This is a genomic window from Pseudonocardia sp. D17, assembly GCF_036984265.1.
Lineage (GTDB): Bacteria > Actinomycetota > Actinomycetes > Mycobacteriales > Pseudonocardiaceae > Pseudonocardia > Pseudonocardia benzenivorans.
The window spans coordinates 1-55,324 of sequence record NZ_BPRG01000036.1; the positions used below are offsets into that span (position 1 = coordinate 1).

Sequence of the window (55,324 nt, forward strand, 5' to 3'; positions counted from 1 at the left end):
CGCCCTTCAACGCGTCCTCAACCAAGATCAACCAGCGGCGGCTTGACACAGGGCAACTCACGCGGTGGTCTCCTTCGTTCGTCCGAACCGGGCCAGCGCACGGACCACGGCGGCAGGATCGGCGACGCCACGCCCGGCGATGTCGAAGGCGGTACCGTGGCCGACGCTGCTGAACGCCACCCCCGCACCGACGGTCATCGCCGTCGCCGTGCGGCCCGCCAGCAGCTTGACCGGCACGTGGCCCTGGTCGTGGTACATCGCCACGAATCCGTCGTGGCCCGGGGTGGTGAGCAGCACGTCGGAACCGGTGGGTCCGACCGCGTCGACGCCGAGCTCGCGCAGCGCGGCGACAGCGGGCACCGTGACCCGCTCGTCGTCGTCACCGAACAGGCCGCCCTCGCTCGCGTGCGGGTTCACGCCCATCACCCCGATCCGCGGTTGCGGGACCCCGAAGGACCGCAGAGCGCCGTGCAGCGCCTGCCCCGCAGCTGTGACGAGTTCGGGAGTGAGCCTGGCGAGGCCGTCGGCGAGACGTTCGTGCAGCGTGGCGTGCACGATGTCGAGTCCGCCCCCGGAGAGCAGTAGGAACACCCGGTCCTCGGGCACCCCGGTGAGCTGGGCGATGAGCGGGGGGTAGCCGCGGAACGCGATGCCCGCGGCGTGCACCGCGGTCTCCGAGTGGGGGCAGGCCACGATTCCGCGGTAGCCGCCGCCGAGTGCGAGCGCGACCGCGGTGCTGACGTACCGGACCGTCGCCGCGCCCGCCTCGGCGCTGACCGTGCCGGGCCGGAAGGCGTCCTCCGGCAGCGCGGCGACGTCGACGAGGTCCAGCACGCCGGCCTCGGGCGGTACGTCCGGGACGTGCTCGCGCAGCCGCACCCCGGCCGCGGCCGCGTGCCCGGCGAGCACGTGGCGGTCGCCGACGAGTACCGGCGGTTCCTGCGCGGCGGCCGCCGCGGCGACGGCGATCTCCGGGCCGATGCCGTTGGGGTCGCCGACGGCCAGCAGCACGCGGCTCACAGCGGCAGCGCCAGCAGCGTGTCGATCTCCTTGCTGTCGCACACCACGACCCGTTCGCGCAGCAGTGCCCGGCCGTCCGCGAGGTGGTACCGGTCGACGTAGCGGCCGGTCGCGAACACGTCGGTCGGGCCCCCGCCGGTCACGCGCATCACGACGAACGGCGTCTCGCTCCGCACGTCGCCGCCCGACTCGGAGAGGACCGCGGGCAGGCCCAGCATGTGCCGATAGACGTGCGGTTCGTAGATGTTGGCCTCCTGCAGCGCCGACACCCGGTCCCGGAGCATCCCGCGGGTGTCGGCCCAGATCACGCCGGCGGGCAGGCCGCGGGAGTAGTTGTCCGCGGTGGTGATCCGGTAATGGCAGTCCTCGGTGAAGAAGAGCGGCCAATCGTCGAGCGGCCCGTCGTCGATGCAGCGGGCGTAGTGCGCCTGGGCGCGGGCGATCGCAGTCTGGTTGTCCATCACGCGTGCCCCTCGCGGGTGATCCGGGACAGCTCGTGCTCACCGATCTCGTGCAGCGGTGCGGCGTCGTCGGCGACGAAGCCCATCGACGCGCGGTACGCCTGCCAGAACCCGCGGACGGAGGCCTCGGTCACCCGGCTCGCGCTCGACTCCGCTGTCTCGCCGCCCATCTGGAGCGTCGCGTACTCGTCCGACGCGCCGGCGATGCCGCGTTGCACGAACCCGCCGATCCCACCGTCCTCCATCGAGACGTATCCGGCGGGCCCGACCAGGTTGGACTGCTTCATCCGTACCAGGCGTTGCTCCTCGGTATCGGACTCGAAACCGAGATAGGTCCAGTTCAGCACCGTGTCGTCGGTGCCACGGGGCAGGATCTGGCGCACGGCGACGGAGTTCTGGATCTGCTGCAGCACGAACCCTGGGTAGACGGACAGGATCTGCAGCGTCACGTCGTCCCCGACCTCGCTGAAGCCCTCCAGGATCGACGGGTCGGCGAGCCGGTACTCCGACTCGGACCGGATGTTCTGCTGGCTGTACTCGGTGTCGGCCACGGCGGTGCGGTCGATCGCGGAGTAGCTCACGTGATGCCCGCCGGAGCGGTCGACGATGATGCCGCCCCGCTGGGAGAGCCGGTTGATGCCGAAGGTGGTGAAGAACAGGTGCAGGATGCTCGCGTGGTAGCTGTCCCGGACGTTCTCCGCGTACAGCTTCCAGTTGTTGGGCAGCCGCTGCGTGAAGCGGCCCAGCACCACCGGCGTCCGGCCGCCGAGCACCCGGTCGATCCGGTCGAGGATCTGTTCGCCGAGGTACTCCTCGATGTCGGGAAGGTCGTTCGACAGGGTGCCGAACACCAGGCCGTGGACCACGGCGATGCGCAGCTTGCGCGGGCCGTGGTCGTTCATGCAGAACCCGGCCGGCATGCCGCCCCGGCCCTGGACGCCCTCGGCGAAGGCGACCGCGGTCAGGTCGCCCTGCAGGTTGTAGGTCCAGGCGTGGTAGACGCAGGTGAACTCGCGGGCCGAGCCGTGGTCGGCCATCGCGATCAGTGCCCCGCGGTGGGCACAGCGGTTCTCGAATGCGTAGATCTCGCCGTCGACGTCGCGGGTGACGAGGACCGGCTGCTCGCCGATGAAGGTCGCGCAGAAGTCACCGGGCTCGGCGAGCTCCGCCTCCAGGCAGAGGTAGCTCCAGGTCGGCCCGTGGAAGATCCGGTCCTGCTCGGCACGGTAGACCTCCTCGTCCTGGAACACCCAGTACGGGACGCGGCTCAGCGACTGCGGCCAACTCCTGTCGGGCGCGCGCCCCACGACCGTGCCGCTGAGGCGATCCATCGTCGGTTCCTCCCGTCCGGCGCCGCTCGACGGGCGCGGCGCCCCCTGCTAATGTGTTCGATAATCGAACTACGATCCGAATATCGAACACATTGAAGACGTGGGTGGACCCTGTCGTCAACCCGGGTCTCGGAGGAGGACCATGCCCGCAGCCGAGGGAATGGCCGGGCTGGCCAAGGGACTGGCGATCCTCGAACACTTCGGCCAGGCCAGACCGTCGCTCACGATCAGCGAGGCCGCCGAGTTGACCGGGCTGAGCCGCGCGGTGGCGCGCCGTTGCCTGCTCACCCTCGTCGAGGTCGGGTACCTCACCCACGACGGCAGGTACTTCGCGCCGACGCCGCGGCTGTTGCGGCTGGGTGACGCCTATGTCGAGTCGACCGCCCTGCCCCAGCTGGCGGGGCCGCACCTGGCGGCCGTGCGTGAGAACGTGCAGGAGTCCGCGTCGCTCGCCGTCCTGCAGAACGACGACGCGCTGTTCATCGCCCGCAGCGAGGCGAGGCGGATCGTGAACACCGGCGTCCGGGTCGGGGCGGCCGTGCCCGCCTACGCGTCGGCGACCGGGCACGTGCTGCTGGCGGGCCTGACGGAGGCGGACCTCGAGGTCTACCTCGCTCGCTGCACGCCCCAGCCGCGGACGCCGAAGACCCCGCGGACCGCGGCCGAGATCCGGGACCGCGTGCACCGGGCCCGCGAGGAACGCGCAGCGTTCACCGACGAGGAGCTGGAGTACGGGCTGCGCTCGCTCGCGGTGCCGGTGCTCGACTCCCGCAACCACGTGGTCGCCGCGATGTCGGTGAGCGCGACGGCCGCGCGGATTTCGATGAGCCGGATGCGCAAGGACTTCCTGCCGATCCTGCACGAGCAGGCCGACCTGCTGGGGCGCAAACTCTGAGCAGCCTTCTCAGGTCGGCGTCGAGGCCCGAGCGCAACCTGAGCGTCGCGCTCGCGCGTCCGCACAGCACTGGGGTTGCAGCCGCTTACCGGATGCCGACGATCACCCGGTCGTCACCGACCTGCCACACGGTCCCGGCCTCGGCGAACCCGGCCTCGAGCAGGAACGTGAGGTAGTCGTGGACCGTCGGTCTGTCGTCGACGACGTGGGCGAAACCGCCGGCGCGCGCCTTGACGAGGTCGGCGAGCTCGGGCGCCTCGTCGACGGCGCGCCACCACGTCTGCCAGTCCTCGGGGCGGTCGGTGCCGGTCCGGACGGCCCGTCGGGCGGTGAGCGAGCGGGCGAGTGCGTCGAGCCGAGGGGCGACGGGGCCCTCGTAGAGGTGGTCGCCGTCGACGAACACCCCGCCGGGTGCCAGCTCCGCGCCGCAGCGGGAGATCAACGCACGTAACGGCCCCCGGTTCATCCAGTGCAGCGCCGTGGTGCTGACGAACGCGTCGGGCGCCCGGTCGAGGCCCAGCGCCGCGAACCAGGTGTCCTCGCGCAGGTCGCCGGCGACGGTCCGCAGCCGGTCGGAGCCGTGCGCGAGATCGGCGAGGCCGCGCAGCAGCGGGTCGGCGTCGATACCCACGACCCGGGCCCCGGGGAGCCGCTCGAGCAGCCGGACGGCGAGCGAGCCGGGTCCGGTCCCGAGGTCGACGATCAGCGGGTCGGGGCGCCGGACGACCTCCTCCACGACGTCCGCGATCACCGCGAACCGCTCCTCGCGGTCGGGCATGTAGTGCTCCTGCTGGCGGTCCCACCGGTCGAGCCAGTACCGGGCCCGGTCGCGGGTCGGCATCCGTCGCACCTCCGTGTCTCCGGTTCGCCCGGACTATATCTGTTTGTCTGCTCAGATGAGTATTCTGACCGCTGCGCTTCTGCTGCGACGCTCGGAGGTCCCCTGTGCCCGTCTCCCGCCGTTCCTTCCTCGCCGGGGTCGCCGGCGCGGGTGCTCTCGCAACGCTCGCGGCCTGTGCGAACGGCGGCGCGGGCGGTGCGCCGCAGACGGGTGGACGGCTGCGCGCGGCGTTCGTCGCCGGCGGGGCGCAGGAGACGCTCGATCCGCACAGGTTGCCCCAGTTCATGGACCAGGCCCGCGCCAAGGCCTGCTTCGACACCCTCGGCCGCTGGGAACAGGACATGTCCTGCACGCCGCGGCTCGCCGAGTCCTGGGAGCCCGACGCCACCGGTACCCGTTGGCGGATCCGGTTGCGGCAGGCGTCGTTCCACGACGGCCGTCCCGTCCGGGCCACGGACGTCCTCTACACCTACCGGCGGATCGCCGACCCGGCCACGACGGCGAGTGCCGCGGCCCTGTTCACGGGCATCGACTTCGCCGCGAGCCGCGCGGTGAACGACCGCGAGCTGGAGATCGTGCTCGGCGCGCCCAACCACCTGTTCCCCGTCGCGCTCGGCTCCTACGGCAGCGAGATCGTCCCGGAGGGCACGACGAGCTTCGCCGCACCCGTCGGCTCCGGGCCGTTCCGGTTCGTGTCGTTCACCCCCGGCGGACCGGCGCTCTACCGACGCAACGACGCCTACTGGGACGGCGCCCCCGCGCTCGACGAGCTCGAGTTCCTCCCCGTCGCCGACGAGAGCGCCCGCGTCGGTGCCCTGCTCTCCGGTCAGATCGAGTACGCCCACGACATCCGCGCGACCAGCGCGCAACAGCTCGCGTCGGACTCGCGGGCGCAGGTCCTCACCGCCCCGGGCGCGGCGTTCCAGTTCCTCTACGTCAAGCACGACCGCCCACCGTTCGACGACCCCCGGCTGCGCCAGGCGCTCGTGCTCGGCCTCGACCGCGAGGCGCTCGCCCGCGTCGCCCTCCTCGGCCGCGGTCAGCCGGGCAACGACATGTTCGGGAAGGGCCTGCGGTACTACCCGGACGCGGTCCCACAGCGAACCCGCGACGTCGACCGGGCGAAGGCACTCGTCGCCGAGTCCGGCGTGACGACGGTCGAGCTCTCCACCGGCGTCACCGACCCGTCCTGGCCGGCCGCGACCCAGCTGATCGTCGCCCAGCTCGCCGAGATCGGGCTGACCGCCCAGGTCAGGAACGTCCCGCCGGAGACCTACTTCGCCGACGTGCGCAAGAACGCGACCATGCACTTCAGTCGCACCGGGACGCTGCCCGTCCAGAACTGGATCGCGACGACGCAGCTGTCGTCGGCGCTCACGAACAGCTTCAGCAAGTACGTCGACCCCGAGATCGACAGGCTGCACGCGCAGGCCCTCGCCGACCCCGACGAGGGTGCCCGCGCGGCCGCGATCGGCAGCGCGCTCACCCGCATCCACGACAACATCGCCTCGCCGATCTGGGGCATCAGTGACTGGATCGTCGGCGTGCACGGGGACGTCAAGGGTCTGCAGGGCTTTCGCCCCAACACGTTCGACTGGGCGAACTTCGCCAAGGCGTCGCTGGGGTGACCGCGCGGGCCGGGATGCGGGTCGGCCTGGCGCTGCTGCAGCTCGTCGCGGTGTCGGTCGGTGTCTTCGTGCTGACGACGTTCCTGCCCGGCGACACGGCCGAGGTGGTACTGGGCCCGCTCGCGACGCCCGAGCAGATCGAGATGCTGCGCGGTCAGCTGGGCCTCGACCGGCCGGTGTGGGCGCAGTTCGCCGACTGGGTGGGCGGTCTCGTGCACGGCGACCTCGGCAGGTCGATCGCCACGGGGCGCCCGGTGGTCGACGACATCGGGTCGCGGCTGGGCCTCACCGTCGTGCTGGCGCTGCTCGCCGTGGTGGTCCTGGTCCCGCTCGTCGTGGTGCTCGGCCTCTACGGTGGCCGGCATCCCGGGTCGCCGGCGGACCGGCTGATCACCGCGGCGACGACCGTCGCGCACGCCGTTCCCGACTTCGCGTTGGGGCTGCTGCTCGTCGCGCTGTTCGCGCTCCAGCTCGGCTGGCTGCCGGCGACGGCCGCGGGCACCGTCGGGCTCTCCGGGCTGACGGCGCCGATGCTGGTGCTGCCCGTCGCGATCCTGGTGTCCAACCAGCTGGGCCGGCTCGCCCGGCAGGTCCGCATCGGCGTCGTGGAGGCGGACGCGGCCGAGCACGTCGCGCACCTGCGCCGGCTCGGGCTGGCCGAGCGCACGGTCCTGCTGCGCCACGTGCTGCCCGCCGGGGTGGTGCCGTCGCTGCAGCAGTTCGCCCGCACCGTCGACGGGCTGCTCGGCGGGGTGCTCGTCGTCGAGGCGTTGTTCGCGCTGCCCGGTCTCGGGTCCGGCTTCGTGGCGGCAGTGCAGACCCGCGACCTGCCCGTCGTCCAGGCGTACGCGCTGCTCTTCGCGGCGACGACGGTCGTGGTCAACCTGGTCGCGGACCTGGCGTCGGCCCGGCTCGTGCCGCAGGCGGTACGGCTGTGACGACACTCGGCCCGTTGACCGAGCTCGCCGTCGCGCCGGCGATGCCGCGGCGCGCCCGGCTCCGCGGCCGGACGACCCGGCGGGTACTCCGGGTGCTCGGCTGGGTGCTGCTCGCGGTGCCGCTGCTGGTCGCGGTCGTCGGCCCGGTACTCGCGCCGTCGACGGCACCGGGCGGCGTCCCGCTGCAGCAGCCCGGGCCCGGGCATCTGCTCGGGACCGACGTCCTCGGCCGGGACCTGCTCGGCCTCGTCCTCGTCGGTGGGACGACGGTGGTGTCGCTGACGTTGGCGTCGCTGGTGCTCGCCTATGCCGTCGCGGTGCCGATCGGGCTGCTCGTCGCCGCGCGCGGGCGGATCCTGGAGGGGCTGACGATCGGGCTGCTCGACGTCCTGCTGGCGCTGCCGTCGTTGCTGGTGCTGATGGTGCTCGCCGCGACCGGGCGGAACGGGATCGGCTGGCTCGTCCTCGCGGTGGCGCTGGTACAGGTGCCCTATGTCGTGCGGCTGGTGCGCGGTGCGGCGGCGGCACCGTCGTGCCTCGCGACGCTCGAGGCGATGACGATGGGCGGCGAGCCCTGGTGGCGTGTGCGGATCGTCGAGACGGGGCGCCGGGTGCTGCCGCCCGTGCTCGTCGACGCGACGACGCGGGTGTCCGGTGTGGTCGGGCTGCTGTCGGCTGCGAACTTCCTGGGCGTCGGGCTCGATCCGGCGGTGGTCGACTGGGCGGTGGTCGTCGACCAGAACATGACGGCGTTGTTCCTGCGGCCGTCGGCCGTGCTGCTGCCCGCGGGGTTGCTCGTCGCACTGTGCGCGGGGACGAACCTGCTGGTCGACGACCTGCTGGAGCGTCGAGCGTGACGGTGCTGGAGGTCGACGGGCTGTGCGCCGACGCGGGGGAGCACCGGCTGCTCCACGACGTCGACCTGGTGCTGGACCGCGGCGAGGTGCTCGCTGTGCTGGGCGACTCGGGGGCGGGCAAGAGCACGCTCGGCCTGGCCCTGCTCGGGGAGTCGGCACCCGGCGTGGCACTCTCCGGCACCGTCCGTCCTGTGAGCGGCGACGGCCGCCATGGCGACGATCGCCGCTCACGACCGACGCGCGTCGCGCTGCTGCCACAGCACCCCGGTGCCGTGCTCGACCCGGTACGGCGCGTCGGTGGGGTGCTGCGCGAGCTGGCGGCGCTCGTGCACGACGACCGGGCCGCCCGTGCCGAGGCGGTCGGCGCCGCCTGCGAGGCAGCCCGTTTCGACCCGGCCCTGCTGCGTCGCTTCCCGCACCAGCTCTCCGGGGGGCAGCAGCAGCGTGCGGCGCTGGCGCAGACGCTGGTCACCGGACCCGCGGTGCTCGTCCTCGACGAGCCGACGACGAGCCTGGACCCCGCGACGTCCGCCGAGCTCGTCGACCGGCTCGCCGCGCTGCGCGACGCCGGGACGGCGCTGGTCCTGCTCACCCACGACGAGGAGGTCGCCCGCGCGCTCGGCGGCCGGGCGCTGCGGCTCGACCGCGGCCGGGTCCTCGCCCGCGGGACGGTGGCGGAGCTGCTCGGATGCGCGGCACCGCGGCACGTCCCGGCGAGCCCGGTACCCGGACGGGCCCGGCTCGAGGTCCGCGGGCTCACCGTGGCCGACCGGGCCGGTCGGCTGATCCTGCGCGGCATCGACCTCGACGCGACGGCCGGCGAGATGGTCGCCGTCGTCGGGCCGTCGGGGGCGGGCAAGACGACGCTGGGCCGCGGGATCGCCGGCCTCGTCGACGTCCGCGGCACGGTCCGGGTCGACGGCGCCACGCTGCCCGCCCGGATCGGCCGCCGCAGCCGGCCCCAGCGTCGCGCGGTGCAGTACGTCCACCAGGACCCGCGCGCGACGTTCCTCGCCCGCAGCCCGGTGCTCGACCAGGTCGCCCGCCCGGCGACGCTGCTGCGCGACCTCCCGGCCGCCGCGGCCCGGGAGGAGGCGGGGAAGCTGTTGGCCCGACTCGGTGTCGCGCCCGACGTGGCGGCCCGCCGTCCGGCGACGCTGTCCGGCGGCCAGCTCCAGCGGGCCGCCGTCGCTCGCGCGCTCGTCGCGCGTCCGGCCGTCCTGGTGTGCGACGAGGTCACCGCCGCTCTCGACGCCGCACATCGTGACCACCTGCTCGCCGCGATCGCCGCGCTGCGCCACGATCACGGCACGACGGTGCTGCTGATCAGCCACGACCTGCCGTTGATCGAGCGCGTCGCCGACCGGACCGTCCTCGTCGCCGACGGGTGCCTCCGCGCCGAGGACCCGGTGCGGCGGGCGTCGAGCTGATCGCGTCCCCGCCGCGGCGACCGGGCCGGACGTCCGGTGGGCCGCGGTCAGACCCGGTGGACGAGCTGCCCGACGACCATCGCCACACCGAGCCCGACCATCACGACCCCCGAGATCCGGCCGACGACCGTCGCGGCAGCCGGTCGGGCCCGCAGCACCACGCGGGCACCGGTCGCGACGCCGAGGTAGACCAGTGCGCAGTTGGCGACGTGCACGAGACCGAGGAACAGGATCTGGGCGGTCACCGGCCAGGGCCCGCCGGGGTCGGTGAACTGCGGCAGCAGCGCCAGGATCAGCAGGAACACCTTCGGGTTCAGCCCGGAGGTGCCCAGCCCGGTCCCGGCCTGCCGCAACCACGAACCCGGCACCGGACCGCCGTCCGGCGTCGCGAGCTGCGGGGCGGCGGGCCGGAGCAGCGCCGTCCCACCGAGCCAGACGAGATACGCGGCCCCCGCGACGGTGAGACCCACCATGACCGCCGGGATCCGGGCAAGGAGCGCCGCAGTCCCTGCGGCCACCGCGACGGTCGCGAGCAGGTGTCCGGCGACCAGGCCGCCGACCGCCGGAACGACGCTGCGGTGGCGCACGCCCGCGGCGAGCAGGTAGGCCCAGTCGGCGCCGGGCGTCAGGACGAACACCAACGAGACCACCCAGAACGCGACAACGGTGCCGGCCGCCATTCTCTCCTCCTGCCACATCGACTCCTACGGACAAGGTAGGAACCGTGCGGCCGAAGATGTTCCCAAGTTTTCCCTGGACACGGCGTTGATGGGGAAGAATCTGGCGCGTGGACGCCGTCGACCGACAAATTCTTGCCGAGCTACAGCACGACGGCCGGTTGTCCGTCACCGAGCTCGCCGAGCGGGTCCGGCTGAGCGTGTCGCCGTGTCATCGCCGGCTGCGCGCGCTGGAGGCGTCGGGAGCGATCAGCGGCTACCGGGCGCAGCTCCACGCGCCGACACTCGGCCTCGGCTTCGACGCGCTGCTGTTCGTGACGATGCGGGGCTCCGACCGCGACACGGTGCACGCCTTCGAGGCCGCCGTCGTCGAGATCCCCAACGTGGTCGAGGCCCAGCGGCTCTTCGGCGACCCCGACTACATGCTCCGCGTCCTGACGCGCGACCTCGCCGCGTTCCAGGAGCTCTACGACGACCGGCTGGCGGCCCTGCCGGGCGTGCAGCGGGTGAGCTCGACGCTCGTCATGAAGACCGTCGCGGAGAACCGGCCACTGCCCATCTGACTCCCGAGGCCCCGGGACGACGACGCACCCGCGAGACGAACCCGAGCGGCTACTCGGGGTCCGGTGGAGCCGTCGGCGTCGCGATCACGATGCGCTCCCGGAGCGACGCGGCGAGGTCGGCGGAGTGCTGGGCCGCGGTGACGTAGTCCGGGGGGACGGTGTCCAGCATGTTCTCGGTGAGGTGCCGGGCCAGAGCCGCGTGTTCCTCCAGCGCAGCGACCGCGCTCCACAGCTTCGCCTCGGCCGCTTCGCGCTGTGCCGCCTCCAGGCTCTGGGGGCCGTACTGGTGGCCGACGTGGCAGCGGTAGTAGCTGATGTGCGGCAGGTCGATACGGGCCAGCGCCCCGCTGCACTCGGGGCAGACGATGCGTGACGGGACGGTTCCGTCGTTGCGTACGAGGTCGAGGTCGCCGGCAGCCGGGGCGGTGTCGCGAGGTTCGCTCATCGGTATGTCTTCCGTGTGCGCCATGCAGGTGGCGAGATCGGCGAGAACGGGTCCGAGCGTCGAGGCCCGGGCTGCGACGGCGTCGGGCACGGATCGCTGCACCGCGCGGGGCATCGACGAGAACCGCGCGTCGGCGGGGTCCTGGACCGTGACACGTCCGCCGGCCCGGGCGATCAGGGCGGCGCCCGCCGCCCCGTCGTCCAGGGCGCCGGACAGCACGGCCGCGGTGACGTGGGGACCGTGCGTCCTGGCCGCGGACGCGAACAGGACGTCGATCGCGGGGCGGTGCTGGTTGACCCGCGGTGCCGCGCTGAGGTTCACCGTGCCGGTCCGGCTGGTCATCAGGTGCCGTCCGGGTCCGGCGACCAGGATGTGTCCGGGGCGCAGTGGGGCCCCGTCGTCGGCCAGGGCCGCCGGCAGTGGTCCGGCGCGCGCGAGGATGCGCGCCAGCGCGGTGTCGGGCCGTTGCGAGGTGTGCACGATCACGAGCACGGCCGCGGGGAGGTCCGCCGGGAGCTCCGCCGCGAGTTCGAGCAGGGCCTCGATCCCACCGGCAGAACCTCCGACGACGACCAGTGGCAGTGTCCGCACGGCGACCTCCTTCCCACGGGACGACGATCCAACCCTCACGACGTGCAACGGGCGAGTGCGTGCCGCCGCTTGTCCAGGAGCCCTCTGTCTTGTTCGATCGGAGCCCGAGGTCCGCGACCGGGCCTCTGACGGATGGTTCGGCGGTCACCGCCCCGACGGACGACGCTGACGGACGACGCCGGCACACGAACGCCGACGGACGACACGGAGGGCAGAGCGACATGACGACGGGCGACCCGTACGACGTGCATGCCCTGGCGGAGACCCTGGCGCTGGTGGAGAACACCCTGGCGCTGCTGGACGAGCAGATCGACCGGCGGACGGGTGATGGTTCGGTCGTCGGGCCCACGCCGGCGGCGACCGAGAACCGGAACGTCCGCCTCGCCGCCGCCCGCATCGCCCGCGCGAACGCCGCCGAGCTGCGGAGGCGAGCGTCGAGTCTCGCCGAGGCGACCGCCGTGCTCCGTGAGCGGAACTCCTCGAGCCGGGCGGTGGCGGCGCGGCTCATCGCGGCGAGCCGCGGCAAGACCGACGGCCGCGCGGGCGGTGCCCGGCCGCTCGATCTCGACCGGCTGGCCGGCAGGCTGGTCGGTGCGACCGACATCGCGGAGGTGCTCGAACCCACCCTGCGCGTCCTCCGATCCCTCGTCCCCGACGGCGGCGCGGCCGGCGCCCTGGTGCGGACCGGCAAGTTGATCGACGTGGGGGCGACCCTCGGCCCACGAGCGGAGGCGAGCCTGCGCACCGAGGTGGACACCGGACGGGGACCGGGAACCGAGGCGATGCGGTCCGGGACGGTCGTCGCCCTGCCGGACCTGCTCGACGCACGAGCGGGCGTGCGGTGGCCCTACTACCGCGACCAGGTCGTCGGCGCAGGTGTCCGGGCGGTGCTCGCGCTGCCGCTGCGTGGGAACCAGCAACGCCCGGCCGGCGCCCTGGTGCTTGTGTCGGGCACCCCCGGCGCGTTCGGTCCGGATGTGGTGGAGGCGGGACGATCCTGTGCGGCGCTGGCCGCCCTCGCGCTGCTGAAGGTGCAGGGTGCGGCCTCGGCGACCCGCGCGATCGCCACCCGCGACATGATCGGACAGGCGAAGGGTCTGCTGATGCAGCAACACGGTATCGACGCCGACGAGGCGTTCGACCGGCTCATCCGGGCCTCTCAGGAACGCAACGTCAAGCTCGTCGCCGTCGCGGACGAGGTGGTGCGCGCGCACCTGGCGCGGGAGTTCGGCCGTCGGACGGCATGAACCTGTCAGGGCGGGCCTGATCGCCGGGCCTGCAACGCGCCCGCTTCGGCGCGCGAAGGCGGACCTGTTCGAATCCGGCCGGCGGCCGGTGGCGGGGTACCGTGGGCGAGGCTCTCGCACGCCGTCACGGCACCTGGAGCAGGCGATGACCGGTCCCTCCCGAAGTAGCGATCCCCGTACGGCTGCCGACGATCGCGACGTCGCCGCGGCCGCCCGTGACGACTGCGCCGACCAGCGCGACGCACGGTCCCGGGATCGGGACAGTGCCGCCGGCCTCCGCGACGACGCCGCCCGCACCCGCGACGACGCGGCGGCCCCCGAGCGCGTACGGGTGCTCTCCCGGCTCCGGACGCTGCGCGAACACCTCGCCGGTGGAGCCTTCGGTCAGGCGCCGCCGGGGGCGGTGGTCGTGACGGCCGACGAGGCGGCCGCGGCGAGGAGCGTGCTCGACGACGCGATCGCGCTGTTGGAGAGGACCGGGACGGTACGCGCCCAGTCGGCCGGGGACCGCCGCGACGCCGCGCGCGATCGTCTCGCCGCCGCCCAGGACCGGGGCGCCTCCGGTCGCGACCGCGACGACTCGGCCGCGGACCGCGACCAGGCGTGCATCGACCGCGAGCAGGCCGATCACCGGATCGACTTCGGTGCCGTCGCACGGCAGGCCGAAGCCGGTCGGGACGCCACCCGCACCTGGGTCGACCAGGCAACGCTCAGCAGCCAGGACCGCATCGCGGAGAGCAGGCGGATCCTCGCCCAGACCGACCGGCGAAGTCGTCGTCGGGGTCAGGGCGACGCCGACGCCGTCTGATCCGTCCCGCAGCGGGGGCGACGCGGGCGACCGGAGGGAGCGCCCGCGCGGGGGACGGGTGTGTCCTGCCGTAGGAGCCCTTCCACCATCCGAGGGCGCTGACACGGGGCATCGGAAGCCGTTCCGAGATCCGCTCGATCGGGTGGACATCACTCCTCTGGAGCAGCACAAATGGCGCGGTCCGGACGTTTGCCGTTTCCTGCGTCGAGCACGATGCCGACAATCTGCCTCCTCCGACGATGCAGGAGAGACGACGCGATGAGTACGACGGGTGACCGACAGACCGAAACGGTCTATCAGGAGGTTCAGCGCAGCGCGGCGTTCGCCGATCTGCGATCGCGACTGCGCCGGTTCGTCTTCCCGATGAGCGCCGCGTTCCTGCTGTGGTACCTGGCCTATGTGCTGCTGGCGTCCTACGCGCCCGGCTTCATGGCCACCCGGCTGGGTGGCTCGAACATCACCGTCGGGCTCGTCATCGGCCTGTTGCAGTTCGTGACGACCTTCATCATCACGATGGTCTACGTGCGGTACGCCGACCGGCGGCTCGACCCGCCGGCGACCGCGCTCCGTGAGGAGATCGAGGCCCGGCGAGCGGAGCAGGCCCGATGACCTCCACGCTGGCCCAGTCGGGTGGCGCCACCGTCGGCAGCCCGTGGCTCAACATCGCCATCTTCGGATTGTTCGTCGTCGTCACCCTCGTCGTCGTGTTCCGCGTGGGCCGGTCGAACTCGACGGCGTCGGACTACTACGCCGCCGGTCGCTCGTTGACCGCCGCGCAGAACGGGACCGCGATCTCGGGCGACTACCTTTCGGCGGCGTCGTTCCTCGGCATCGCGGGCGCCATCGCCGTCTACGGCTACGACGGTTTCCTGTACTCGATCGGCTTCCTCGTCGCGTGGCTCGTGGCGCTGCTGCTGGTCGCGGAACTGCTGCGCAACACCGGCCGCTACACGATGGGCGACGTCCTGGCGTTCCGGATGCGGCAACGCCCGGTCCGGGCGGCCGCGGCGACGTCGACGCTCGTCGTGTCGTTCTTCTACCTGCTGGCCCAGATGGCCGGCGCGGGCGGGCTCGTCGCGCTGCTCATCGGGGTGACGGGAAAGGCGCAGCAGGCACTCGTCATCGCGGTCGTCGGCGTGCTGATGATCGTGTACGTGCTGGTCGGCGGCATGAAGGGCACCACCTACGTCCAGATCATCAAGGCGGTGCTGCTCATCGCGGGCGCCGCGGTGATGACGATCTGGGTGCTGGGGCTGACGGGATTCAACCTGTCGACGCTGCTCGGCGACGCCGTCGCGAACAGCCCCAAGAACGGCGAGGCCATCCTCGGCCCAGGCCTGCAGTACAAGAACAAGGTCGACCTGATCTCGCTGGGGCTCGCGCTGGTCCTCGGCACCGCGGGTCTGCCGCACATCCTGATGCGCTTCTACACGGTGCCCTCGGCCCGGGAGGCGCGGAAGTCGGTCGTCTGGTCGATCTGGCTGATCGGCATCTTCTACCTGTTCACGCTCGTGCTCGGCTACGGCGCGGCGTGGCTGGTCGGACCCGCGGTGATCAGCGACCCCAACACGCCGGGCGGGACGAACTCCGCCGCCCCGCTGCTGGCCTACGAACTGGGCGGGCCGTTCCTGCTGGGGTTGATCTCCGCCGTCGCCTTCGCGACGATCCTCGCCGTCGTCGCTGGCCTGACGATCACGGCGTCGGCGTCGTTCGCCCACGACGTGTACGCCAACATCGTCAAGAAGGGGCAGGCGACCTCGCGCGACGAGGTCCGCGTCGCCCGGATCACCGCCGTCGTCATCGGGATCGTCGCGATCGGCGGCGGCATCCTGGCGAACGGGCAGAACATCGCCTTCCTCGTGGCGCTCGCGTTCGCCGTCGCGGCCTCGGCGAACCTGCCGACGATCCTGTACTCGCTCTACTGGAAGCGGTTCAACACGACCGGCGCGCTCTTCAGCATCTACGGCGGGCTCGCGATCTGCATCGTGCTGATCGTCTTCTCGCCCGCCGTCTCGGGCAAGCCGCCGAACGCCGCCGGCCGGTCGGCATCGATGCTGCAGGGCGTGGACTTCCACTGGTTCCCGCTGGACAACCCCGGCCTCGTGTCCATCCCGGCGTCGTTCCTGCTCGGCGTCATCGGCACCTACGTCGGCAGCCGGGAGAAGCACAACGCCGAGAAGTACGCCGAGATGGAGGTCCGGTCGCTCACCGGAGCGGGCTCGGAGAAGGCAGTCGAGCACTGATGGCCGCCGGACGGGTTGACCTTCACACGGTGTGAAGGTCTTGGGTGTCATGGCAGGAGGACGCCATGACACCCACTCGCCCGTCCGGTGTGGCCGGACGGCTCGCCGCGCCGCGCTCGTCGGACCGGCTGCAGGCCGCGCTCGCCGCGGGGACGCGGCCGGACCCGCAGTACGTCGACGCGCTCGTCGAGCGTTGCGCCGTCGAGCCCGACTTCTTCGTACGCGACATGCTGACCTGGGCGCTGGTCCGCCATCCCGTCGAGCTGACCGTGCCGCGGCTGGTGCGTGAGCTCGACCGCGACATCGCGCAGGCCCGCAGCCAGGCCCTCCACACCTTGTCGAAGATCGCCGACCGCGCGGCGTGGCCGGCCGTCACGCCCGAGCTGATGCAGGATCCCGACGACGAGGTGGCGCGCAGCGCGTGGCGCGCCGCGGTGGTGCTCGTGCCGGAGGGGGGTGAGGCCGGGTTGGCCAGGGAGCTGTCCTCGCAGCTCGGCCGCGGCGGCCGTGACCTGCGACTGAGCCTGAGCCGGGCACTGGCCGCACTCGGCGACGCGGCGCGTTCCCCCGTGGCCGAGGCGGCGGCGCGCGGCGGTGCCGACGTGCGGGCGCATGCGCTCGTCACGCAACGGCTCCTCGACGACCCGGACGCGAACGTCGACGCCGCACTGCACGAGGCCCGGCGCATCGTCGCGCTGAGCGGCGCGCCCGGCGGGGTCGATGCGGATCGGTGAGCTGTCGCGGCTGGCGGGGATCAGCACCCGGATGCTGCGGCACTACGACGCCATCGGCCTGGTGTCGCCGACCAGCCGCTCGGCCAACGGCTACCGCGACTACACCCCCGACGACATCAGGCGCCTGTTCCGGGTCGAGAGCCTGCGGACGCTGGGGTTGTCGCTGCAGTCGATCCGGCACACGCTCGCCGACGCGGACGTCGCGCCGAGCGAGCTGGTCGAGGAGCTCATCGCCAGCACGGGGGAGCGCATCGCTCGCGAGCAGGCCCTGCTGCGGCGGTTGGAGGGCGTGCGCGCCAGCGGGGCGACGTCGTGGCGCGACGTCCTCGACCTGGTCGCGCTCATGCAGGGGCTCGACTCGTCGGACCCGTCCCGGCGGCAGCGCGCCGCGCTGTCCGACGGCACCCCGGTGCCCGCCGCGCCGATCGTCGACGCGCTGCTCGAGGAGGACGACCCGAACGTCGCCGGCGCCCTGCAGTGGGCGTTGACCCGGTCGTCCGACGACGCCCTGCCACACCTCGTCGAGGCCCTGCACTCGTCGGACGAGCAGGCACGGCGCCAGGCGGTCGCGGCGCTCGTCAAGCTGGAGCCCGCGGACTCCGAGTCGGCCCTGCGGGACGCGCTGGGGCACACCGACCGGGTCGTCCGCGAGCGCGCCTCGCTGGCGCTGGGGAGCAGGGGAGCCGTCGAGGTGGTCCCCGAGCTGCTCGAGATGGTCGTGCGGGGTTCCGACGACGTCGTCGCCGCCGAGATCCTCGGCCGGCTCGCGCGCCTGCACGGGCTGGGCGACCAGCTCGCCGGCGTCGTCGTCGCGCGCCTGGCGAGCGAGGACGCTTTGCCGGGCGCGCGGGCGCGGCTCACCCAGGCACTCGCCGAGATCCCGGGGCCCGAGGCACACCACGCCCTCGCCGACCTGACCCAGGACCGGGACCGAGCGGTGGCGGTCACCGCGACCTATCTGCTCGCGATCCACTCCGCGACCCGCCACTGACGGGCCTCCCGGCCCGCAACGTAGGGTCACCGAGGTGCTCCCCGTTCCCCGTTCCGCCCGTGCGGGACCGCGGCCGGACGCACAGCCCGATCACAGGTCCCGCACAGCTCGCCGGGCCAGACTCGGTGGTATGGCGTTCCCGGCGGTACCGGCTCCGCGCCCTGAGTACGTCCGGTCACCGGGCGCTGCGGGCGGGGCCGACGGCGCACGCCCGGCACCGAGGACGCGGTCGCGACGGGGCCGCCGGCTGCTCGCGCTCGCCGCGGTGGTGCTGGTCGTCGTGGAGATCGTCGTGGTCGCGCCGGAGGTGGGCAACGCCGTCGCGGCACTGCAGGCCATCGACGTCGACTGGTTCGGCGTCGCGGTCGTCGCCACGGTGGTGTCGATGAGCATGTTCGGCCTGGGCCGGCGCCGCCTGCTGGCCGCCGCCGGGGTGCGGACCCCGGCGGGTGCGTCGGTGGCCGCGGCGTTCGTCGCCAACGCCCTGCACGTGACGCTCCCGGGTGGTGCCGCGTTCTCGACCGCGTACACCTACCGGTGGATGCGCGACCGGGGCGCCACGGTGGCCGTCGGGACGTGGGTCCTCGTGGCGGGCGGCGTGCTCGCGACGGGGTCGCTCGTCGCGCTGGGGCTCGCCGGCGCCCTGCTGGCCGGACGCAGCGGCGGGCTCGTCGGCAGCGTGTGCGAGCTGCTCGGACTGCTGGCCGTGGCGGTGCTGGTCCGCCATCTCAGCCGGCATCCGGAGCTGGTCCGGGCCGCGTGCGCGCACGTGCTGACCCGGGTGAACCGGCTGCGCCGGCGCGAGCCGGCGGCGGGTGCGGCGGCGCTCGACGACCTCGTCGGCCAGCTCCAGGCGGTCCGGCCACGCCCGGCGGACTGGTTCGCCGCCGGCGGCTGTGCGGTCGCGAACTGGGCGTTCGACCTCGGCTGTCTCGCCGCGTGCGCCGCGGCGCTGCAGATGCACGGTCTCGGGCTGCCGCTGCTGCTGGTCGCCTACACCGCGGGGATGGCGACGTCGGGACTGTCGCCGCTGCCCGGCGGGATCGGTGTCGTCGACGCGACGCTCGTGCTCGCGCTCACCGCGGGCGGGGTCCCGGTGGCGGCGGCGTTGCCCGTCGTCGTGCTGTACCGGCTGATCAGCGTCGTCGGGGTCGTGGCGGCGGGCTGGGTCTGCTACGTCGTGCAGCAGGTGCGCCCCGGCGCCGCCGCGGTCGGGACCGCCGCGTCCCGATGACTTCCCGGCCGTCGCGCGGTCTGGACCGGTATGGACCTCTTCGCGGGCATCGCGGTACGTGACCTGGCCCGGGCGGTGGACTGGTTCGACCGCTTCTTCGGCGAGTTCTTCGGCGAGGTCGAGACGTTCGCGCCCAACGACGTCGAGCGGGTCTGGACGATCGGCGAGTACCGCCACGTCTACGTCGTCGTGCAGCCGGCCGCCGCCGGGCACTCGCTGCTCACCCTGTTCGTCGACGATCTCGACGCGCTCCTCGGCGACGTCGCGAGCCGCGGCATCACCCCGGACCTGCAGGAGACGTACGGAAACGGCGTCCGCAAGGCGGTCTTCCACGACCCCGACGGCAACGAGATCGGCGTCGGTGGCGGGCCGGGCTGAGCCCCGCAGGAAGGTTGCGGAAGATTTTTCCCGGACGTGTCGATCCGGACCGATGCCCGTTCGACCCGTGGATGAGAGGGTCGCGAGGGGCGACCCGACGACTCAGGGAGACACACCGTGAAGTACATGCTGATCATGCGGGCGACCGACGAGGGCTACGCGAGCATGGGCGCCCTCGACTTCGACGAGGTCATCGCGACGATGGGCCGCTTCAACGACGAGCTGATCCGGGCCGGCGTGCTGCTGGCCGCCGAGGGCCTCGCGGATGCGTCGGAGGGCGTCGTCGTGGACTACTCGGCGGAGGCGCCCGTCGTCACCGACGGACCGTACGGGGAGACCAAAGAGCTGTTCGGCGGCTTCTACATCCTCAACGTCGCCTCGAAGGAGGAGGCGGTCGAGTGGGCCAAGCGCCTGCCGGCCTTCGGCGGGAAGGGCTTCAAGACCGAGATCCGGCGCGTCACGACGATCGACGAGTTCCCGCAGGACAACGAGTGGATCAAGAAGGAGCGGGCGTGGCGCGAGGCCAACGGCCAGCTCTGAGCGATGGCTGACCCGACCGGGCGGCAGGCCGTCGCCGCGGTGTGGCGCATCGAGTCGGCCCGGATCGTCGGCGCGCTCACCCGCTACACCGGCGACTTCGCGCTCGCGGAGGACCTCGCCCAGGAGGCGCTGGCCGAGGCGCTGGTGACGTGGCCCCGCGACGGAGTGCCGCGCAACCCGGCGGGATGGCTGCTGACCACCGGCAGGCGCCGTGCGATCGACGCGTTCCGCCGCCGGTCGGCACGTGACGAGCGGTACGCCGCCCTCGCCCGCGACCTGGGCGAGGGCGGCATCGTCAGCGGGAGCGGGGGACCGGCCGAGGAGGCCGACGACGTGCTGTGGGACCCCGACCGGATCGACGACGACGTGCTCGCGCTGATGTTCGTCTCCTGCCATCCGACGCTGTCGCCGGAGGCACGCGTCGCGCTCACCCTGCGCGTCGTCGGCGGTCTGACCAGTGACGAGATCGCGACGGCCTTCTTCGTCCCGACGGCGACCGTCCAGGCACGGATCACCCGCGCCAAGAAGACGCTGGGCGCGGCGCGGGTGCCGTTCGCGGTGCCGCCGCCCGAGGACCGTCAGGAGCGGCTCGGATCGGTGCTCAGCGTCGTGTACCTGATCTTCACCGAGGGCTCGTCGGCGAGCTCCGGCGACGACCTGATCCGGTTCGACCTGGCCGGTGAGGCACAGCGGCTCGCCAGGGTGCTGGCGCGGCTGATGCCCGAGGAGCCCGAGGTCCACGGCCTGCTGGCGCTGCTGGAGCTCACGGCCGCGCGCTTCCCCGCACGGATCGGGCCGGACGGCGAGCCGGTGCTGCTGGAGGACCAGGACCGCCGGCGGTGGGACCGGGCCGCGATCCGCCGGGGCCGGGCTGCGCTGGCCCGCGTCGACTCCGCGGGTCGCGGGCTTGGCTACTACGGCCTGCAGGCGGCGATCGCGGAGTGCCACGCCGTCGCCGGCTCGGTCGCCGAGACGAACTGGGAGCGCGTCGTGCTGCTCTACGAGGCGCTGGGCCGGCTCGCGCCGTCGCCGGTCGTCGATCTCAACCGGGCGGTGGCGGTGTCGATGGCGCAGGGGCCGGCGGCGGCGCTGGCGATCGTCGACGAGCTGGCCGCCGGTGGGGCGCTGACCGGCTCGCACCTGCTCCCGACGGTGCGCGGCGAGCTGCTCACCCGCCTGGGCCGGGCCGACGCCGCCCGGGCCGACCTCGAGACCGCGATCCGGCTGTGCCGCAACGACCGTGAGCGCGCGGTGCTGCAGCGGAAGGTCGCCGCCCTGGGCTGACGTCCCCCGGTCGGCCGATACGGGCGTCGCACCCCGGGTGGCCCGGCCGCCCGACCGCGCGGCGGCGCCCGCGGGGGCAAGGTCGACGGTGAACCCACCACCAGGAGGCGCCACCATGACCGCCGCGACCCTGCGGTCCCTGACCAGCAGCACCCAGGACGGGATCGACGACGACCGTCCACTGTGGCTGGTCGTCCTCGACCTGGTGTCGGTGCTGCTGTTCGCCGTCGAGGGCGGGTTGATGGCGGTGTCGGCGGGGTTCGCCCTGGTCGGCGTCCTCGCCGTCGCGTTCGTGTCGGCGCTCGGGGGCGGGCTGGTCCGCGACCTCGTCGTGCACCGCCACCCGCCGGCGGCGCTCGGCTCCGTCGCCTACCCGGCGACGGCGCTCGTCGGCGGCCTGCTGGCGGCGTTCGGCCACGTCGGGCTCGGGGTGCTGCTGCCCGGGATGCGGGTGCCGTTCGACGCCGTCGGGCTCGGCCTGGTGTGCGGGGTCGGCACGATCGTCGCGCTCGACAAGCGCATGTCGGCACTGGGTGCGGTGTTGCTGGGAACGGTGAGCGCCGTCGGCGGGGGTGCGATCCGCGACATCATGACCGGCTCGGTCCCCGTGGTGCTGCGCCACGACGTCAGCGCGGTCGCGGCCGCGGCCGGCGCGACCGTCACCATCGTGACGCTGCGGTGCGGGGCGCGGCGGCAGGTGGCCGTCGTCCTGGGGGCCGTCGCGTGCACCGCGCTCTCCCTCGCCGCGGCGTACCTCGGATGGCGGCTCCCCGCGCTGACGACGCCGGCCGCCTGACCCCGCCGCCGCGGCACCGACCGTCAGCGCGGGCCGTAGGTCAGGTGCACCACCTGGTTGGTGTAGCTCTCGCAGCCCAACAGCGCGAGCGTGCTCTCGGTGCCCTCGGGGAAGAGCTTGGGGCCCGTCCCGAGCGCGACCGGGTAGACGAACAGGTGCAGCTCGTCGACGAGGCCGTCGGCGAGCATCGCCCGCACCAGCGTGCCGCTGCCCGACACGTAGATGGCGCCGTCGGTCTCGTCCTTGAACCGCCGGATCACGTCGGCGTCGTAGCCGCCCAGCAGGTGCGAGTTGTTCCAGCCGTCGGCACTGGTCAGCGAGGCCGACACGACGTGCTTGGCCGTGTTGTTGAAGAACGGGACCCCCGGGTCGTCCTCCTCGGTGCGGGCCGACCAGGCCGGCCCCATCTCGACGAACGTCCGACGGCCCAGCAGGATCGCCGTCGCCTTGCCGGTGATGTCGCCGATCGTCGTGGCCATCTCGTCGGTGAACGGGTAGTCGAACGTCCACATCGGCGCCCCGATGCAGCCGTCGAGGGTGATGAACTCGTGAACGGTGATGGCGCCCATGGTGCGTGCTCCTTCGTCGGGGGCGCGTCGGCGACGCGCGATCGGCAGAGGGGACCGTCGCCGTCGGCGGAACTCATCGGCCCGGTGTGGGGCGATTCGTCGGGCGCCCGAGGTCGGACCTTGTCATCGGTCGCCGCCGGTCCCGTCGGCGGTGCCGCCGAGGTCGGAGACGTCGATGCGGGTGTAGGTGTCGCGCAGCGCGGTGAGGTGGTTGCGCATGGCGCGGCTCGCGGCGGCGGCGTTGCGGTCGCGGACGTGCCCGAGGATCTCGGCGTGCTCGACGGCGACCCGGCGCCAGAACTCCGCGCCCGCCCGGTCGCGCAGGAACCGGTCGCGCATGACGGTGAAGATCGGCCGGGCGACGACCTCCAGCAGCGGGTTCTCCGTGGCGCGCAGCAGCAGCACGTGGAAGCGGCTGTTGGCCGACCAGTCGACCTCCTTCCCGCCGGCGGCGTCGCCCGCCACGACCACGGTCGCGGCCAGCCGGTCGAGGTCGGCCTCGCTGCGGTGCCGGGCGGCCAGGCCTGCTCCCGGCACCTCGATCATCGTCCGCACCTGCAGGAGCTGGCCCACCGACAGCCGGTTGCGCGACAGCATGCCGATCGACGTCTGGAGGTAGTCCGCGACGTCGTCGGTCGACGGCTCGGCGACGAACGTGCCCCCGCCCACGCCACGCGACGACGTCAGCAGCTTCTGCGTCGAGAGCACCCGCAGGGCCTCGCGCAGGGTGCTGCGGCTGACCGCCATCCGCTCGGTCAGCTCGCCCTCGGGTGGCAGCCGGTCGCCGGGACGCAGCTCGCCCGTGACGATCATGCTGCGGAGCTCGTCGGCGACGCGCTCGTACTCGAGCCGTCTGCTTCCGGGCGCGGACATGGCCCGAGACGGTAGCCGACTCCCTTCGGGCAACCGGCGTGCGACGGTTGACGGGGAAAAGTCTGATGTTTAGCGTGCGAGCGGCAACGATCCGGGGCCGGTCGACGACGGTGTGGAGCGAGGGGCGGAGCACGGTGACAGTCCAGCCTGGGTGGCAGGGCCGGTTCTACGAGGACTTCGAGATCGGCGACGTCTACCGGCACCCCTTGGGGCGCACCGTGGACGACACCGACAACACGTGGTTCACGCTGCTGACGATGAACACGAACCAGGCCCACTTCAACGAGCAGGTCGGGGCAGGGTCCGAGTTCGGGCGCCGGCTCGTCGTGTCGACGTTGACCCTCGCCATCGCCATCGGCCAGAGCGTCATCGACGTGACCCAGAACGCCTTCGCGAACCTCGGCCTCGACGCCGTGAAGTTCTCCCACCCGGTCTTCGCGGGCGACACCCTGTGGTCGGAGTCGCAGGTCATCGCCAAGCGCGAGTCGGCGTCGCGGCCCGAGGCGGGCATCGTCGGGGTCTACACCCGCACCCTCAACCAGGACGGCGACATCGTCTGCTCGTTCGAACGCACCTTCTACGTGCACAAGAAGGGCGCCGCCCGCGGCGTGTCCCGCTTCCCGGAGGCCAAGGAGCCGATGCCCGAGATCGCGCCGAGAACCCGCGCCGGTTCCTGATCCGCGCCGGTCTCGGGACCGTCGCCGGCCGGCCTGCAGCCGGGCGTGCGGTGAGCGACAGTCAGACCCGAGCACGACGGGCGGCGCGGCACCGGCCGTGTCGTCCGGCCCACCGTCGGAGGACCGGAAGGACGCACCCATGACCACGGGACGCCTGGCCTACATGCCCGAGCCCGGGAGCGTGGAGCTCCGCGAGTACGAGCTGCCGACCCCGGAGCCGGGCAGCCTGCTCATCGAGACCGTCGCCGCCGGCATCTGCGGGTCGGACCTGCACATGTTCGCCGACAAGCACCCGCTCAAGTCGATCGTCCTCGGGCACGAGGTGATCGGGCGGGTGGTCGACCCGGCCACCCGGCCGACCGACTCCGCGGGTCGTGAGCTGCACCCCGGTGACCTGGTCTCGGTGGTCTACTTCGCGTTCTGCCAGCACTGCCGCCAGTGCGCCCGCGGCCTGACGCACCTGTGCGAGAACGCCTACAACCACTGGATCGCCTCGCCCGACGAGTTCCCGCACTTCACCGGCACCTTCGGCACCCACTACTACGTGGGCCGGTTCCAGCACCTGTTCAAGGTCCCCGACAACGTCGACCCGCTCGCGGCGGTCAGCGCGAACTGTGCGCTCGCGCAGGTGTCCGCGGGGGTCGACCGCGGTGGCGTCACCGCCGGGGACACCGTCGTCATCCAGGGCGCCGGGGGTCTGGGGCTGTGGGGGGTCGCCGTCGCCAAGGAACGCGGGGCGCACGTCATCGTGGTCGACGCGGTGCAGCGCCGGCTCGACGCGGCGAAGGCGTTCGGGGCCGACGAGGTCGTCTCGTTCGACGAGGCACCCGAGCCGGGCGACCGCATCGCCCGGGTGCGGGAGCTCACCGACGGCGGCGCGGACATCGGGCTGGAGCTCACCGGCGTCGGCTCGGCGGTGCTCGAGGGTGTCGAGATGGTCCGCCCGGGGGCGACGTACGTCGAGATCGGCAACGTCATGCCCGGTGTGGAGATCGGGCTGGACATCGGGTCGCTGACGCGCCGCTCGGTCACCATCCACCCGGTGATCCGCTACCACCAGCGGTTCTTGAAGGGGGCGCTGGACTTCATCTCGCGCAACGTGGGCCGGTTGCCGTTCGACCAGCTCGTCGACGCGACCTATCCGCTCGACGACGTGCTGCAGGCGATGGAGGACTCGAAGGCGCGCAAGGTCAACCGGGCCGCGCTGACGATGGGCCCGGACGCGCGGTGACGATCTCGGGACGGCTCGCCGAGCTGGTCGTCGGGACCGAGCCCGCGGCGCTGCCCGAGGCCACCCGGACCGCGACGTCGATGCACACGCTCGACACCCTCGGCTGCGCCCTCGCCGCACTCGGTCTCGACGCCGTGCCCTACGTGCGGGCGTCCTACGCCGAGCGCGGGGTGAGCGGACCGGCATCGGTCGTCGGGCAGGCCGGGGGACTGCCCGCCGACATGGCGGCCATGGTCAACGGCGCGCTCGCGCACGCACTCGACTACGACGACACCCACGCCGGGTCGATCGTGCACGTCAGCGCGGCGACGGTGCCGGCGGCGCTCGCAATGGGCGAGCACACCGGTCGTTCCGGCGCCGAGGTGCTGACCGCGATCGCGCTCGGCAACGAGGTCTCGGTGCGGCTGGGCAGGCCCGCGGGGGCCGCACTGCACGCCCGCGGCTTCCACCCGACGGGCGTGTGCGGCGTCTTCGGTGCGACGGCCACCGCGGCACGGCTCTCCGGGGCCGACGCCGAGCAGACCCGCAACGCGTTCGGGATCGCGGGCAGCATGGCCGGCGGCCTGATGGAGTTCCTGGCCGACGGCTCGGAGACCAAGCCGTTCCATCCCGGGTGGGCCGCCCACGCGGCCATCAACGCCGTCTGGTTCGCCCTGCACGGCGCCACCGGCCCGGCCACGGTTGTCGAGGGCGACCGCGGGTTCTTCGGTGCCTACCTGCGCGGCGAGGAACCCGACCTGTCGAGCGTCACCGACGGCCTCGGCGAACGCTGGCTCACCGACGAGATCGCGTTCAAGCCCTATCCGGCGTGCCACTACGTGCACGCTCCGCTCGACGCGCTGTCGGCGATCCTCGACGAGGAGCACCTCGGCGCCGGCGACATCGCCGAGATCACCGCGTTCACCGACGAGACGGGCGTGATCCTCGTGCTGGAACCCGCCGCCGACAAGGCGGCCCCCCGGACCGCGTACGACGCGAAGTTCAGCATCCCGTACGCGTTCGGGGCCCGGGTCGCGCACGGCGCGGTGGGGGTGGAGACCTTCACCGACCAGGCGATCGGGGACCCCGACGTGCTGGCCGTCGCGGCGAAGGTGCGCTACGAGCTGCGCCGCTACTCCGACACCGGCGGCTCGTTCGGCGGCGGTGTCCGCGTCGTCACCACCGACGGGAGGGTGTTCGAGAACGAGCTGCGCCACCAGCGCGGCGGCGCCGAGAACCCGCTCACCGACGCCGACGTGGCCGCCAAGTTCACCTCGAACGCCGCGGTCGCCCTGCCGTCCGACGAGGTCGCGCGGCTCGCCGCGTTCGTACTCGGGATGTCCGACGCACCCGACCTCGGACCGCTCGCCGTCCTGCGAGCGGCGACCGTCAAGGGAGGTGGCGGGCTCAGCTCGCGCGGCGGCGGCCCGCCCCGCCCCGGGCCCGGTAGGTGACGCCGGCGTCCTCCAGCAGGCGCCGGACGCGGCCGATGCTGTAGCCGGTCTCGGCGCACAGCTGGCGGACGCTCTTGCCGGCCTCGTACCTCTTCAGCAGCTCCGCGCCGACCTTGGCACGCTGAGCGTCCGACAGGCGCTGGCCTCGCTTCAGGTCCGGAGTCTTCGCCATGGCGACGGATCTTCCTCCCGACCAGCGGTCGGGTCCAGTGTTCCGGAGCCGGTTTCCCGAGGTCAGCGGTATGTCGGGAAGAGGCGTCCGCGAGGCGTCACATCGGCGGCGGACTCGTTGCCCCAGACGGCCCAGCCGGGCCGGGGGTAACGGGCGAACAGCTCGAGATAGGGGCCGGGGGAGCAGGCCTCGATGAGCTCGTAGGCCTCGTCGGGCTTGCGCGAGTGTTCCCGCTTGCGTGTCTCGATCATGTTGACCTGCCGGCGCCCCGGTTCCAGCGTCCGCAGCGAGCCGCGCACGCCGAACAGGATCAGCTCGGTGACGTTGCGGAAGTAGAAGCCGACGCCGCGTCCGTCCGGCCCACCGTCCTTGCGACGCTTCGCCCACACCAGGTTGGAGACGTACCGGTAGCCCCACGCGCCCATGACCGCGAGCCCCTCGGGCAGCAGCGCGTTGGGCACCCACAGGTACAGGTGGGAGTTGTCGGCGACGACGTCCGCGACGGGCAGGGCCTCGATGTCCGCGGTGGTCATCGTGTCGTAGCGGTCGAGCCGACGGTGCTCCGGCGCGACCTTGCCCGTCCGGTTCGCGAACCGCCACGGCGGATCGGCGTAGACCGTCGCCCAGCCGCCGTCGACGCGCGGGAGGGGGCACTGCGGTGTCGGGTCGACATCGGCGCGCAGGGGTGCCGCGCGGGCGTCGTCTCCGACGGCCGTCACGGTTGCGTACCTGCGGGGTCCACGGGTGCATTGTCCACGGGCGCACCGCCGGGCGGCGGGAGATCCGTTCCGGCGAGCCGGGACGCCAGCGTCCGCAGCCGCTCCCGGATCTCTGCCGGGGCGTCGATCGAGGTGAGCGGGGCGACGACGGCGACCGTCGCGACGTCGTGCACCACGAGGTCGGCCGACTCCGCGCTGATCCGCACGACGCTGCCGCCGTCCGCCTGCTCGACCGCGCCGACGAGCGCCGCCGGCAGGCGGTCCCGCAGGTCGGTGGCCGGGACGGCGACCGTGACGACGGCCGTCCAGCGGTAGGTAGCGGCGGCGAACGAGCCGGCGAGCGCGGCGACCGCGTCGCCCCCGGGGAGCTCGCGGGGCGCGAACACGCGGTGCGTCGTCGCCGGGTCGGTGATGCGGTCGACGCGGAAGGTGCGCCAGTCGTCGCGCTCGGGGTCGAAGGCGAGCAGGTACCAGCGCCCCTTGACGGTCACCAGTGCATGCGGCTCGACGCGCCGCAGCGTCGGTGCGTCCGACCGGCTGCGGTACGCGAACGTCACGAGCCGGCGGTCGTCGGCACACGACGCGAGGACGGCCAGCACGGCCGGATCGGCGGGTGGCACGTCGCCGCCGGGAACGGCCTCGGTCGCCGACGTCAGCGCCGTGAGCCGTGGCCGCAGCCGCGCGGGCAGCACCCGTTCGAGCTTGCCCAGCGCCCGCATCGAGCTGTCCGCGATCCCCGCGACGCTGCCGCCCGCCGCCGTCGCGAGGCCGATCGCGACGGCGACGGCCTCCTCGTCGTCGAGGACGAGCGGCGGCAGGTTGCGGCCCGACGTCAGCCGGTAGCCGCCCGCGGTGCCGGTCGTCGCGGCGACCGGGTAGTCCAGCGCTCGCAGCCGGTCGACGTCGCGCCGGATCGTCCGGGTCGTGACGCCGAGCCGCTCGGCCAGCTCGGGACCCGCCCACTCGCGGCGCAGCTGCAGGAGCGCGAGCAGCCGAAGCAGCCGCGCAGGCATGTCCCGACGTTCCGCCACGGATCGAGGATCGCACGGAACAAGGACGTTCAATGTCCGCAAGGCCTCCTAGCGTCGGCGCCATGACGACCGCGATGCTCCCTGCCGACCCCGGGTTCGACGACGTCCTCACCGGCTTCCAGCGTGCCGGCCGGCACCGCCCCGACCGGGTCGTCGTCGCGAGGTCGGCCGACGACGTGCGCGCCGCCGTCGTCCACGCCGCCGCGCACCGGCTGCCCGTCGCCGTCCAGTCCGGCGGACACGGCCAGGGCCGGCTCCTCGACGGCGGCGTCCTCATCTCCACCCGCGAGCTCACCGGCGTCCGGGTCGATCCCGCCACGCGCACGGCCCGGCTGGCGGCGGGCGCCTCGTGGCAGCACGTCATCGACGCGGCCGCCGAGCACGGGCTCGCGCCGCTCTCGGGCAGCGCACCCGGCGTCGGCGCGGTGTCCTACACCCTCGGCGGCGGTGTCGGACTGCTCGCCCGTCGGCACGGGTTCGCGGCCGACCACGTGCGCCGGATCGACCTGGTCACCGCGGACGGCGCTCTGCGCGAGGTCACGGCATCGTCGGATCCCGAGCTGTTCACCGTCCTGCGCGGCGGTGGCGCGGGGCTGGGCGTGGTCGTCGCGATGGAGATCGATCTCGTCGAGGTGACAACAATCCTCGGCGGTGGGCTCCACCTCGACCTCCGCGCTGCTCCGGACGTCCTCGAGGGCTGGCGGCGGTGGACGACGACCGTGCCCGAGGAGATGACCTCGGCAGTCGCGATGCTCGTCGTCCCCGACCTCCCGGTGGTCCCTGCGGACCTGCGCGGGCGGCACGTCGCACAGGTCCAGCTGGCGTGGTCCGGCGACCCGGCGGAGGGCCGTCGGGTGCTCGCGCCGCTGCGCCGGCTCGGGCCCGTCCTGCGCGACACCGTGCGGGAGATCCCGTACACGGAGTCCGCCTCGGTGTTCGACGAGCCCGACCGGCCGCACGCCTACCGCTCGGAGAACCGTCTCCTGCGCGAGCTCGACCCCGCCGCGCTCGCCGGGATCACCCGGGCGGCCGGCCCGTCGGCCGGGACGATGTGCGTCGTCGGCATCCGGCACCTGGGTGGGGCGCTGGCCCGACCCCCCGCCACGCCGAACGTCGTCGGGCACCGCGACGCGGCGTACTCGCTGATGGTCCTCTCGCCGATCGAGGACGACCTCGACGCCGTCGTCGACCTGCATCGACGGCTGATCGCACCGTTCCTGCCCGCCGCGCTCGGCCGCTCGCTCAACTTCAGCTACGGCGCGCTCACCCCCGCCGAGGTGCGGGAGGCCTTCGACCCGGGCGTCGCCGACCGCATCGCCGCGGTCGCCGCGGCCCTCGACCCGGCGGGCCTGCTGCGCGCGAACCAGCCGATGCCGCGTCCCGCGTGACCGCGGACCCGCTGGACCGGCGGGGCCGTTGAGCTCGAGGTGCACCCGGTCGAGCGAAGACGTCGCGCCCGGGCCGCTGTGAGGGCGTCGCCGCGGAGCGTCGCGTCAGTGGGGTCGGCCGCGGGGTCGCCGCACCGCGGGCCGCGGGGGTCGCCGAACCGCGGGCCGCGGGAGTCGAACCGCGGGCCGCGGGAGTCGAACCGCGGGCCGCGCGGGGGGCGCCGAACCGTGCGGGCAGGTGGGGTCGCCGGACCGCGGGGCGGGCGGAGCCGTCGGACGCACGGAACGGCGCGCCCTGCCGGACCCTCGACGCTGAGGGCCCGGCGGGACGCGCCGCTCCGAATGACCGGGCGGTCAGGCCACGATCAGCTGACCTGGAAGCCCTGGACCTGGGTGGGGTTCTGCGCAAGCGCGGCGACCTGGGCCGGGTCGACCGACGGCGGCGCGGGGATGGTGCCGCTCGACGCGAGGGCGTCGACCGGGTTGATGGCCGTGGGGTCGGGGGTGACCGAACCCTCGGTGTTGACGGCCGGCGCGAGCGCGTCGGTCGGCACGGGCGGCAGGGCGTCGGCCGGCGTGGGGAGCGGGGGCAGGGCGTCGGTGCCCGGCAGCGCGGGGAGCGACGGCACCGAGGGCAGCGCGGCGTTCGTCGCGACACCGTCGGACGAGTCGTCGGAGTCGTCCGAGTCGTCGCCGCCGTTGACCGTCGGCGGCTCGAAGTTGAACGCAGGCGGGAGCGCGTCGGCACCCGGGATCGCGTCGGTGCTGGGCAGGGCGGGGAGCGCGTCGGTGCCGGGCACCGCGGGGAGCGCGTCGGCACCGGGCACCGACGGGAGGGCGGGGAGCTCCGGCGCCGCGAAGGCCGGAGCGGCGAGCCCGGCACCGAGCGCCGCGATGCCCGCGGCGGTCACGGTGGTGCGCAGGGTGCGCCGAGCAAGGCTGCTCATCGCAGGGGGATCCTTCCGATCGGGGGTCTCGGACGATGCGACGGTGATCTGACCGACCAACGACCTCCCCCCGGGGAGGTTGTGTCGGGAAGCGGTTTTCACCCGTTCCGGTGGTTGAGAACGCGCAGGTAGGAGGCGTTTCACCGCTCCGGATGACCGTGTGCGACTTGACGCGCGTCCTTCGACGGGACCGTTCGGGTCCGACTGCGCGATGATCGGGGGGTGCGGGGAAGCGGATGGGTGGGCGCGGGCGTCGCCGGACTGGGCGCCGGGCTGGGTGCGGGGGTGCTGGGTGCGGGCTGGTTCTACTCGAGCCTGCTGCTCGACACCCGGCAGCGTCTCGTGTGGCCCGAGCAGGTCCTGGCGTCCGACGGACACACGGTGACGCTGCGGCGGTCACGGCTCGTCGAGCAGCCTGGTGTGTGGGGCCTGCGCTGGGCCGAGGGACTGGCCGTCATGGGGCCGATCGCGCGCGTCGAGAAGGACCGGGTCGTCCGGGAGCTGCTCGAAGGCCCGGTGCCGGCGCCGGGCACGCGGGCCGCCGTCGACACCGGGCCCTACGACCCCGACCCCGGCGCCCGCGGGCTGGAGTTCACCGAGGTCGCCGTGTCGACTCCGCTCGGGCCGGCCCCCGCGTGGTCGGTGCCCGGGGCCTCGCCCGACACCTGGATCATCCACGTGCACGGCCGGGGCGGTGCCCGCCGCGAGGCCCTGCGGGTGCTGCCCGCGCTGCACCGGGAAGGCTGGTCGCAGCTGGTCATCAGCTACCGCAACGACGACGTCGCGCCGCCCAGCCCCGACGGTCACTACCACCTCGGCGACACCGAGTGGGAGGACCTGGAGGCCGCGGTCCGGCACGTCGTCGCCGCCGGGGCGGAGCGGATCGCGTTGTTCTGCTGGTCGATGGGCGCCGCGATCTCGGGCGCCTTCCTGAACCGGTCGTCGGAGGCCGGCCGGGTCGGGGCACTCGTGTGGGACGCGCCGCTCGTCGACTGGCGGGCGACCCTGCGCCAGCAGGCGCAGAACCGACGGCTGCCGCCGGCGCTGACGCCCGTCGCCGCGGGCTGGACGAGCCGTCGGATCGGGATCGACTTCGACCACTTCGCTCTGCAGGAACGCCCGCCCGCCGTGCGGCCGCCCACGCTGATCGTGCACAGCGTCGCCGACACCGCCGTCCCGGTCGCGCCGAGCCGGGAGCTCGCCCGGACCGCGCCCGCGCTGGGGTGGGAGGTCGAGATGCTGGAGGTCGACGGCGTCGAGCACACGGCCTCCTGGAACGCCGACCCCGCCCGCTACGAGCAGACGGTCGCCCGGTTCCTCCGCGCCCGGCTCGGGGGATGACGCCCGGCCGTCCGCCTCGTGGGTGGGCGCCCGTCGGCTCGCAGCAGGCCGGCAGATCGGCCACTCTCGCCGGCGAGGCCGCGCCGCAGCGGACCGCAGAAGACCGGGCGCAACCTGAGTGTCGTCGGGGGCGTCGGGCACGAGCGTGGGGTTGCGGCCGACGACCCGGGCGCAACCTCACCGTCCTCACGGTCGGCCGGCTGGACCGTGAGGTTGCGCCCGGAGCGTGCGGCGGGGGCACCCCCACACCAGCGTCGCGGTGTGGGCGTGCCTCGGCGGCTCAGTCGGAGGAGTGGCCGTTGCGGGTCGCGGCGGACGGGACCGCGCCGTCCGAGGCGTCCCCGCCGCCGCTCGCCGAACCTCCGTCCGACGGGACGGCGTGCGGCACCGCGCGCACGGGCTCGTCCTCGACCTGCTGCGGGCGGCGCGACAGGATCGCCCACAGTGCGACGGCCACCGCCGCCGCGATCCCGCCGGCGAGCAGCCACCAGCCACGTCGCGACGGGCGTTCCGGCTCGATCCGGGCGGCGAGGTCGCGGCGGACATCGGTGAGGGTCTCCGCGGCGACGTCGCCGAGCCGGGCCGCGACGTCGGCCACGAGGCCGCTGCCGAGCTCGACGCCGTGGCGCACGTCGGCCGCGGCGTCGGACGCGAGTTCGCCGAGGGACTCGCCGATCGTCGCGAGGTGGTCGGGGGCGTTCCTGCTCGTCCTCATGAGGTGGACCTGCTTCCCGCGTGGGCGTCCGTTTCCGGTGCTGGCACGATGGTGCATGTGACTGACCCAGGCAAGTCCAAGCAGACCGCGACGCTGCGGACCTCCGAGGGCGACATCCGGATCAACCTGTTCCCGGACCACGCCCCGAAGACCGTGGAGAACTTCGTCGGACTCGCGGCCGGGACCAAGCAGTACACCCAGCCCAACGCCGCGGGTGGCGACAGCGGCCCCTTCTACGACGGCTCGGTGTTCCACCGCGTCATCAGCGGCTTCATGATCCAGGGCGGCGACCCCACGGGCACCGGGCGCGGCGGCCCCGGCTACCAGTTCGCCGACGAGTTCCACCCGGAGCTGCAGTTCGACCGTCCCTACCTGCTGGCCATGGCCAACGCCGGGCCCGGCACCAACGGCTCGCAGTTCTTCATCACCGTCGGCCCGACGCCGCACCTGAACCGTCGCCACACGATCTTCGGCGAGGTGGCCGACGCGGAGTCGCGCGCCGTCGTCGACGCCATCGCGACCACCCAGACCGACCGCTCGGACCGCCCGCTCACGCCGGTCGTCATCCAGCGCGTCGAGGTCCAGCAGTAGGAGCGACACCCAGGTGACCGACCCCGCCGGCCCGCCCCCCTCCGGACCGCCGCAGGCGCCCGCCGTGTGCGTGCGCCATCCCGACCGGCCGACCGGCCTGCGGTGCACCCGCTGCGACCGGCCGGCCTGCCCGGAGTGCCTGCGGGAGGCGGCGGTCGGTTACCAGTGCGTCGACTGCGTGGCCGAAGGTCGGCCCGCGGCCCGACGCACGATCCGGCCGGTCGCGCGGGGTCCGCGAACGCCGGTCGTCACGACGTCGTTGATCGCGCTCAACGTCCTCGTGTTCGTCGTGACGGTCGTGCAGGCCCGCAGCCTGAACGGCAACGACCGCTCGGACCTCTTCGCGGCGTGGTCGCTGGTCCCCGGGTACGTGGCCCAGGGCGAGTGGTGGCGCGTCGTCACCGCGGGATTCCTGCACTACGGCCCGCTGCACCTGCTGTTCAACATGCTGGCGCTGTGGGTCATCGGCCGGGACATGGAGATGCTGCTCGGCCGCACCCGGCTGCTCGCGGTGTACCTCGTCGCGCTGCTGGGCGGATCGGCCGCGGCGCTGCTGTTCTACGGAGCCAACTCCGAGGTCGCCGGCGCGTCGGGCGCGGTGTTCGGGCTGATGGGCGGCCTCGCGGTCGCGTTGCGCCGGATGCGGGTTCCGATGACGCAGGTCGTCGTCGTGATCGCGATCAACATCGTGCTGAGCGTGACGTTGCCCGGCGTCTCACTGATCGGGCACCTCGGCGGGCTGATCGTCGGCGCCGTCGCGACGGCGGCGCTCGTCTACGCGCCCGCCCGCAACCGGACGGCCTTCCAGGCGGGAGCGATCGGAGCCCTGACCGTGCTGTCGATCGCCGTGATGCTCCTCGCGGTCTGAGGCCGCCTGCTCAGCGGCGGGCGGCCAGCACCGTCGCCGCGACGTCGACCGGGTCCGCTCCGAGGTCGAGCCTGCCGAAGACCAGCAGCCGTTCGGCGGCGTCGGGGTCGGCCCCGGGACCGGACTCGTCGCGCACGTCCACGGCCAGGGTGGCGACGGTCCGACCGAAGCGTCGTGTCTGCAGCACCCGCACGTCGGTGACCTGTCCCCAGGGGTGTGTACGGCTCCGGGAGAAGCCGCCCCTGACCGTCAGGCCCTCCGGGCCCACGGCCAGCCGAGGCCTCGCCCGGGTGCCCCACACTGCCCCCACGAGCAACACGAGTCCCAGGACGGCCGCGAAGAGTCGACCGGCGGGGTCCCCGTGGGTGACGACGAGCACGGCGAGCCAGGCGCCGGCGCCGGCGGCGCCGATCCACGCGAGGGCGACCAACCCCGCTTGCGGGCTCCAGGACCGGGCAGGCGACTCGCCGTCGGGACCTGGCGATTCAGCGTCGTCGAAGATCACCGAGAGTAGTTTTCGTGAGTTTGTCCACAGCGACCATCCACACTGTGGACTGCTTACAGCGGTGTATTTCCGCTGCTCAGCGCCATCTCATCGTCATGAGCAGGCCGATCACGATGAGTGAGAATCCGATGAGGAAGTTCCAGGAGCCGAGAGCGCTGAACAGTGCCAGGTTGTCGCCGGCGAGGTAGTTGACGATCAGCCAGGCCAGACCGACGAGCATCAGGCCGAGCATGACGGCGACGTACACCGGGCTCGTCGGCCCGGCGGCGCGCGCGGCCGAACGCTGGGCAGGCGGGGTGTACGCGGTCTTCTTGCGCACCTTGGACTTCGGCATCAGGACCTCGCGAGACGGTTGTGCGCGCCCGGGGCGGCCGCCCGGGCGTGCCTCCACCGTAACGTGACAGACCCCTGGCGTGGGCGAACGCCCTCTCGGACGGGTCCGAGAGGGTCCGGTTCAGGAGGCCGGCTGCGCCCCGAGGGCGGCCACCTCGGCGGTGAGGCCGGCCACCAGGGGCTCGGCCACGGGGTGGCCCGCCGACGCCATCCAGTTGGCCAGCAGCCGGTGCCCGCCCTCGGTGAGCACCGACTCCGGGTGGAACTGCACGCCCTCGATGGGCGCGTCCCGGTGCCGCAGCGCCATGATCACGCCGCCCTCGGTGCGGCCGGTGACCTCGAGCTCCGGGGGCAGCGTCTCGGGCCGGATCGCCAGCGAGTGGTACCGCGTCGCGACGAAGGGGTCGGGCAGGTCGCGCAGCACACCGACGCCGTCGTGGTGCACCATCGACGTCTTGCCGTGCAGCAGCTCGGGCGCCCGCTCGACGACGCCACCCCAGGCCGCGCCGATGGCCTGGTGGCCCAGACACACCCCGAGCAGCGGGATGTTGCGCGCCGCGGACGCGGTGATGATCTCGATGCTCCGGCCGGCCTCCTCGGGAACGCCGGGGCCGGGGCTGATCAGCACGCCGTCGACGTCGTCGAGCTCGTCGAGCTCGACCTCGTCGTTGCGCCGGACCGTGTTCTGCGCCCCGAGCTGGGCCAGGTACTGGACCAGGTTGTAGACGAAGCTGTCGTAGTTGTCGACGACGAGCACGCGCATGTCAGTTACCCCCGCCCCCGCTGGGGATGACGCTGTACTGCCCGACGAGCACTGTCACCTGCTGGTCCTTGTCGATCTGCTGCCCCGCGGGCACCGTCTGCTGCTGGATCTTGCCGTCCTGGCTGCGGTCGTTCACCGGCACGTTCTGCCTGCGGACGTTCGTCAGCCCGGCCTGCTGCACTGCGGCCTGCGCGCTCGCGACGTCCATCCCGACGAGGTTGGGCATCTGCACCTGGTTGCCCGAGTTGCTCGAGCCCATCGTGATGGTGACGGTCGTGCCCTTGGCGACCTTCGTCCCGGCCGACGGGTTCATTCCCGTGACGACGGCGTCGCCGCTGGTGTCGCCCTGGACCTGGACCTGGAAGCCGGCCTTGGTGAGGGTGCTGCGGGCGGAGTCGGCGTCCTGCCCGGTCACGTCCGGGACGGAGACGTTCGACGGCTGCTTGCCCACGACGACCGCGACCGGGGTGCCGGCGTCCGCGTTCGTGCCGGGCGCCGGGTTCGACGAGATGATCTTGCCGACCATCGACGGGTCGGACGTCTCCTGCTCGGTCTGCTGGCCCAGCGTCAGACCGCGCTCCTGCAACTGGGCCTGCGCGTCGGACACCGACAGCCCGACGATCGGCGGCACCGCCGACTGGGCCGGGCCGCTGCCGATGAAGATCTTGACCGTCGAGTTCTCGGCGATCTGCGTGTTGCCGGCCGGGTCGGTCTTGACGACCTTGTTGACCTGGTCGGGGGTCGAGGCGGTCTGCTCGATGTCGGCGCGCAGCCCGGCGTTGATGACCGCCGTGCGGGCGGCCTCCTGCTGCTGGCCCACGACGTCGGGCACGGTCACCTGCTTCGGCGACGGCGGGCCCCCGAAGAACTGGTAAGCGACGAACGCGATCAGTGCGAGCACCGCGACGATGCCCACGACGATGGCGATCTTGCGCCCGGTGCGCGGCGGGGGCTCCTCGTCGCGCCAGGCGGGAACGGCGTCGGGCGGCAGGGTGTGCCGGCCGGCGCCGCCGATCCGCCGGGTGGGACTCGTGGCGTTGGCGGCGAGCAGCGCCGTGCGCTCGTCGTCGCTCATCACGAGCGGCGCCTGCGGCCGCTGGCCGTTGCGCACCCGGATCAGGTCGGCGCGCATCTCGGCCGCGGACTGGTAGCGGTTCGCGGGGTTCTTGCTCAGCGCCTTGAGGACGATCGCGTCGAGCTCCGGGGGCACCGCGGGGTTGAGCGCCGACGGGTGCCGCGGGTCCTCGCGGACGTGCTGGTAGGCGACCGCGACCGGGGTGTCGCCGGTGAACGGAGGATCGCCGGTGAGCAGCTCGAAGAGCACGCACCCGGCCGCGTAGACGTCGCTGCGGGCGTCGACGGCCTCGCCGCGCGCCTGCTCCGGCGAGAGGTACTGCGCGGTGCCGATGACCGCGGCCGTCTGGGTGACGTTCTGGCCCTCGCCCAGCGCGCGTGCGATGCCGAAGTCCATGACCTTCACCGCGCCCGCAGTGTTGATCATGATGTTGGCCGGCTTGACGTCGCGGTGGATGATGTTGTGCCGGTGGCTGAAGTCGAGGGCGGCACAGACGTCGGCCATCACGTCGAGGACGCGGCCCTGGTCGAGCGGCCCCTGCGTCTTGACGATCTCGCGCAGGGTGTGGCCGTCGACGAACTCCATGACGATGTAGGGCAGCGGCCCGAACTCGCTGGTGGTCTCGCCCGTGTCGTACACCGCGACGATGGCCGGGTGGTTCAGCGCGGCGGCGTTCTGCGCCTCGCGCCGGAAGCGCAACTGGAACTGCGGGTCGCGAGCGAGGTCGGCACGCAGGACCTTGACGGCGACGTCACGCCCGAGCCGGGTGTCCAGCCCGCGGTGAACCTCGGACATGCCGCCATAGCCGAGCGTGTCGCCCAGCTCGTAGCGCTCGGACAGCAGTCTGGGGGTGGTCATCGGCGCCGGTTCCTGAGTCGTGTCGAGAGTCGGATCATCATGCCTGGCCACACCGCCCGTCGGAGGAGTCGCGTGCCGTGCGGTCGGCGGACAGCCTGCTGCCGGGGCTCACCGGACATCCTCCGTGCCTTGCTCCCCGGTCCTTCCGGCCCGATGCACCGTCCAGCCCGCCGCACCGTCCTCCTGGCGGGACACGCTACCCGGGTCGAACCCGGACGGTGCGGACATCGCGCGCGACGTACCCGTCAGTTTCGGGACCAGCAGCAGCAGCGTGACGACGAGCGCGACCACGGCGAGCACCACGAACAGGACCACCAGGAGCGTGCCGCGCGACCGCGCCGACGGCGCGAGCGCGACCGGCTCGCGGGCCGGGTCCTCGTCGGGCTCGTGGCGGGCCCGGTGGGCGCCCCCGGACGAGAGGTCCCGGTCCGCGGCGGGCTGCTCCCGGAGCTCGCGGCGGACCGTCGTCTCGACGGTCGTCTCGACGTCGGCCACCCGATCGGGTCCGTCGGTCCGCTGGGCGGTCGTGCCACGGCGCGGCGGGGACGATCCGGCCCCGGAGGAGGTGGGCGCGGAGGAGGTGGGCGCAGAGGAGGTGGGCGCAGAGGAGCCGGGCGCAGAGGAGCCGGGCGCCGAGCCGGGGGGCGGGGTCGTCGGCGGCAGGGTGCCCGGGTTCGCCGCGCCGGGCGGGGTCCCCGGCGGCGGGGTTCCGGCGTGGCGCGGCAGGGAACCGGTCGTCGGTGGCACGGGGTGCGAGCCGGTCGCGTGCGGGGCCCCGGGCGTGGGCGTGCGGGGGTGCGTCGTCCCGGCCCCGGTCTGCGTCGCGTGCGCCGCCCCGGCCGGTGCAGCGGACGGTGCTGCCGCCGCGTGCGCCGGGCCGGAGCCACGGGCGGGCGAGCGCGGCACGTCCTGCGGCTGCGAGCCGCGTCCGGGCGTGTCGTGCCCGGGAGCACCGTGCCCCGGTGAGCCGGGCGCGGCGCCCGTGCCGGGACGCGTCGTGTGCGAACCGGGCGGCGGCGACTCGACGTACGAGGACGCCTCGACCGAGGCCGACGTCCCGGGGTACGGCGGCGACTCGACGTACGACGACGAGCTGGAGGCCGACTCCGCGTACGGGGACGGGTCGAGGTACGACGGCTCGACGTAGGGCGACCCCGACATCGGCGACTCGGGCGGCGGCCCGACGAACGACCGGGGCAACGAGTCCGACAACGACCCCGACACCGACCCCGACACCGGGGCGGCCAAGGGGCCGGACCGCGGCTCCGGGTACGGAGTGCCGGCGAGGGGATCGGACACCGGCGGCCGGACGGACGTCTCCGGCGGGGCCTGTGCGGCCGCGGCGTGCGCGGGGGCCGTGTGCCGGCCCGGCGCCTCGCCCGCCCCGTCAGCGGCTCGGTGTCGGACGTCGTCTCCCTGGCCGGCCGCACTGTCGCGGCCGGTGGCTGCCCGGCTCGCGTCGGTTCCGTCGCCGGTGTCGGTTCGGACGTCCGCGAGGTAGGGGCCCGGGGCGGCGGGTGCGTCGTCGGACGATCCGTCGGCGCGGTGCGCGGACCTGGTCCGCGCCCGCGCCCAGCGACCCGCCGCGGCGGCGACGCGTCCCTCGGCGGCGGTGAGTGCCGCGCGCCTGTCCTCGTCGCTCCCGCGCTCCTCGGCCATGCGGCGCGCCCGCCGGGACCGGCGGCGCTGCGGCTCGGCGGTGCCCTCGGACTCCGGCCCGCCCACTTCCGGTCCGGGCCCGGCCGATGCCGCGCCGGAACCCGGCCCGGCCGATGCCGCGCCGGAACGCGGGCCGCCGGACCCCGCGGTGCCCGCGACGGTGCTCGGACGCCGACCGGCCTGCCGAGGCCCGGCCGCGGGCGAGCCGTCGGGGTCGAGGTCGTCGGCCACCCCGGACGGACGTGGCACCGGCTCCCCGCGGCGCACGGCGGCGACCGCGCGCGCCAGCTCGGCACCGTCGCGGTAGCGCTGCGCCGGGTCCTTGACCAGCACGGTCTCGATGAGCCGGCGGACCTCGTCGGGCACGTCGTCGGGGAGCGGCGGAGGCTCGTCGCGCACCTGCATCATCGCGACGACGACGGGGTTCTCGGCGCGGAACGGTCGCTTCCCGGCCAGGCACTCGTAGCCGACGATCCCCAGCGAGTAGACGTCGCCCGCCGGCCCCGCCTCGCCGCCGCTGGCCTGCTCGGGCGCGATGTAGTGGGCCGTGCCCATGACCATCCCGGACCGCGTGACCGGCACGGCGTTGGCGGCCTTGGCGATGCCGAAGTCGGTGAGCTTCACGACGCCGTCGTCGCGCAGCAGGATGTTGCCGGGCTTGACGTCGCGGTGCACGAAGCCCCGCTGGTGGGCCGCGTCGAGGGCCCAGGCGGCGTGCTCGAGGATGCGCAGCGTCTCGTCGCTGTCCATGCGGCCGCGGCTGATCCGGTTGGACAGCGGCTCGCCCCGGACGAGCTCCATGACCAGGTACGCGGTCCGGCGCTCGCCGAGCGCGGCGTCGTCCTCCCCGTAGTCGTGGACCAGCGCGATCCCGGAGTGGTCGAGCGAGGCGACGGTGCGCGCCTCGATCCGGAAGCGGTGCAGGAACTCCTCGTCGCCCGACAGCTCGGGGCGCAGCACCTTCACGGCGACGGCCCGGTCGAGCCGGGTGTCCGAGGCCTCCCACACCTCGCCCATGCCGCCGACGGCGATCCGCCGGTCGAGGCGGTAGCGATCGGCGATGTGCAGGCCGGCGGCGAGCGTGGTCACTGGCCCGCCCGCAGTGCCTCGGCGATGACGGCGCGTCCGATGGGGGCGGCGATCGATCCGCCCGTGGCCTCCAGCGCGCGGTCGCCACCGTCCTCGACGATCACCGCGACGGCCACGACGGGGTTCTGCGCGGGCGCGAACGCGACGTACCACCCGTGCGGTGGGGTGTTCTTCGGGTCGTTGCCGTGTTCGGCCGTGCCCGTCTTCGAGGCGATCTGGACGCCCGCGATCTTGCCGCCGCCCTGGGTCCGGTTCTCCGAGCCGATCATCAGATCGGTCAACGTCGCAGCCACGCCCGCGGGTACGGCCTGGCCGATCCTGTCGGCCTTCGTCGTGTCGATCGTCTCGAGCTCGGGGCCCTGGATCTCCTTGACCAGGTGCGGCGCCATCAGCGTGCCGCCGTTGGCGATCGCGGCGACGACCATCGCGTTCTGCAGCGGGGTGAGCCGCACGTCGCGCTGGCCGATGCCGGACTGCTCGAGCGCCGCGGTGTCGGGGAGGTCGCCGATCGACGACGGGACGACGGGCATCGGGATCGTCATCCCGGACGTGCCGATGCCGAACGCCTCGGCCTGCTTGCGCAGGACGTCCGGGCCGAGCGCACCGGCCAGCGTGGCGAACGCCGTGTTGCAGGAGCGGGCCAGCGCGTCGCGCAGGGTCGCGGTCGCGCCGGTGCCGCACGGCGTGCCGTCGAAGTTCTCCAGCGTGGTGTTCGTGCCGGTCAGCGTGATCCGCGGCGCGGCGGTCAGCGGACTGTCGGGGGTGTACCCGTTCTGCAGCGCCGCGGCCGTGTCGATCAGCTTGAACGTCGAGCCCGGCGGATAGGTCTCGGAGATCGCCCGGTTGGGCAGGACGGGCGGGTCGGCCGCGTTGTCGGCCTTCCACGCGTCCTGCTGGGTCTTCGTGTTGTGGCTCGCCAGCGGGTTCGGGTCGAACGAGGGCGTCGAGGCCATCGCGAGGATCTCGCCGGTCTGCGGCCGCAGCGCGACGACGGCGCCGGCGAAGTGCTTCGCCGTCATCTGGTCGTAGGCGACCTGCTGCACGGTCGGCTGGATCGTCAGTGCGACGTTGCCGCCGCTCGGGTCGCGCCCCGTGATCAGATCGGAGAGCCTGCGGCCGAACAGCCGGTCGTCGGTGCCGTTGAGGACGGAGTCCGAGGCCCGCTCGATGCCGGTCGAGCTGTAGAGCACGGAGTAGTAGCCGGTCAGCGGCGCGAACGCGGGCCCGTTGGGGTACTGGCGCTGGAAGCGCAGCCGGTCGTCGGTCGCGACGCTCTGTGCGAGCACCTTGCCGTCGGCGGTGATCTGGCCGCGCTGGCGCGAGTACTCGGCGAGCAGGACGCGCTGGTTGCGCGGGTCGTTGCGGTAGTCGCCGGCCTTGACGACCTGGACGTAGGTCAGGTTCGCGAGCAGCAGCAGGATCATCACCATCACGGAGATGGCGACCCTGCGCACGGGGGTGTTCACGCCTGTGCCCCCCGCGCCTCGTCGGCCGCGGCGGGCCGCTGGACCAGCTCGGTCGCGGCCTGCGCGAGCGGCGCCTGGGGTACCGACGGCCGCTGCGGCAGCGGGGCGCGGGCCGCGTTGGAGATCCGCAGCAGCAGTGCGACCAGCGCGTAGTTCGCGACGAGCGACGACCCGCCGTAGGACAGGAACGGGAGCGTGAGACCGGTCAGCGGGATGAGCTTGGTGACGCCGCCGATGACGACGAAGATCTGCAGCGCGACGGCGTAGGACAGACCCGTCGCGAGCAGCTTGCCGAAGCTGTCGCGGACCGCCAGCGCGCTGCGCAGGCCGCGGGTGATCAGCACCAGGTAGATCACGAGGATCGAGGCCAGCCCGATCAGGCCGAGCTCCTCGCCGAGCGAGGACCACATGAAGTCGCTCTCGGCGAACGGGACGAGATCGGGGCGGCCCGCGCCCAGACCGGTGCCGCCGACCCCGCCCGTGCCGAGCCCGAACAGCGCCTGGCCGATCTGGTAGCCGTTGCCGTTGAAGTCGCTGAAGGGGTCGAGCCAGACCTGCACCCGCACGCGGACGTGGCCGAACAGGTTGTAGGCGAGCACGGCGCCGCCGACGAAGAACACCAGCCCGATGACCATCCACGAGATGCGCTCGGTCGCCACGTAGAGCAGCACGAGCAGGATCCCGAAGAACAGCAGCGAGGTCCCCAGGTCGCTCTCGAACACCAGGACGCCGACCGACAGTCCCCAGGCGACGATCAGCGGCGCGAGGTCGCGGGCGCGCGGGAACTCCATGCCCAGGAAGCGGCGGCCCGCCGTGGTGAACAGCTCGCGTTTCTGGACGAGGAACGTCGCGAAGAACACGATCAGCAGCAGCTTGGCGAACTCACCGGGCTGGATGCCGATGCCACCGATGCGGATCCACAGCTTCGCGCCGTTGACCTGCGAGATCGACGCGGGCAACAGGCCGGGGAGCGCCAGCAGGATGATGCCGGCGAAACCGGCGGTGTAGCCGAAGCGGGCCAGTGTCCGGTGGTCGCGGACGCGCCACAGCACCAGCATGAACAGGGCGAGGCCGATCGCCGTCCAGGCGACCTGACGAAGCACCAGGCTCGACGGCGGGGCGTTGCCCAGGAGGCTCGCGCGATCGGCGTTCGCCAGGTCGAGCCGGTGGATCATGACCAGGCCCAGGCCGTTGAGCAGCGCCACCGAGGGCAGGATCAGCGGGTCGGCGTAGGGGGCCCAGCGGCGGACGGCCAGGTGCGCCACGGCGAACAGCCCGAGGTAGGCCAGCCCGAGCCAGAGCAGGGTCGTCGTGACCTCCTGCTCCTGGTTGGCCTCGACGATCACGAGCGCGCCGGTGACGATCACCGCGGCGAACGCCAGGAGCAACAGCTCGATCCCGCGCCCCGTCGGGAGCGGCGGTGCGGGGGCCCTGCCCGGTGCCTGTGGAGGCGCCGCCATCAGCTCGCCGGCCGGCAGGTCTGCCCCGGCACGGGCGTCTCGGACTGCAACGGGGTGTCGGGGGCCACCGGCTGCTCGGGAACGACGGCCGCTCCCGACGGCGGTGCCGCGGGCGGGGTCGTCGTCGGGGCTGCCGGCGGCTGTGCCGCGGTCCCGTTGGGATCGGCCGGGGGAACGACGGGCGTCGTGGGCGGCGGACACACGGGCAGCCGCTTGTCGCGCAGCACCTGCAGGGTGCTCTGGGCGCTGGGCATCCCGTCGGACGCGACGATCCCGTCCTGCACCCGGCTGCGGTAGTCCTCGGGGAGATCCGACAGCGCGATGTCGGAGGTCTCGGAGACCCGCTGCAGCGGGATGCCGAGCACGCTGCCGCGCACGCCCTGGTAGATCGCGACGTGGTCGGCCGACGCGCCGACGTAGTACTGCTGCATCACCCAGGTGCGGGCCAGCAGGACGGCCGCCACGACGACGACGACCGCCACGACGGCGGTGATCACGATGCGCCGGGTGGGCCTGCGGCGGCGCTCCTCGGCGGCGGGCTGCTCGGCCGTGCGGCGCGGGGCGACCCGGGGGAGCGTCGTCGCCGACGCCCGGCCGGCCGCGGTGTCGGGGCCGGGGCGGTGGTCGTCGCTGCCGTCGCCGGCCGCGCCGCCGACGATCGGGGCCACGTCGCCGTAGTCGACGTCGACGACGTCGGCCACGATGCAGGTGATGTTGTCGGGGCCGCCGCCGCGCAGGGCCAGCTCGATGAGCCGGTCGGCGCACTCGCGCGGGTCGGAGTACTCGGCCAGCGTGTGCGCGAGGGTCTCGTCGCTCACCGGGCCGGACAGCCCGTCGGAACACAGCAGGTACCGGTCGCCCGCGCGGGCCTCGCGCATCGTCAGCGAGGGCTCGACCTCCTGGCCGGTGATGGCGCGCAGCAGCAGCGAACGCTGCGGGTGCGTGTGCGCCTCCTCCTCGGTGATGCGGCCCTCGTCGATCAGCGACTGGACGAAGGTGTCGTCCTTCGTGATCTGCGTGAACTCGCCGTTGCGGAGCTGGTAGCACCGCGAGTCGCCGACGTGCACGAGCCCGAGCCGGGAGCCGGCGAACAGGATCGCGGTCAGCGTCGTGCCCATGCCCTCGAGGTCGGGCGCCTCGGCGACGTGCCGGGTGATGGCGGCGTTGCCCTGGAACGTGGCGTCGCGCAGATGACCGAGGAGGTCGTCGCCGGGGTCGTCCTCGTCGAGCGGGGCGAGCGCGGAGATCACCAGCGAGGAGGCGACCTCGCCCGCGGCGTGGCCGCCCATCCCGTCGGCGAGCGCGAGCAGGCGCGGGCCCGCGTACACCGCGTCCTGGTTGTTCTGCCTGACCAGCCCGCGGTCGCTGCGGGCCGAGTAGCGCAGGACCAGGGTCATATTGCGACTCCGTCGGCACCATCGGCTCGACCCCACGTGCGCGGACGTTCTCGGTCCTGCACGCAGGTCTCGCGGGAACGGCCCGGGCCGCTCAGCTCGCTGATCTCGTGCGGTCTCATGAGCGCAGCTCGATCACGGTCTTGCCGATGCGGACCGGCACCCCCAGGGGAACCCGGGTGGGTCCGGTGACCTTAGCCCGGTCCAGGTAGGTGCCGTTCGTCGACCCGAGGTCCTCCACGTACCAGTCCTCGCCCTGCGGGGCGATGCGGGCGTGCCGCGTCGAGGCGTAGTCGTCGTCGAGCTTGAGCGTCGAGTCGTCGGCGCGTCCGATGAGGATCGGCCGCGAGTCGAGCGTGATCCTGCTGCCGGCGAGCGGCCCTTGCGTGACCAGCAGCTGGCGTGCCGTGCGACCCCGACCGGACCGTTTCGCGGCGCGGCTGCCACCGGGCAGGATCGCCCGCAGCCCCGACGCCGCATACAGATCCGATCGCACGACACGCAGCGCGAACAGCACGAACAGCCAGAGCAGGGCCAGAAAACCCGCCCTGGTCAGCTGCAGCACCAACTCGGGCACGTGCCGTGCTCTCCGCTCTGTTCTCCTCGTTCCCGCCGCGACGGGCGACGAGACGTCAGCCGTGCGCCCGGAAGACGAGGCTCGAGTGGCCGACGCGGATCACGTCGCCGTCGGTCAGCTGGCAGCTCTGCACCGGGCTGCCGTTGACCGTGGTGCCGTTGGTCGACCCGAGGTCGGACAGGGTGGCGTTGTGGCCGTCCCAGCTGATCTCCAGGTGCCGGCGCGAGACACCGGTGTCGGGCAGCCGGAAGTGCGACTCCTGGCCCCGGCCGACGACGTGGGTGCCCTCGGTCAGCTGGTAGTTGCGACCCGAGCCGTCCTCGAGGCTGAGCGAGGCCTGCAGCTGCTGGTAGCCGCCGTAGCCCTGCTGGCCGTAGCCCTGGTCGTAGCCACCCTGCTGCTGGTAGCCCTGGTCGTACCCGCCCTGCTGCTGGTAGCCCTGGTCGTACCCGCCCTGCTGGTAGCCGCCCTGCTGGTAGCCCTGGTCGTAGCCACCCTGCTGGTAGCCGCCGCCCTGGGGCTGACCGTAGCCCTGGTCGTAGCCACCCTGCTGCTGGCCGTAGCCCGGGTCGTACCCGCCCTGCTGGTACCCGCCGCCCTGGGGCTGGCCGTAGCCCTGGTCGTAGCCACCCTGCTGGTAGCCGCCCTGCTGCTGGCCGTAGCCCTGGTCGTAGCCGCCGCCACCACCCTGGGGGTAGCCGCCGCCCTGCTGGTCGTACTGGCCGTAGTTCTCACGACCACCGCCTTGCTGGTCGTAACCCTGCGGCGGGGCGTAGGTCTGCTGACCGTAGCCGGGGGCACCACGGTCGTAGCCGTACTGCCCGTTCTCCTCGGGGTGGCCCGGTTGCTGGCTCATGGGTGCTTCTCCTGCGTTGCGTGCCCGCGTGGGCCGACGGGAAGCGTCGGGGTCCACTGACGAGCGGGTGCGGAACTGTCCCGTGTGCAGCGCCTCGGAGCGCTCCAGCAAGACTACGACGTCGCCGTAGGTGTCCCATCCCTGGTCGGCGAGTTGTGCGGTGACGTAGCCGGACAGCGATTCCTCGATGTGGCCTTCGTCGCCGGCCATGCGTTCGATATCGGACGGTCCGAGCTGCACGACGTACCGGTTGGGCGCGAGGCGACGCCCTCCCGCGAGCTGCTCGATGTTGTCCTCGGCTTCCCTCAGCAGTGCTTGTGCGACCTCTTGGGGAACGACACTGCCTCCGAAGACCCGCGCGAACGCGTCGCCCACCATCCCTTGCAGACGGCGCTCGAATCGCTCGACGCGGCCCAACCGATCTTCCTCCGATCGCATCGGCGTGTTCTCTGTGTGCCCGATCGTAACTGTGCTAACCCGACGCCGCGGCGCGGCCTCGTGACCCCATCGTGACCGACCGCGAGTGTGCCCGGTGATCGACGTCCGGGGGGCCCGGCGGGAGGGCCTTCGGGGGGTCGTGCTAACTTCTGCGAGTCGCTCGGGCGAGTGGCGGAATGGCAGACGCGCACGGTTCAGGTCCGTGTGTCCGAAAGGACGTGAGGGTTCAACTCCCTCCTCGCCCACAACGCATCTTCGCCCCCATCCGATGTCTTCCGACCACGGTCGTGGTCTGTCAGGACCGGATGGCGGGCCGCTCCGGATGATCCGAGAGCACCAGTAGGTCCGCCTCCTTCCCGGGGGACCTCTCCGTCTCGTAACGCTCGTGTGCCGGCAGGGTCCACCCGAGGTCGGCGGGCAGCCTGCGGCCCAGCGCCGCGGTCGACATCCGCAGGTGCACCCGCAGGTCGAACGGCAGGCCCCGGCCCAGCAGCAGCTCACCCGCGAGCACGACGACCGCGTCCGCCGCGAGCGTCGTGTAGTCGTCGCGGAAGGCGCGGTCGCGCCCCGCGTCGTGGAAGCGGCGCAGCACCCGGCCCGAGCCGTCCGCGCCCGCGGGGCCGAGCAGCTCGCGGCGCAGCGCGCCCTCGTCGAGCCAGCCGTCGAGGAACATGTCGACGTCGGTGCGCCCGTACTCGAGCCGGACCGACGCCGGCCGCAGCCAGTCGCGCGCGTCGGCGACGAGCGGCGGCCGGCCCGCGGCGCGCAGGAGCTCGGCGACCGCCTCGGCGAGCTCGACCGGCGCGGTGGGGGGCGGGCCGTCGACCGCGACGCGGACCCGTCCGGGCCGGGCTAGGGCGAGGTCGGCGATGCGCCGGGCGAGCGCCTCGCGCGTCGTCGGGGTGATCGCGGCGGTCACGGTGCAGGTCGGCTCGGTGTGTGCGGCTCGGTGTGTGGCCGGCTCGGTGCCGGGACGGGCTACTGACGGTATCCCTCGACGACGGACGCCGACCGCTCCTCCGCCGCGTCGACGTCGAGACCCGCACGGCGCCGCGCGTCGCGCTGACGCAACAGGTCCCACAGCCGGTCGAGCTCGACGGCCAGCGCGTCGAGCCGCGCCTTCTCGTCGCCGTCGAGCGCCTTGCCGATGTGCGCGCGCTCGAGCCGGTGCTCCTCCTCGACGAGCTCGTTGATGCGGTGGCGCAGCGTGGCGTCCGGATCCTGGTTCGCGGTCACGGCGCCCACGATAGGCCGTCCGGGCTCTCGGAAGGGGGCGTCGCAGCGTGCCGTCGTGAGCGATGCTGGGCGCCACACCCCGCGAGCGAAGGAGACACCTTGTCGCGACTCACCGGCCTGCGCCCCGCCGACATGGACGACGAGCAGAAACGGCTGTACGAGGAGATCGTCAGCTCACGCCGGGGACCGGGCTCCACGGCGGCCGCGCCGATCACCGACGAGTCCGGCGCGCTGCGCGGCCCGTTCGAAGCCATGCTGCGGGCGCCCGGGATCGGCGACGCGCTGCAGCGCCTCGGCGCCGGCATCCGCTATCGCGGGTCCCTCAGCGGCAGGGAGCGCGAGATGGCGATCCTGGTCGTCGCCGCGCACTGGGAGTCGGCGTTCGAGCAGCACGCGCACGAGGCGGCCGGCCGTACCGCCGGGCTCGCCGACGCCGAGCTCGCCGCGCTGCGCGCCAAGGGCCCGGCGTTCGACGGTCCCGTGCTCGACGACCCCCGCGAGGCCTGCGTGCTGGCCACGGCCCGGGCGCTCGTCAGCACCGGGGACCTCGACGACGAGCAGTACACGGCGGCGGTCTCGACGTTGGGTGAGGCCGATCTGTTCGAGCTGACGACACTCGTCGGCTACTACGCGACGCTCGCCCTGCAGATGCGGGTGTTCCGGGTCACGTGACCCCCGATCGGCGCAATGCGCGGGCCGTCCGGGTATCCGAGACTGTCAGTCGTGGCACGTGAGGAGGCGAGCGCCGGCAGCTCCGTGCTGCGCGCGTTGCGCGTGGTCGACGCCGTGGCCGCGGCGGGCGACGGGGTCACCGCCAAGGCGATCGCGCGCAGGCTCGGCAGCCCGCTCCCGACGATCTACCGGGTGCTCGCCACGCTGGTCGAGGAGGGCTACCTCGTCCGGATGCAGGACGTGCGCGGCTACGGGCTCGGCTACCGCGTCGCGGAGCTGCACGCCGTACTGACGGCGCAGGTCGCGCCCCACCCGGCGGTCGTCGCGATCCTGCAGGAGCTGCACGCCGACGCCCGCGCCGCGTCGTACCTCGCGACGTTCCGCGACGTCGACGTCGTGATCGCGCACGTCGAGCAGTGCGGTGCCCATCCCGGGCCGGGGCTGCGCGCGGGCGAACCCGTCCCCGCGCACGCCACGGCGGGCGGGAAGGTGCTCCTCGCCGGCCTGGACGGCCCGCGGTTGGCCGCCGTCGTCGCGCACGGGGGCCTGGCCCGCAGCACCCGCCGCACGCTGCCCGACCGGCGTGCGCTCGACCGCGAGCTGATGCGCATCCGCTCGGCGGGGGCGGCCGTCGAGGTCGAGGAGTACGAGCGCGGCGTCGCCGGGGTCGCGGTGCCGGTGCGCGGGCCGGGCGGCGACACGTCGGCCGCGATCGGCGTCGTGGTGGCGCGCTCGGACTTCGGCGCCCGGCGCTGGGACCTCGAGGACGCGGTCCGGGTCGCGGCGGTGCGGGCGTCACGCGCGCTGGTGGTGGGGTCGGGCGCCGCGCACGCCCCCTGAGCCGGCCGCCCACACCCCTGCCCGAGTCAGCCGCCCAGTGCGGCGAGCTCGTCCAGCTCGGCCAGCGCCGCGTCGCGCGCGCCGGGGCCGCTGTGGTCGGCGAGCTCGAAGAGCACGCGGTCGACGCCGTTGTCGGCGTAGCCGCGCAGCGCGTCGGCCCGCTTCGCGCCGCCGTACATCGTCACCGGGATGTGGCCGCGGCCCGCGTCGGCCGCGCGGCGCTGCAGCTCCTTGACCCGTTCGCCGAACTCGACGAGGCCGTCGACCGGTACCCGCAGCGGGATCCAGCCGTCGCCGTGGTCGAGGACGCGGTCGAGCACCGAGGGGCCGCCGCCGCCGATCAGGATCGGGGGCACCCGCGTCGGCTTGGGCCAGGACCAGATCGGGTCGAAGTCGACGAACTTGCCGTGGTACTCGGCCTCGTCCATGGTCCAGACGGCCTTCAGCGCCTCGAGCATCTCCAGCATCCGCGCGGTGCGGCTGCGCGGGTCGACGCCGTGGTTGGCCATCTCCTCGCGGTTCCAGCCCGGCCCGACGCCGAACTCGAAGCGGCCCTTCGCGATCCGGTCGACGCTCGCGACCTGCTTGGCGAGGTTGAGGGGGTGGTGCTGGTTGATGAGCGAGACGGCCGTGCCGAGCACGATCCGTTCCGTCACCGTGGCCATCGCACCGATGGCGACGAACGGGTCGTAGGTGTGGGAGTAGCGCTCCGGCAGGTCACCCCCGCCGGGCCACGGCGACTCTCGCGAGGTGGGGATGTGGGTGTGCTCGGTGAGGAAGAGGGACTCGAAGCCACGCTCCTCGACCGCGCGGGCGAGGTCCACCGGCTCGACGCCGTAGTCGGTCAGGAAGGTCACGATGCCGATCTGCACGCGGACGAGCCTTCCATCCAACGAAAACGGCTGCAGCGCGACCTCACGCACCGGCGCTAGCGTGCCGGTCATGACATCGTTGGCCGAGCCTCCCTTCCGGGCCGATCACGTCGGCAGCCTGCTTCGCCCACGCGCCCTGCTCGAGGCCCGTGACGACCACGCCGCCGGCCGGCTCGACGACGCGGGCCTGCGCGCGGTGGAGGACGCCGCGATCCGCGACGTCGTCGCGATGCAGGAGGACGTCGGGCTGCAGACGGCGACCGACGGCGAGTTCCGCCGCACGTCCTGGCACATGGACTTCATCTACCGGCTCGGCGGCATCTCCAAGACCGACGAGCGGATCCGGGTCCGCATGGTCAACGCCGAGGGCGAGGGCGCGTTCACCTCGGCCGGGCTGGCGATCGACGGGAAGGTCCGCCTCGACGAGCCCATCTTCGCCGACGACTTCCGCTTCCTCGCCGGCCTCACGACGACCACCACCGCGAAGCTGACGATCCCGTCGCCGAGCATGGTCCACTACCGCGGCGGGACGGCCGCGATCGACCGCTCGGTGTACCCCGACATCGAGGAGTTCTGGGCCGACCTCTCCGCGGCGTACGCCGCCGAGATCGCGGCGGTCGGGGAGCTGGGCTGCCGCTACCTGCAGCTCGACGACACGAGCCTCGCCTACCTCAACGACCCCGCCGAACGCGCCGCCCACGGGGACGCCGACCACCTGCGCTACATCCGTCAGATCAACGCCGCCGTCGCCGGCCGGCCCGAGGGCATGCGGATCACCACCCACATGTGCCGCGGCAACTACCGCTCCAGCTGGGCGGCCGAGGGCGGGTACGACTACGTCGCCGAGGCGTTGTTCGGCGAGCTGGACGTCGACGGCTTCTTCTGCGAGTTCGACGACGAGCGTTCGGGCGGGTTCGAGCCGCTGCGCTTCGTCCCGCCGGGCAAGCGGGTGGTGCTGGGGCTCGTCACGAGCAAGCGCGGCGCGCTGGAGAACCCCGACGACCTCAAGCGGCGCATCGACGAGGCGGCCAAGTACGTCCCGCTGGACCAGCTGTGCCTCTCGCCGCAGTGCGGGTTCTCCTCGACGGTCGAGGGCAACGTCCTCACCTACGACGAGCAGGTTGCGAAGCTGCGGCTGATCGCCGACGTGGCGCGCGACGTCTGGGGCTAGGTTCGGCGGTATGTCGGACGGGCCGCAGGGCTGGGGAACGCCGTTGTACGCGCGGGTGCTCGACGCCCTGCCCGCGGGTGCGACGGTGCTCGACGTCGGTTGCGGCGCAGGGGAGTTCGCCCGCGCGGCGGTCGACCGCGGGCACGCCGTCACGGGGCTCGACGTCGATACCGGCGCGGTCGCGGCGGCCGCCCGGCGGGTGCCGGAGGGCTCCTTCGCCGTCGGCGACGCACACGATCTCGCGGTCCCGGCCTCGTCGGTCGACGCGGTCGTGCTCGTGCAGGTGCTGACCCACGTCGCCAACCCGCTGGCGGCCCTGCGGGAGGCGGCGCGGGTCGTGCGGCCGTCCGGGACGGTCGTCGTGACGGTGTGGGGCCGGGAGGAGGAGTGCGACGTGCGTGCGTTCGGCGACGCGCTCGCCGGGCTGCTGCCGCCGCGCCCGCCCCGGCCGGGCGGACCGCCGCCGCTGACCGAGCCCGACCGGCTGGCCAAGCTCGTCGACATGGCGGGTCTGCGGGTGGACGCGGTCGAGGAGGTCGTGTGCCCGTTCGACTACGCCGACGACGACGAGCTGGCCGGCCCCGTGATCGACTCCGCGATGGGCCGCACGGCCGCGCGCCGCGCGGGCCCCGGCGGCGTGCGCACCGCGGTCCTGGAGGGCATGGCGCGGTTCCGGCAGGACGACGGTGGCTACCGCCTGGAGAACCTGTTCCGCGTCCTGACGGCGCGTCGTGAGCGGCGATAGTCGCCCGGGCGACGATCGCCGCTCACAGGAGGTCGGCCAGCTCCGTGAACGAGGACACCGTGAGGGCGGCGTCCGGGTCGGTCGCGGGCGGGACGACGCGGCCGCCGAACTCGTCGGGCCGGTGGACGTAGAACGTCGTGAGGCCGCGGGCGCGGGCGGCGACCAGGTCGTCGACGTGCGCCGCGACCATGCCCACCTGCTCCGGACGCAGGGCCAGCAGCGCGGGCGCGGAGTCGTAGGCGCCGGGATCGGGCTTGTAGTGCCGGGCCACCTCGGCGCCGAGGACGACGTCCCACGGCAGCCCGGCCCGCTTGGCCATGTCGACCAACAGCGCGACGTTGCCGTTGGACATCGGGCCGATCGTGAAGCGGGCCTTGAGCCGGGTCAGTCCCTCGACGGCGTCGGGCCAGGGGTCGAGGCGATGCCAGGCCAGCACCAGCTCCGCGCGGACGGTGTCGGGCGGGTCGAGGCCGCGCTCGGCGAGCAGCGCGTCGAGGGACTCGCGATGCAGGACGTCGAGGATCGTCCAGGGGCGGCGCTCGCTGCGGACCTCCTCCATCGAGGGCTGGTAGCGGCCGCGCCAGTCGTCGGCCAGTTCGTGCGGGTCGTCGACGTCGGGCAGTAGCCGCGCCACCTCCCGCGCGACGCCGGAGCGCCAGTCGACGACCGTCCCGAACACGTCGAACACCAGCGCGCGGACGTCCACGCCTCCGACCCTAGCCGCCGGGTGCGCCGTCGCGCGGGCGCCGCGCGCACAGGAGGAGCCGGGTGACCGGGCAATACGGAAACGGCCCCGGTCAGGCTTGACCGGGGCCGTTCCTCGTCACCCTCAGGGCGCGGTGGCCGCCCCGGGTGCGTACCGGAGAGCCAGGAGGCTCTTGCAGTACTCGCCGTTCGTCTCGATCCCGACGCGCTGCAGCCGGGCCCGGCGCAGGTGCAGCGGCACCTGTTCCGAGGTCACCCTGCTGCCGTCGGGATGCACGAGCAGCGGTGCGTCGTCGTCGTAGGGCAGCCCGATCGCCGCGCGTCGCCGGCGCAGCCGGGTCAGCTCGTCGGACTCGGGAAGTTCACCCAGCGTCGCCGACGCCAGCTCGTCGGGTCCCGCCCCCGCGTCGACCAACGGTCGCGCGAGCCGGTCCTGACCCGCGACCGAGGCCTTCGTGAGGAACGTGCGGCGCAGCTCGTCGAGCTCCGCCGTCGCCTCCCCGGTGAAGGTCCCGACGAAGCCCGCGTGTGCCGCGACCCCGCCGTTGATCTCCTCGGACGCGTGGTGGTCGGCCAGCGTCACCTCTGCGCGCGCCACTCCCGGGACCGCCGACACCGCGTCGTACGCGTCGGCGACCATCAGGAACGAGAAGTTCGGCGCACAGAAGAACGTGGGCAACCGAAGCCCCACGGAGACGACGTCCCCGTCGGGCCCGTGGGACACGGTGCACGACTCGACGAAGTCGAGTCCGGTGATGGGCTCGTCGAGTTCCGGGTCGAGCACCGTGTCCAACGCGGCCCAGATCTCGGGCGAGACCCCCTCAGGGGCAGTAATCATTGCGCCTCCGCGGGGACGAGCACGTCAGCGCGGATCATGCCTGCGCACCCGCCGTGCCCTCGACGAGCTCCTCGCCCGGCTGCATGCTCTCGCCGGCCTCGGTCGGCAGCTGGAGCTCGGCCGGGACGGGGATGTCGTACAGCTTGGCGGCGTTGAGGCCGAGGATCTTCTTCTTCGACGCGGTGGTGAGGCGCGGGTAGTCGGCGAACTGGTCGTCGTCGGGCATCTGCCAGTCGACCAGGCCCTCGACCTGCCACTTCGGCGTCCAGATGTTGTAGTCGCCACCGAAGAGCATCTTGTCCTCGCCGACCCAGAACAGCAGCTCGCCCATGACCTTGGCGAAGAACTTGGGACGGGCGTGCATCAGGCCGCCGACGACGACCGACAGGCCGGCGTAGACGTTGGGCTCCTGCACCGCCATGAAGCAGAAGTCCTCGATGCGCGGGAGGCCGACGTGCTCGACGATGAAGTTGAGGCCCTGGAAGTCGGTCGCGGCGTGGTCGACGTCGGCGACGTCGAACGCGTCCTTGTCGAGCGGCCAGATCGTCGGGCCCTTGTGGACGTGGACGTTCTTGACGCCCAGGTCCTGCGCGGCCTGCAGGAAGCGGTAGGCCTCCGGGTCGGTCAGCTTGTAGCCGCGGGAGTCGCCGTTCCACTCCGCGGTGTAGAGCTTGACGCCCTTGTGCTTGTACTTCGCGACGTCCGCCTCGAGCTGCCGGAGCCCGGCGTCGCCCTCACGCGGGTCGAAGCGACCGTTGACGATCAGCTTGTCGCCCCAGCGCTCGAGGAGCGCGGCGTTCTGGTCGGCGGTGTTGAAGCCGTCCTTGTACCACTCCTTGAGGTACGTCGACTGGAAGATCGCGTAGTCGACGTGGCCCTCGATGAACATGTCGCGCTCGAAGTCCTCGGGCGTGACCTTGAGGTACTTCTCCCAGTCCCAGTGGGTCTCGGGCGGACCGAGCTGGTGGTAGCCGTAGAAGCAGTCGATCCAACCCTTGGCGTACTGCTCCTTGCCCTCGACCCAGTTCTCCTTGGACGCGTCCCAGAAGTGACTGTGTGAGTCGACGACGAAGTACTTCTCGCCATCCTTCTCGTACATGTGTGGTGGTCCTTTCCTCTCAGCGTCAGCGCTGGGTTTGCCGCTGGTCAGGAGTTCACGGAACGAGGATCGCCCGGCCGCGGACACGACCGGCGTCGAGGTCGTGCAGCGCGTCGAGCGCCGCATCGAGCGGGTACTTCTTGGTGTGCAGCGTGACCTTGCCCGCCTGGGCCAGGACCATCAGCT

Annotated in this window: 57 protein-coding genes, 1 tRNA gene and 1 pseudogene (1 of these 59 cut by a window edge); 29 read left to right on the plus strand and 30 right to left on the minus strand. The window is 73.2% G+C overall.

What is annotated here, in order from left to right:
• Positions 1-57: 57 nt before the first annotated feature.
• From PSD17_RS05550 to PSD17_RS05560, 3 genes are read right to left on the minus strand one after another with little or no spacing between them, the layout of a single operon-like run.
• A complete protein-coding gene (locus PSD17_RS05550) occupies positions 58-1,020 on the minus strand; it encodes a PdxA family dehydrogenase (protein WP_013672293.1) in 963 nt (320 codons plus the stop codon).
• A complete protein-coding gene (locus tag PSD17_RS05555; protein WP_013672294.1) occupies positions 1,017-1,481 on the minus strand; it encodes an aromatic-ring-hydroxylating dioxygenase subunit beta in 465 nt (154 codons plus the stop codon). The genes PSD17_RS05550 and PSD17_RS05555 overlap by 4 nt, the downstream gene beginning before the upstream one ends.
• Entirely contained in the window at positions 1,481-2,812 is a 1,332-nt protein-coding gene (locus PSD17_RS05560; protein ID WP_339121966.1) for an aromatic ring-hydroxylating dioxygenase subunit alpha, read from the minus strand. Before PSD17_RS05560 ends, PSD17_RS05555 begins: the two co-directional genes overlap by 1 nt.
• A gap of 142 nt (positions 2,813-2,954) precedes the next feature.
• On the opposite strand from PSD17_RS05560, the gene PSD17_RS05565 reads away from it, so the two are divergent.
• The gene (locus PSD17_RS05565; protein ID WP_339121968.1) at positions 2,955-3,707 is read left to right on the plus strand and encodes an IclR family transcriptional regulator domain-containing protein; all 753 of its coding nucleotides are present in this window, start codon (positions 2,955-2,957) and stop codon (positions 3,705-3,707) included.
• An 85-nt stretch (positions 3,708-3,792) separates the two neighbouring features.
• Here PSD17_RS05565 and PSD17_RS05570 read toward each other — a convergent pair whose 3' ends face one another.
• A complete protein-coding gene (locus tag PSD17_RS05570; protein WP_013672296.1) occupies positions 3,793-4,548 on the minus strand; it encodes a class I SAM-dependent methyltransferase in 756 nt (251 codons plus the stop codon).
• 104 nt (positions 4,549-4,652) lie between these two features.
• On the opposite strand from PSD17_RS05570, the gene PSD17_RS05575 reads away from it, so the two are divergent.
• Genes PSD17_RS05575 through PSD17_RS05590 form a run of 4 tightly spaced genes read left to right on the plus strand, consistent with a single transcriptional unit; the run spans position 4,653 to position 9,401 of the window.
• On the plus strand, positions 4,653-6,176 hold the full coding sequence (locus tag PSD17_RS05575) for an ABC transporter substrate-binding protein (RefSeq protein ID WP_339121970.1): 1,524 nt from the start codon (positions 4,653-4,655) through the stop codon (positions 6,174-6,176).
• Positions 6,173-7,114, plus strand: a complete 942-nt coding sequence (locus PSD17_RS05580) for an ABC transporter permease (protein ID WP_339121972.1) — start codon at positions 6,173-6,175, stop codon at positions 7,112-7,114. The genes PSD17_RS05575 and PSD17_RS05580 overlap by 4 nt, the downstream gene beginning before the upstream one ends.
• 14 nt (positions 7,115-7,128) lie before the next feature.
• On the plus strand, positions 7,129-7,971 hold the full coding sequence (locus PSD17_RS05585; protein ID WP_233899252.1) for an ABC transporter permease: 843 nt from the start codon (positions 7,129-7,131) through the stop codon (positions 7,969-7,971).
• Positions 7,968-9,401: an ABC transporter ATP-binding protein gene (locus tag PSD17_RS05590; protein ID WP_339121974.1), complete on the plus strand. Its 1,434-nt coding sequence runs from the start codon at positions 7,968-7,970 to the stop codon at positions 9,399-9,401. The genes PSD17_RS05585 and PSD17_RS05590 overlap by 4 nt, the downstream gene beginning before the upstream one ends.
• 47 nt (positions 9,402-9,448) lie before the next feature.
• Here PSD17_RS05590 and PSD17_RS05595 read toward each other — a convergent pair whose 3' ends face one another.
• Entirely contained in the window at positions 9,449-10,081 is a 633-nt protein-coding gene (locus PSD17_RS05595) for a LysE family translocator (protein WP_013672301.1), read from the minus strand.
• A gap of 107 nt (positions 10,082-10,188) precedes the next feature.
• Here PSD17_RS05595 and PSD17_RS05600 point away from each other — a divergent pair, with 107 nt between their 5' ends.
• Complete coding sequence (locus PSD17_RS05600) at positions 10,189-10,641, plus strand: Lrp/AsnC family transcriptional regulator (protein ID WP_013672302.1); 453 nt, start codon at positions 10,189-10,191, stop codon at positions 10,639-10,641.
• 49 nt (positions 10,642-10,690) lie between these two features.
• Here the strand turns inward: PSD17_RS05600 and PSD17_RS05605 are convergent, their stop codons facing one another.
• Positions 10,691-11,677 carry a chemotaxis protein CheB gene (locus PSD17_RS05605; RefSeq protein ID WP_339121976.1) on the minus strand — a complete coding sequence of 329 codons (987 nt, stop codon included), beginning with the start codon at positions 11,675-11,677 and terminating at the stop codon, positions 10,691-10,693.
• 221 nt (positions 11,678-11,898) lie between these two features.
• Here PSD17_RS05605 and PSD17_RS05610 point away from each other — a divergent pair, with 221 nt between their 5' ends.
• From PSD17_RS05610 to PSD17_RS05660, 11 genes are all read left to right on the plus strand, one after another.
• The gene (locus tag PSD17_RS05610; protein WP_339121978.1) at positions 11,899-12,924 is read left to right on the plus strand and encodes a GAF and ANTAR domain-containing protein; all 1,026 of its coding nucleotides are present in this window, start codon (positions 11,899-11,901) and stop codon (positions 12,922-12,924) included.
• A gap of 145 nt (positions 12,925-13,069) precedes the next feature.
• The gene (locus tag PSD17_RS05615; RefSeq protein ID WP_339121980.1) at positions 13,070-13,732 is read left to right on the plus strand and encodes a hypothetical protein; all 663 of its coding nucleotides are present in this window, start codon (positions 13,070-13,072) and stop codon (positions 13,730-13,732) included.
• A 258-nt stretch (positions 13,733-13,990) separates the two neighbouring features.
• Positions 13,991-14,341 (plus strand): DUF485 domain-containing protein, encoded by a 351-nt coding sequence (locus PSD17_RS05620; RefSeq protein WP_013672306.1) that lies wholly within the window; start codon positions 13,991-13,993, stop codon positions 14,339-14,341.
• Entirely contained in the window at positions 14,338-15,975 is a 1,638-nt protein-coding gene (locus PSD17_RS05625) for a solute symporter family protein (RefSeq protein WP_013672307.1), read from the plus strand. The genes PSD17_RS05620 and PSD17_RS05625 overlap by 4 nt, the downstream gene beginning before the upstream one ends.
• A gap of 65 nt (positions 15,976-16,040) precedes the next feature.
• A complete protein-coding gene (locus PSD17_RS05630) occupies positions 16,041-16,709 on the plus strand; it encodes a HEAT repeat domain-containing protein (RefSeq protein ID WP_013672308.1) in 669 nt (222 codons plus the stop codon).
• The gene (locus PSD17_RS05635; RefSeq protein WP_339121984.1) at positions 16,696-17,700 is read left to right on the plus strand and encodes a MerR family transcriptional regulator; all 1,005 of its coding nucleotides are present in this window, start codon (positions 16,696-16,698) and stop codon (positions 17,698-17,700) included. The genes PSD17_RS05630 and PSD17_RS05635 overlap by 14 nt, the downstream gene beginning before the upstream one ends.
• Before the next feature lie 130 nt (positions 17,701-17,830).
• Positions 17,831-18,934 (plus strand): lysylphosphatidylglycerol synthase transmembrane domain-containing protein, encoded by a 1,104-nt coding sequence (locus PSD17_RS05640; protein ID WP_339121985.1) that lies wholly within the window; start codon positions 17,831-17,833, stop codon positions 18,932-18,934.
• A 30-nt stretch (positions 18,935-18,964) separates the two neighbouring features.
• Positions 18,965-19,312, plus strand: coding sequence for a VOC family protein (locus PSD17_RS05645; RefSeq protein ID WP_339121987.1), 348 nt, complete (start codon positions 18,965-18,967; stop codon positions 19,310-19,312).
• A 117-nt stretch (positions 19,313-19,429) separates the two neighbouring features.
• Entirely contained in the window at positions 19,430-19,852 is a 423-nt protein-coding gene (locus PSD17_RS05650) for a YciI family protein (RefSeq protein ID WP_013672312.1), read from the plus strand.
• Positions 19,853-19,855: 3 nt separating this feature from the next.
• On the plus strand, positions 19,856-21,136 hold the full coding sequence (locus tag PSD17_RS05655; RefSeq protein WP_339121989.1) for an RNA polymerase sigma factor: 1,281 nt from the start codon (positions 19,856-19,858) through the stop codon (positions 21,134-21,136).
• A gap of 115 nt (positions 21,137-21,251) precedes the next feature.
• Entirely contained in the window at positions 21,252-21,932 is a 681-nt protein-coding gene (locus PSD17_RS05660; RefSeq protein ID WP_339121991.1) for a trimeric intracellular cation channel family protein, read from the plus strand.
• A 23-nt stretch (positions 21,933-21,955) separates the two neighbouring features.
• Here the strand turns inward: PSD17_RS05660 and PSD17_RS05665 are convergent, their stop codons facing one another.
• Positions 21,956-22,501 carry a dihydrofolate reductase family protein gene (locus PSD17_RS05665; RefSeq protein WP_013672315.1) on the minus strand — a complete coding sequence of 182 codons (546 nt, stop codon included), beginning with the start codon at positions 22,499-22,501 and terminating at the stop codon, positions 21,956-21,958.
• A 123-nt stretch (positions 22,502-22,624) separates the two neighbouring features.
• A complete protein-coding gene (locus PSD17_RS05670; protein ID WP_013672316.1) occupies positions 22,625-23,374 on the minus strand; it encodes a FadR/GntR family transcriptional regulator in 750 nt (249 codons plus the stop codon).
• Positions 23,375-23,508: 134 nt separating this feature from the next.
• Between PSD17_RS05670 and PSD17_RS05675 the strand changes: the two genes are divergently transcribed.
• The 3 genes from PSD17_RS05675 (at position 23,509) to PSD17_RS05685 (ending at position 26,715) form a co-directional block, all read left to right on the plus strand.
• A complete protein-coding gene (locus PSD17_RS05675; protein WP_165965648.1) occupies positions 23,509-24,051 on the plus strand; it encodes a MaoC family dehydratase in 543 nt (180 codons plus the stop codon).
• A gap of 139 nt (positions 24,052-24,190) precedes the next feature.
• Positions 24,191-25,282 (plus strand): zinc-binding dehydrogenase, encoded by a 1,092-nt coding sequence (locus PSD17_RS05680; protein ID WP_339121995.1) that lies wholly within the window; start codon positions 24,191-24,193, stop codon positions 25,280-25,282.
• Entirely contained in the window at positions 25,279-26,715 is a 1,437-nt protein-coding gene (locus PSD17_RS05685) for an MmgE/PrpD family protein (protein ID WP_339121997.1), read from the plus strand. Before PSD17_RS05680 ends, PSD17_RS05685 begins: the two co-directional genes overlap by 4 nt.
• Here PSD17_RS05685 and PSD17_RS05690 read toward each other — a convergent pair.
• The 3 genes from PSD17_RS05690 to PSD17_RS05700 form a co-directional block, all read right to left on the minus strand.
• Positions 26,669-26,887 carry a helix-turn-helix domain-containing protein gene (locus tag PSD17_RS05690; RefSeq protein ID WP_013672320.1) on the minus strand — a complete coding sequence of 73 codons (219 nt, stop codon included), beginning with the start codon at positions 26,885-26,887 and terminating at the stop codon, positions 26,669-26,671. The two genes, PSD17_RS05685 and PSD17_RS05690, sit on opposite strands and share 47 nt — an antisense overlap.
• Positions 26,888-26,949: 62 nt before the next feature.
• Positions 26,950-27,606, minus strand: coding sequence for an MT-A70 family methyltransferase (locus tag PSD17_RS05695; RefSeq protein WP_013672321.1), 657 nt, complete (start codon positions 27,604-27,606; stop codon positions 26,950-26,952).
• Complete coding sequence (locus PSD17_RS05700) at positions 27,603-28,619, minus strand: helix-turn-helix transcriptional regulator (protein ID WP_339121998.1); 1,017 nt, start codon at positions 28,617-28,619, stop codon at positions 27,603-27,605. The genes PSD17_RS05695 and PSD17_RS05700 overlap by 4 nt, the downstream gene beginning before the upstream one ends.
• An 80-nt stretch (positions 28,620-28,699) precedes the next feature.
• Here PSD17_RS05700 and PSD17_RS05705 point away from each other — a divergent pair, with 80 nt between their 5' ends.
• The gene (locus PSD17_RS05705) at positions 28,700-30,025 is read left to right on the plus strand and encodes an FAD-binding oxidoreductase (protein WP_233899254.1); all 1,326 of its coding nucleotides are present in this window, start codon (positions 28,700-28,702) and stop codon (positions 30,023-30,025) included.
• A gap of 365 nt (positions 30,026-30,390) precedes the next feature.
• Here the strand turns inward: PSD17_RS05705 and PSD17_RS05710 are convergent, their stop codons facing one another.
• Positions 30,391-30,972, minus strand: a complete 582-nt coding sequence (locus PSD17_RS05710; protein ID WP_339122001.1) for a hypothetical protein — start codon at positions 30,970-30,972, stop codon at positions 30,391-30,393.
• A 222-nt stretch (positions 30,973-31,194) separates the two neighbouring features.
• On the opposite strand from PSD17_RS05710, the gene PSD17_RS05715 reads away from it, so the two are divergent.
• Positions 31,195-32,313 carry an alpha/beta hydrolase family protein gene (locus PSD17_RS05715; RefSeq protein ID WP_193788432.1) on the plus strand — a complete coding sequence of 373 codons (1,119 nt, stop codon included), beginning with the start codon at positions 31,195-31,197 and terminating at the stop codon, positions 32,311-32,313.
• 280 nt (positions 32,314-32,593) lie between these two features.
• On the opposite strand, the gene PSD17_RS05720 is transcribed toward PSD17_RS05715, so the two are convergent.
• Positions 32,594-33,028, minus strand: a complete 435-nt coding sequence (locus PSD17_RS05720; protein ID WP_339122003.1) for a hypothetical protein — start codon at positions 33,026-33,028, stop codon at positions 32,594-32,596.
• A 48-nt stretch (positions 33,029-33,076) separates the two neighbouring features.
• Between PSD17_RS05720 and PSD17_RS05725 the strand changes: the two genes are divergently transcribed.
• Both PSD17_RS05725 and PSD17_RS05730 read left to right on the plus strand, forming a co-directional pair.
• Positions 33,077-33,619, plus strand: coding sequence for a peptidylprolyl isomerase (locus PSD17_RS05725; RefSeq protein WP_013672327.1), 543 nt, complete (start codon positions 33,077-33,079; stop codon positions 33,617-33,619).
• Between the two features lie 13 nt (positions 33,620-33,632).
• Positions 33,633-34,487: a rhomboid family intramembrane serine protease gene (locus PSD17_RS05730; RefSeq protein ID WP_013672328.1), complete on the plus strand. Its 855-nt coding sequence runs from the start codon at positions 33,633-33,635 to the stop codon at positions 34,485-34,487.
• Between the two features lie 10 nt (positions 34,488-34,497).
• Here PSD17_RS05730 and PSD17_RS05735 read toward each other — a convergent pair whose 3' ends face one another.
• From PSD17_RS05735 to PSD17_RS05780, 10 genes and pseudogenes are all read right to left on the minus strand, one after another.
• Positions 34,498-34,917: a PH domain-containing protein gene (locus tag PSD17_RS05735; RefSeq protein ID WP_158703257.1), complete on the minus strand. Its 420-nt coding sequence runs from the start codon at positions 34,915-34,917 to the stop codon at positions 34,498-34,500.
• Between the two features lie 151 nt (positions 34,918-35,068).
• Positions 35,069-35,326 (minus strand): cell division protein CrgA, encoded by a 258-nt coding sequence (crgA, locus tag PSD17_RS05740; RefSeq protein WP_013672330.1) that lies wholly within the window; start codon positions 35,324-35,326, stop codon positions 35,069-35,071.
• Between the two features lie 120 nt (positions 35,327-35,446).
• Entirely contained in the window at positions 35,447-36,088 is a 642-nt protein-coding gene (locus tag PSD17_RS05745) for an aminodeoxychorismate/anthranilate synthase component II (protein ID WP_103384571.1), read from the minus strand.
• A gap of 1 nt (position 36,089) precedes the next feature.
• On the minus strand, positions 36,090-38,021 hold the full coding sequence (gene pknB, locus PSD17_RS05750; protein ID WP_339122007.1) for a Stk1 family PASTA domain-containing Ser/Thr kinase: 1,932 nt from the start codon (positions 38,019-38,021) through the stop codon (positions 36,090-36,092).
• A 1,731-nt stretch (positions 38,022-39,752) separates the two neighbouring features.
• Positions 39,753-40,769: pseudogene (locus tag PSD17_RS05755) on the minus strand (serine/threonine-protein kinase); the annotation flags it as partial.
• Positions 40,766-42,235: a peptidoglycan D,D-transpeptidase FtsI family protein gene (locus tag PSD17_RS05760; protein WP_013672334.1), complete on the minus strand. Its 1,470-nt coding sequence runs from the start codon at positions 42,233-42,235 to the stop codon at positions 40,766-40,768. The pseudogene PSD17_RS05755 and the gene PSD17_RS05760, both read right to left, overlap by 4 nt.
• The gene (locus PSD17_RS05765; RefSeq protein WP_013672335.1) at positions 42,232-43,695 is read right to left on the minus strand and encodes an FtsW/RodA/SpoVE family cell cycle protein; all 1,464 of its coding nucleotides are present in this window, start codon (positions 43,693-43,695) and stop codon (positions 42,232-42,234) included. Before PSD17_RS05765 ends, PSD17_RS05760 begins: the two co-directional genes overlap by 4 nt.
• A complete protein-coding gene (locus tag PSD17_RS05770; RefSeq protein WP_339122010.1) occupies positions 43,695-45,092 on the minus strand; it encodes a PP2C family protein-serine/threonine phosphatase in 1,398 nt (465 codons plus the stop codon). The genes PSD17_RS05765 and PSD17_RS05770 overlap by 1 nt, the downstream gene beginning before the upstream one ends.
• 115 nt (positions 45,093-45,207) lie before the next feature.
• Positions 45,208-45,666: an FHA domain-containing protein FhaB/FipA gene (locus tag PSD17_RS05775; protein WP_013672337.1), complete on the minus strand. Its 459-nt coding sequence runs from the start codon at positions 45,664-45,666 to the stop codon at positions 45,208-45,210.
• A 55-nt stretch (positions 45,667-45,721) separates the two neighbouring features.
• On the minus strand, positions 45,722-46,939 hold the full coding sequence (locus PSD17_RS05780; protein WP_041759142.1) for an FhaA domain-containing protein: 1,218 nt from the start codon (positions 46,937-46,939) through the stop codon (positions 45,722-45,724).
• Positions 46,940-47,122: 183 nt separating this feature from the next.
• On the opposite strand from PSD17_RS05780, the gene PSD17_RS05785 reads away from it, so the two are divergent.
• A tRNA-Leu gene (locus tag PSD17_RS05785) sits at positions 47,123-47,205 on the plus strand.
• 50 nt (positions 47,206-47,255) lie between these two features.
• On the opposite strand, the gene PSD17_RS05790 is transcribed toward PSD17_RS05785, so the two are convergent.
• Both PSD17_RS05790 and PSD17_RS05795 read right to left on the minus strand, forming a co-directional pair.
• Positions 47,256-47,879, minus strand: a complete 624-nt coding sequence (locus tag PSD17_RS05790; protein WP_103381485.1) for a uridine kinase — start codon at positions 47,877-47,879, stop codon at positions 47,256-47,258.
• A gap of 59 nt (positions 47,880-47,938) precedes the next feature.
• The gene (locus PSD17_RS05795) at positions 47,939-48,196 is read right to left on the minus strand and encodes a DUF2630 family protein (protein WP_041760242.1); all 258 of its coding nucleotides are present in this window, start codon (positions 48,194-48,196) and stop codon (positions 47,939-47,941) included.
• A gap of 99 nt (positions 48,197-48,295) precedes the next feature.
• On the opposite strand from PSD17_RS05795, the gene PSD17_RS05800 reads away from it, so the two are divergent.
• The gene (locus tag PSD17_RS05800; protein ID WP_013672341.1) at positions 48,296-48,868 is read left to right on the plus strand and encodes a carboxymuconolactone decarboxylase family protein; all 573 of its coding nucleotides are present in this window, start codon (positions 48,296-48,298) and stop codon (positions 48,866-48,868) included.
• Positions 48,869-48,919: 51 nt separating this feature from the next.
• Positions 48,920-49,708: an IclR family transcriptional regulator gene (locus tag PSD17_RS05805; RefSeq protein WP_103381483.1), complete on the plus strand. Its 789-nt coding sequence runs from the start codon at positions 48,920-48,922 to the stop codon at positions 49,706-49,708.
• A 26-nt stretch (positions 49,709-49,734) separates the two neighbouring features.
• On the opposite strand, the gene PSD17_RS05810 is transcribed toward PSD17_RS05805, so the two are convergent.
• The gene (locus PSD17_RS05810) at positions 49,735-50,580 is read right to left on the minus strand and encodes an LLM class F420-dependent oxidoreductase (protein ID WP_041760243.1); all 846 of its coding nucleotides are present in this window, start codon (positions 50,578-50,580) and stop codon (positions 49,735-49,737) included.
• 70 nt (positions 50,581-50,650) lie between these two features.
• On the opposite strand from PSD17_RS05810, the gene PSD17_RS05815 reads away from it, so the two are divergent.
• Together PSD17_RS05815 and PSD17_RS05820 are read left to right on the plus strand one after the other, a co-directional pair.
• The gene (locus PSD17_RS05815) at positions 50,651-51,751 is read left to right on the plus strand and encodes a 5-methyltetrahydropteroyltriglutamate--homocysteine S-methyltransferase (RefSeq protein WP_339122018.1); all 1,101 of its coding nucleotides are present in this window, start codon (positions 50,651-50,653) and stop codon (positions 51,749-51,751) included.
• A 10-nt stretch (positions 51,752-51,761) separates the two neighbouring features.
• On the plus strand, positions 51,762-52,496 hold the full coding sequence (locus tag PSD17_RS05820) for a class I SAM-dependent methyltransferase (RefSeq protein ID WP_049803268.1): 735 nt from the start codon (positions 51,762-51,764) through the stop codon (positions 52,494-52,496).
• Between the two features lie 22 nt (positions 52,497-52,518).
• Here PSD17_RS05820 and PSD17_RS05825 read toward each other — a convergent pair whose 3' ends face one another.
• From PSD17_RS05825 to PSD17_RS05840, 4 genes are all read right to left on the minus strand, one after another.
• Positions 52,519-53,202 carry a haloacid dehalogenase type II gene (locus PSD17_RS05825; protein ID WP_339122020.1) on the minus strand — a complete coding sequence of 228 codons (684 nt, stop codon included), beginning with the start codon at positions 53,200-53,202 and terminating at the stop codon, positions 52,519-52,521.
• A gap of 123 nt (positions 53,203-53,325) precedes the next feature.
• On the minus strand, positions 53,326-54,039 hold the full coding sequence (locus PSD17_RS05830; protein WP_013672346.1) for an iron-sulfur cluster assembly protein: 714 nt from the start codon (positions 54,037-54,039) through the stop codon (positions 53,326-53,328).
• Positions 54,040-54,073: 34 nt separating this feature from the next.
• Positions 54,074-55,138 (minus strand): amidohydrolase family protein, encoded by a 1,065-nt coding sequence (locus PSD17_RS05835; protein WP_013672347.1) that lies wholly within the window; start codon positions 55,136-55,138, stop codon positions 54,074-54,076.
• Positions 55,139-55,193: 55 nt separating this feature from the next.
• Positions 55,194-55,324: the 3' end of an NAD(P)-dependent alcohol dehydrogenase gene (locus PSD17_RS05840; RefSeq protein ID WP_013672348.1), read on the minus strand. Its footprint extends 898 nt past the window's final position; 131 of the gene's 1,029 nt are visible here — the last part of the coding sequence; its start codon lies beyond the right edge, outside the window — the gene reads right to left on this strand; it ends in the stop codon at positions 55,194-55,196.

Bases quoted from the DNA above. Each gene is read 5' to 3' on its own strand.
- PSD17_RS05705 (WP_233899254.1), top strand. From the start codon at position 28,700: ATGACGACCGCGATGCTCCCTGCCGACCCCGGGTTCGACGACGTCCTC.
- PSD17_RS05615 (WP_339121980.1), top strand. From the start codon at position 13,070: ATGACCGGTCCCTCCCGAAGTAGCGATCCCCGTACGGCTGCCGACGAT.
- PSD17_RS05770 (WP_339122010.1), bottom strand. From the start codon at position 45,092: ATGACCCTGGTCCTGCGCTACTCGGCCCGCAGCGACCGCGGGCTGGTC.
- PSD17_RS05635 (WP_339121984.1), top strand. From the start codon at position 16,696: ATGCGGATCGGTGAGCTGTCGCGGCTGGCGGGGATCAGCACCCGGATG.
- PSD17_RS05690 (WP_013672320.1), bottom strand. From the start codon at position 26,887: ATGGCGAAGACTCCGGACCTGAAGCGAGGCCAGCGCCTGTCGGACGCT.
- PSD17_RS05565 (WP_339121968.1), top strand. From the start codon at position 2,955: ATGCCCGCAGCCGAGGGAATGGCCGGGCTGGCCAAGGGACTGGCGATC.
- PSD17_RS05570 (WP_013672296.1), bottom strand. From the start codon at position 4,548: ATGCCGACCCGCGACCGGGCCCGGTACTGGCTCGACCGGTGGGACCGC.
- PSD17_RS05555 (WP_013672294.1), bottom strand. From the start codon at position 1,481: ATGGACAACCAGACTGCGATCGCCCGCGCCCAGGCGCACTACGCCCGC.
- PSD17_RS05720 (WP_339122003.1), bottom strand. From the start codon at position 33,028: ATGAGGACGAGCAGGAACGCCCCCGACCACCTCGCGACGATCGGCGAG.
- PSD17_RS05645 (WP_339121987.1), top strand. From the start codon at position 18,965: ATGGACCTCTTCGCGGGCATCGCGGTACGTGACCTGGCCCGGGCGGTG.
- PSD17_RS05610 (WP_339121978.1), top strand. From the start codon at position 11,899: ATGACGACGGGCGACCCGTACGACGTGCATGCCCTGGCGGAGACCCTG.
- PSD17_RS05745 (WP_103384571.1), bottom strand. From the start codon at position 36,088: ATGCGCGTGCTCGTCGTCGACAACTACGACAGCTTCGTCTACAACCTG.
- PSD17_RS05820 (WP_049803268.1), top strand. From the start codon at position 51,762: ATGTCGGACGGGCCGCAGGGCTGGGGAACGCCGTTGTACGCGCGGGTG.
- PSD17_RS05640 (WP_339121985.1), top strand. From the start codon at position 17,831: ATGGCGTTCCCGGCGGTACCGGCTCCGCGCCCTGAGTACGTCCGGTCA.
- PSD17_RS05620 (WP_013672306.1), top strand. From the start codon at position 13,991: ATGAGTACGACGGGTGACCGACAGACCGAAACGGTCTATCAGGAGGTT.
- crgA (WP_013672330.1), bottom strand. From the start codon at position 35,326: ATGCCGAAGTCCAAGGTGCGCAAGAAGACCGCGTACACCCCGCCTGCC.
- PSD17_RS05830 (WP_013672346.1), bottom strand. From the start codon at position 54,039: ATGATTACTGCCCCTGAGGGGGTCTCGCCCGAGATCTGGGCCGCGTTG.
- PSD17_RS05765 (WP_013672335.1), bottom strand. From the start codon at position 43,695: ATGGCGGCGCCTCCACAGGCACCGGGCAGGGCCCCCGCACCGCCGCTC.
- PSD17_RS05655 (WP_339121989.1), top strand. From the start codon at position 19,856: ATGGCTGACCCGACCGGGCGGCAGGCCGTCGCCGCGGTGTGGCGCATC.
- PSD17_RS05725 (WP_013672327.1), top strand. From the start codon at position 33,077: ATGGTGCATGTGACTGACCCAGGCAAGTCCAAGCAGACCGCGACGCTG.
- PSD17_RS05815 (WP_339122018.1), top strand. From the start codon at position 50,651: ATGACATCGTTGGCCGAGCCTCCCTTCCGGGCCGATCACGTCGGCAGC.
- PSD17_RS05670 (WP_013672316.1), bottom strand. From the start codon at position 23,374: ATGTCCGCGCCCGGAAGCAGACGGCTCGAGTACGAGCGCGTCGCCGAC.
- PSD17_RS05660 (WP_339121991.1), top strand. From the start codon at position 21,252: ATGACCGCCGCGACCCTGCGGTCCCTGACCAGCAGCACCCAGGACGGG.
- PSD17_RS05560 (WP_339121966.1), bottom strand. From the start codon at position 2,812: ATGGATCGCCTCAGCGGCACGGTCGTGGGGCGCGCGCCCGACAGGAGT.
- PSD17_RS05595 (WP_013672301.1), bottom strand. From the start codon at position 10,081: ATGGCGGCCGGCACCGTTGTCGCGTTCTGGGTGGTCTCGTTGGTGTTC.
- pknB (WP_339122007.1), bottom strand. From the start codon at position 38,021: ATGACCACCCCCAGACTGCTGTCCGAGCGCTACGAGCTGGGCGACACG.
- PSD17_RS05625 (WP_013672307.1), top strand. From the start codon at position 14,338: ATGACCTCCACGCTGGCCCAGTCGGGTGGCGCCACCGTCGGCAGCCCG.
- PSD17_RS05700 (WP_339121998.1), bottom strand. From the start codon at position 28,619: ATGCCTGCGCGGCTGCTTCGGCTGCTCGCGCTCCTGCAGCTGCGCCGC.
- PSD17_RS05665 (WP_013672315.1), bottom strand. From the start codon at position 22,501: ATGGGCGCCATCACCGTTCACGAGTTCATCACCCTCGACGGCTGCATC.
- PSD17_RS05710 (WP_339122001.1), bottom strand. From the start codon at position 30,972: ATGAGCAGCCTTGCTCGGCGCACCCTGCGCACCACCGTGACCGCCGCG.
- PSD17_RS05630 (WP_013672308.1), top strand. From the start codon at position 16,041: ATGACACCCACTCGCCCGTCCGGTGTGGCCGGACGGCTCGCCGCGCCG.
- PSD17_RS05680 (WP_339121995.1), top strand. From the start codon at position 24,191: ATGACCACGGGACGCCTGGCCTACATGCCCGAGCCCGGGAGCGTGGAG.
- PSD17_RS05835 (WP_013672347.1), bottom strand. From the start codon at position 55,138: ATGTACGAGAAGGATGGCGAGAAGTACTTCGTCGTCGACTCACACAGT.